Source organism: Pseudomonas sp. NPDC088322, assembly GCF_044740745.1.
Taxonomy (GTDB): Bacteria; Pseudomonadota; Gammaproteobacteria; order Pseudomonadales; family Pseudomonadaceae; genus Aquipseudomonas; species Aquipseudomonas shirazensis.
Genome location: NZ_JBIURK010000006.1, coordinates 171105 through 227718, shown reverse-complemented (window position 1 = coordinate 227718; position 56614 = coordinate 171105). Strand labels below are relative to the sequence as shown.

52 protein-coding genes, 1 tRNA gene and 1 pseudogene (2 of these 54 only partly in view) are annotated in these 56614 nt (G+C 62.0%); 25 read left to right on the top strand and 29 right to left on the bottom strand.

The window, feature by feature from the left end:
- Positions 1–681: the 5' portion of a pyruvate kinase gene (gene pyk, locus ACIOAU_RS17550; protein ID WP_101321958.1), read on the bottom strand. 774 nt of this gene lie to the left of the window's left edge; 681 of the gene's 1455 nt are visible here — the first part of the coding sequence; the start codon lies at positions 679–681; the stop codon falls past the left edge of the window.
- Positions 682–862: 181 nt separating this feature from the next.
- Here pyk and ACIOAU_RS17545 point away from each other — a divergent pair, with 181 nt between their 5' ends.
- The 3 genes from ACIOAU_RS17545 to sbcB all read left to right on the top strand — a co-directional run bounded on the left by ACIOAU_RS17545 (position 863) and on the right by sbcB (position 3250).
- Positions 863–1243, top strand: coding sequence for a hypothetical protein (locus tag ACIOAU_RS17545; RefSeq protein WP_101321957.1), 381 nt, complete (start codon positions 863–865; stop codon positions 1241–1243).
- A gap of 124 nt (positions 1244–1367) precedes the next feature.
- The gene (locus ACIOAU_RS17540) at positions 1368–1730 is read left to right on the top strand and encodes a PilZ domain-containing protein (protein WP_101321956.1); all 363 of its coding nucleotides are present in this window, start codon (positions 1368–1370) and stop codon (positions 1728–1730) included.
- 89 nt (positions 1731–1819) lie between these two features.
- Positions 1820–3250, top strand: a complete 1431-nt coding sequence (gene sbcB / locus ACIOAU_RS17535) for an exodeoxyribonuclease I (protein ID WP_401183599.1) — start codon at positions 1820–1822, stop codon at positions 3248–3250.
- 66 nt (positions 3251–3316) lie between these two features.
- Here sbcB and mvaT read toward each other — a convergent pair whose 3' ends face one another.
- Complete coding sequence (gene mvaT / locus ACIOAU_RS17530; RefSeq protein ID WP_101321954.1) at positions 3317–3694, bottom strand: histone-like nucleoid-structuring protein MvaT; 378 nt, start codon at positions 3692–3694, stop codon at positions 3317–3319.
- A gap of 300 nt (positions 3695–3994) precedes the next feature.
- Between mvaT and purU the strand changes: the two genes are divergently transcribed.
- Both purU and ACIOAU_RS17520 read left to right on the top strand, forming a co-directional pair.
- Entirely contained in the window at positions 3995–4846 is an 852-nt protein-coding gene (gene purU, locus ACIOAU_RS17525) for a formyltetrahydrofolate deformylase (RefSeq protein WP_101321953.1), read from the top strand.
- A gap of 15 nt (positions 4847–4861) precedes the next feature.
- A complete protein-coding gene (locus ACIOAU_RS17520; RefSeq protein ID WP_101321952.1) occupies positions 4862–5101 on the top strand; it encodes a hypothetical protein in 240 nt (79 codons plus the stop codon).
- Here the strand turns inward: ACIOAU_RS17520 and ACIOAU_RS17515 are convergent.
- The 5 genes and pseudogenes from ACIOAU_RS17515 to ACIOAU_RS17495 all read right to left on the bottom strand — a co-directional run.
- Positions 5004–5999: a lysylphosphatidylglycerol synthase transmembrane domain-containing protein gene (locus ACIOAU_RS17515; protein ID WP_401183594.1), complete on the bottom strand. Its 996-nt coding sequence runs from the start codon at positions 5997–5999 to the stop codon at positions 5004–5006. The genes ACIOAU_RS17520 and ACIOAU_RS17515 overlap by 98 nt on opposite strands.
- Entirely contained in the window at positions 5996–6760 is a 765-nt protein-coding gene (locus ACIOAU_RS17510) for a DUF2334 domain-containing protein (protein ID WP_150572116.1), read from the bottom strand. Before ACIOAU_RS17510 ends, ACIOAU_RS17515 begins: the two co-directional genes overlap by 4 nt.
- On the bottom strand, positions 6753–7874 hold the full coding sequence (locus ACIOAU_RS17505) for a glycosyltransferase family 1 protein (protein ID WP_150570633.1): 1122 nt from the start codon (positions 7872–7874) through the stop codon (positions 6753–6755). The genes ACIOAU_RS17510 and ACIOAU_RS17505 overlap by 8 nt, the downstream gene beginning before the upstream one ends.
- Before the next feature lie 197 nt (positions 7875–8071).
- Positions 8072–8836 carry a methyl-accepting chemotaxis protein gene (locus tag ACIOAU_RS17500; RefSeq protein ID WP_371411621.1) on the bottom strand — a complete coding sequence of 255 codons (765 nt, stop codon included), beginning with the start codon at positions 8834–8836 and terminating at the stop codon, positions 8072–8074.
- 93 nt (positions 8837–8929) lie between these two features.
- Positions 8930–9946: pseudogene (locus ACIOAU_RS17495) on the bottom strand (cache domain-containing protein); the annotation flags it as partial.
- 166 nt (positions 9947–10112) lie between these two features.
- Between ACIOAU_RS17495 and ACIOAU_RS17490 the strand changes: the two are divergent.
- Positions 10113–11588 (top strand): helicase HerA-like domain-containing protein, encoded by a 1476-nt coding sequence (locus ACIOAU_RS17490; RefSeq protein WP_101321947.1) that lies wholly within the window; start codon positions 10113–10115, stop codon positions 11586–11588.
- Positions 11589–11658: 70 nt separating this feature from the next.
- Here ACIOAU_RS17490 and ACIOAU_RS17485 read toward each other — a convergent pair whose 3' ends face one another.
- Both ACIOAU_RS17485 and ACIOAU_RS17480 read right to left on the bottom strand, forming a co-directional pair.
- Positions 11659–13131: an inorganic phosphate transporter gene (locus ACIOAU_RS17485; protein WP_101321946.1), complete on the bottom strand. Its 1473-nt coding sequence runs from the start codon at positions 13129–13131 to the stop codon at positions 11659–11661.
- Positions 13132–13430: 299 nt separating this feature from the next.
- Positions 13431–13631, bottom strand: a complete 201-nt coding sequence (locus ACIOAU_RS17480; RefSeq protein ID WP_101321945.1) for a hypothetical protein — start codon at positions 13629–13631, stop codon at positions 13431–13433.
- 553 nt (positions 13632–14184) lie between these two features.
- Between ACIOAU_RS17480 and pcaR the strand changes: the two genes are divergently transcribed.
- From pcaR to pcaC, 9 genes are all read left to right on the top strand, one after another.
- Positions 14185–15054, top strand: a complete 870-nt coding sequence (pcaR, locus tag ACIOAU_RS17475; protein ID WP_101321944.1) for a pca regulon transcriptional regulator PcaR — start codon at positions 14185–14187, stop codon at positions 15052–15054.
- Between the two features lie 286 nt (positions 15055–15340).
- Positions 15341–16687, top strand: coding sequence for an MFS transporter (locus tag ACIOAU_RS17470; RefSeq protein ID WP_101321943.1), 1347 nt, complete (start codon positions 15341–15343; stop codon positions 16685–16687).
- Positions 16688–16864: 177 nt separating this feature from the next.
- Positions 16865–17725, top strand: a complete 861-nt coding sequence (locus ACIOAU_RS17465) for a CoA transferase subunit A (RefSeq protein ID WP_259075991.1) — start codon at positions 16865–16867, stop codon at positions 17723–17725.
- Positions 17722–18501, top strand: a complete 780-nt coding sequence (locus ACIOAU_RS17460; RefSeq protein WP_101321941.1) for a CoA-transferase subunit beta — start codon at positions 17722–17724, stop codon at positions 18499–18501. Before ACIOAU_RS17465 ends, ACIOAU_RS17460 begins: the two co-directional genes overlap by 4 nt.
- A complete protein-coding gene (gene pcaF / locus ACIOAU_RS17455; protein WP_181107725.1) occupies positions 18498–19703 on the top strand; it encodes a 3-oxoadipyl-CoA thiolase in 1206 nt (401 codons plus the stop codon). The genes ACIOAU_RS17460 and pcaF overlap by 4 nt, the downstream gene beginning before the upstream one ends.
- A gap of 196 nt (positions 19704–19899) precedes the next feature.
- On the top strand, positions 19900–21189 hold the full coding sequence (locus ACIOAU_RS17450; RefSeq protein ID WP_101321939.1) for an MFS family transporter: 1290 nt from the start codon (positions 19900–19902) through the stop codon (positions 21187–21189).
- 9 nt (positions 21190–21198) lie between these two features.
- On the top strand, positions 21199–22563 hold the full coding sequence (locus ACIOAU_RS17445) for a 3-carboxy-cis,cis-muconate cycloisomerase (RefSeq protein WP_181107724.1): 1365 nt from the start codon (positions 21199–21201) through the stop codon (positions 22561–22563).
- 10 nt (positions 22564–22573) lie between these two features.
- Positions 22574–23365 (top strand): 3-oxoadipate enol-lactonase, encoded by a 792-nt coding sequence (gene pcaD, locus ACIOAU_RS17440; RefSeq protein ID WP_401183586.1) that lies wholly within the window; start codon positions 22574–22576, stop codon positions 23363–23365.
- 10 nt (positions 23366–23375) lie between these two features.
- Complete coding sequence (gene pcaC, locus ACIOAU_RS17435; RefSeq protein WP_101321936.1) at positions 23376–23768, top strand: 4-carboxymuconolactone decarboxylase; 393 nt, start codon at positions 23376–23378, stop codon at positions 23766–23768.
- Between the two features lie 51 nt (positions 23769–23819).
- Here the strand turns inward: pcaC and ACIOAU_RS17430 are convergent, their stop codons facing one another.
- The 6 genes from ACIOAU_RS17430 to ACIOAU_RS17405 form a co-directional block, all read right to left on the bottom strand.
- Positions 23820–24344, bottom strand: a complete 525-nt coding sequence (locus ACIOAU_RS17430; protein WP_150570611.1) for a DUF962 domain-containing protein — start codon at positions 24342–24344, stop codon at positions 23820–23822.
- 102 nt (positions 24345–24446) lie between these two features.
- Positions 24447–25406: a LysR family transcriptional regulator gene (locus ACIOAU_RS17425; protein WP_101321934.1), complete on the bottom strand. Its 960-nt coding sequence runs from the start codon at positions 25404–25406 to the stop codon at positions 24447–24449.
- A 154-nt stretch (positions 25407–25560) separates the two neighbouring features.
- Complete coding sequence (locus tag ACIOAU_RS17420) at positions 25561–26814, bottom strand: OprD family porin (RefSeq protein ID WP_101321933.1); 1254 nt, start codon at positions 26812–26814, stop codon at positions 25561–25563.
- 233 nt (positions 26815–27047) lie between these two features.
- Positions 27048–28502: an AdeC/AdeK/OprM family multidrug efflux complex outer membrane factor gene (locus ACIOAU_RS17415; RefSeq protein ID WP_101321932.1), complete on the bottom strand. Its 1455-nt coding sequence runs from the start codon at positions 28500–28502 to the stop codon at positions 27048–27050.
- Positions 28499–31651, bottom strand: a complete 3153-nt coding sequence (ttgB, locus tag ACIOAU_RS17410) for a multidrug efflux RND transporter permease subunit TtgB (protein WP_401183581.1) — start codon at positions 31649–31651, stop codon at positions 28499–28501. The genes ACIOAU_RS17415 and ttgB overlap by 4 nt, the downstream gene beginning before the upstream one ends.
- Before the next feature lie 3 nt (positions 31652–31654).
- Positions 31655–32809, bottom strand: a complete 1155-nt coding sequence (locus ACIOAU_RS17405; RefSeq protein ID WP_101321930.1) for an efflux RND transporter periplasmic adaptor subunit — start codon at positions 32807–32809, stop codon at positions 31655–31657.
- 256 nt (positions 32810–33065) lie between these two features.
- Between ACIOAU_RS17405 and ACIOAU_RS17400 the strand changes: the two genes are divergently transcribed.
- Positions 33066–33698, top strand: coding sequence for a TetR family transcriptional regulator (locus ACIOAU_RS17400; RefSeq protein ID WP_101321929.1), 633 nt, complete (start codon positions 33066–33068; stop codon positions 33696–33698).
- Between the two features lie 70 nt (positions 33699–33768).
- On the opposite strand, the gene ACIOAU_RS17395 is transcribed toward ACIOAU_RS17400, so the two are convergent.
- Entirely contained in the window at positions 33769–35220 is a 1452-nt protein-coding gene (locus ACIOAU_RS17395; RefSeq protein ID WP_401183577.1) for an MDR family MFS transporter, read from the bottom strand.
- Between the two features lie 368 nt (positions 35221–35588).
- Here ACIOAU_RS17395 and ACIOAU_RS17390 point away from each other — a divergent pair, with 368 nt between their 5' ends.
- The gene (locus tag ACIOAU_RS17390; protein ID WP_101321928.1) at positions 35589–36458 is read left to right on the top strand and encodes an oxaloacetate decarboxylase; all 870 of its coding nucleotides are present in this window, start codon (positions 35589–35591) and stop codon (positions 36456–36458) included.
- Between the two features lie 6 nt (positions 36459–36464).
- On the opposite strand, the gene ACIOAU_RS17385 is transcribed toward ACIOAU_RS17390, so the two are convergent.
- Positions 36465–37337: a LysR substrate-binding domain-containing protein gene (locus ACIOAU_RS17385; RefSeq protein WP_401183574.1), complete on the bottom strand. Its 873-nt coding sequence runs from the start codon at positions 37335–37337 to the stop codon at positions 36465–36467.
- 114 nt (positions 37338–37451) lie between these two features.
- On the opposite strand from ACIOAU_RS17385, the gene ACIOAU_RS17380 reads away from it, so the two are divergent.
- Positions 37452–39089, top strand: coding sequence for a 5-guanidino-2-oxopentanoate decarboxylase (locus ACIOAU_RS17380; RefSeq protein ID WP_401183572.1), 1638 nt, complete (start codon positions 37452–37454; stop codon positions 39087–39089).
- 12 nt (positions 39090–39101) lie between these two features.
- On the opposite strand, the gene ACIOAU_RS17375 is transcribed toward ACIOAU_RS17380, so the two are convergent.
- Positions 39102–40013: an AraC family transcriptional regulator gene (locus tag ACIOAU_RS17375; protein ID WP_101321925.1), complete on the bottom strand. Its 912-nt coding sequence runs from the start codon at positions 40011–40013 to the stop codon at positions 39102–39104.
- Positions 40014–40215: 202 nt separating this feature from the next.
- On the opposite strand from ACIOAU_RS17375, the gene ACIOAU_RS17370 reads away from it, so the two are divergent.
- Positions 40216–40512 carry an antibiotic biosynthesis monooxygenase family protein gene (locus tag ACIOAU_RS17370; RefSeq protein WP_101321924.1) on the top strand — a complete coding sequence of 99 codons (297 nt, stop codon included), beginning with the start codon at positions 40216–40218 and terminating at the stop codon, positions 40510–40512.
- 42 nt (positions 40513–40554) lie between these two features.
- Complete coding sequence (locus ACIOAU_RS17365) at positions 40555–40788, top strand: hypothetical protein (protein WP_188036598.1); 234 nt, start codon at positions 40555–40557, stop codon at positions 40786–40788.
- Here the strand turns inward: ACIOAU_RS17365 and ACIOAU_RS17360 are convergent, their stop codons facing one another.
- The 6 genes from ACIOAU_RS17360 to bglX all read right to left on the bottom strand — a co-directional run bounded on the left by ACIOAU_RS17360 (position 40789) and on the right by bglX (position 49174).
- On the bottom strand, positions 40789–41400 hold the full coding sequence (locus ACIOAU_RS17360; protein ID WP_101321922.1) for a flavin reductase family protein: 612 nt from the start codon (positions 41398–41400) through the stop codon (positions 40789–40791).
- Between the two features lie 107 nt (positions 41401–41507).
- Positions 41508–41795: a hypothetical protein gene (locus ACIOAU_RS17355; protein ID WP_401183567.1), complete on the bottom strand. Its 288-nt coding sequence runs from the start codon at positions 41793–41795 to the stop codon at positions 41508–41510.
- Between the two features lie 310 nt (positions 41796–42105).
- Positions 42106–43425, bottom strand: a complete 1320-nt coding sequence (locus ACIOAU_RS17350) for an MFS transporter (RefSeq protein WP_150570604.1) — start codon at positions 43423–43425, stop codon at positions 42106–42108.
- Positions 43426–43694: 269 nt separating this feature from the next.
- Positions 43695–45029 carry a sigma-54-dependent transcriptional regulator gene (locus ACIOAU_RS17345; RefSeq protein WP_401183564.1) on the bottom strand — a complete coding sequence of 445 codons (1335 nt, stop codon included), beginning with the start codon at positions 45027–45029 and terminating at the stop codon, positions 43695–43697.
- The gene (locus tag ACIOAU_RS17340; RefSeq protein WP_401183561.1) at positions 45023–46780 is read right to left on the bottom strand and encodes an ATP-binding protein; all 1758 of its coding nucleotides are present in this window, start codon (positions 46778–46780) and stop codon (positions 45023–45025) included. The genes ACIOAU_RS17345 and ACIOAU_RS17340 overlap by 7 nt, the downstream gene beginning before the upstream one ends.
- Positions 46781–46882: 102 nt before the next feature.
- On the bottom strand, positions 46883–49174 hold the full coding sequence (bglX, locus tag ACIOAU_RS17335) for a beta-glucosidase BglX (protein WP_401183776.1): 2292 nt from the start codon (positions 49172–49174) through the stop codon (positions 46883–46885).
- A gap of 219 nt (positions 49175–49393) precedes the next feature.
- Here bglX and ACIOAU_RS17330 point away from each other — a divergent pair, with 219 nt between their 5' ends.
- From ACIOAU_RS17330 to ACIOAU_RS17315, 4 genes are all read left to right on the top strand, one after another.
- Positions 49394–50011, top strand: a complete 618-nt coding sequence (locus ACIOAU_RS17330) for a hypothetical protein (protein ID WP_101321917.1) — start codon at positions 49394–49396, stop codon at positions 50009–50011.
- Between the two features lie 97 nt (positions 50012–50108).
- Positions 50109–51335 carry a class I SAM-dependent methyltransferase gene (locus ACIOAU_RS17325; RefSeq protein ID WP_401183557.1) on the top strand — a complete coding sequence of 409 codons (1227 nt, stop codon included), beginning with the start codon at positions 50109–50111 and terminating at the stop codon, positions 51333–51335.
- A gap of 175 nt (positions 51336–51510) precedes the next feature.
- A complete protein-coding gene (locus ACIOAU_RS17320) occupies positions 51511–51786 on the top strand; it encodes a hypothetical protein (RefSeq protein ID WP_101321915.1) in 276 nt (91 codons plus the stop codon).
- Between the two features lie 47 nt (positions 51787–51833).
- On the top strand, positions 51834–52298 hold the full coding sequence (locus ACIOAU_RS17315) for an AlpA family transcriptional regulator (protein WP_101323096.1): 465 nt from the start codon (positions 51834–51836) through the stop codon (positions 52296–52298).
- Here the strand turns inward: ACIOAU_RS17315 and ACIOAU_RS17310 are convergent.
- The 3 genes from ACIOAU_RS17310 to ACIOAU_RS17300 all read right to left on the bottom strand — a co-directional run bounded on the left by ACIOAU_RS17310 (position 52287) and on the right by ACIOAU_RS17300 (position 55578).
- Complete coding sequence (locus tag ACIOAU_RS17310) at positions 52287–52652, bottom strand: DUF4880 domain-containing protein (protein ID WP_188036593.1); 366 nt, start codon at positions 52650–52652, stop codon at positions 52287–52289. The two genes, ACIOAU_RS17315 and ACIOAU_RS17310, sit on opposite strands and share 12 nt — an antisense overlap.
- Before the next feature lie 51 nt (positions 52653–52703).
- Positions 52704–53720, bottom strand: coding sequence for a DUF4917 family protein (locus ACIOAU_RS17305; RefSeq protein ID WP_101321913.1), 1017 nt, complete (start codon positions 53718–53720; stop codon positions 52704–52706).
- A 154-nt stretch (positions 53721–53874) separates the two neighbouring features.
- Positions 53875–55578 carry a SulP family inorganic anion transporter gene (locus ACIOAU_RS17300; RefSeq protein ID WP_401183552.1) on the bottom strand — a complete coding sequence of 568 codons (1704 nt, stop codon included), beginning with the start codon at positions 55576–55578 and terminating at the stop codon, positions 53875–53877.
- Between ACIOAU_RS17300 and ACIOAU_RS17295 the strand changes: the two genes are divergently transcribed.
- Positions 55577–55744: a hypothetical protein gene (locus ACIOAU_RS17295; protein ID WP_401183549.1), complete on the top strand. Its 168-nt coding sequence runs from the start codon at positions 55577–55579 to the stop codon at positions 55742–55744. The genes ACIOAU_RS17300 and ACIOAU_RS17295 overlap by 2 nt on opposite strands.
- 57 nt (positions 55745–55801) lie before the next feature.
- Here the strand turns inward: ACIOAU_RS17295 and ACIOAU_RS17290 are convergent.
- Both ACIOAU_RS17290 and ACIOAU_RS17285 read right to left on the bottom strand, forming a co-directional pair.
- Positions 55802–55875: transfer RNA gene (locus ACIOAU_RS17290), tRNA-Gly, on the bottom strand.
- A gap of 154 nt (positions 55876–56029) precedes the next feature.
- A protein-coding gene (locus tag ACIOAU_RS17285; RefSeq protein WP_150570596.1) for an alpha/beta fold hydrolase crosses the window boundary here: on the bottom strand, positions 56030–56614 show its 3' portion. Its footprint extends 300 nt past the window's final position; 585 of the gene's 885 nt are visible here — the last part of the coding sequence; its start codon lies beyond the right edge, outside the window — the gene reads right to left on this strand; it ends in the stop codon at positions 56030–56032.

Here is a 56614-nt window from a genome sequence, read left to right as displayed (position 1 = left end):
CGCTTCGGCGCGTTCGATCTTGGCCACCAGCCAGGCGCTGCCGCCGGACTCGTCACGCAGTTTGCGTGCGTATTCCATGTCCTTGGCATCACGCGGGAAGGACACGGCCAGGTAGTCCAGGTCCATCTCGGCAGCCAGCTTGATGTCGGCCTTGTCTTTCTCGGTCAGGGCCGGTGCGGTCAGGCCGCCACCTTTGCGGTTGATACCTTTGTGGTCAGACAGCGGGCCGCCAACCAACACCACACAGTGCAGGGAGTCGGCGGTAGCGGTCTCGACGCGCATGACCACACGGCCATCGTCGAGCAGCAGCTCGTCGTTCACGCCGCAATCCTTGACCAGGTCGGGGTAGTCGATGCCGACGATATCCTGGTTGCCTTCGGTCAGCGGGTGCACGGTGGAGAAGGTGAACTTGTCACCGATCTTCAATTCAATGCGCTTGTTGCTGAACTTGGCGATGCGGATCTTCGGACCCTGCAGGTCGCCCAGCAGTGCGACGTGACGGCCGTTCTTGGCGGCGATCTCACGGATCAGGCGGGCGCGAGCCTTGTGCTCGTCCGGCGTGCCGTGGGAGAAGTTCAGGCGGGCAACGTCGAGGCCGGCAAGGATCAGTTGTTCGATCACTTCTGGCGAGTTGCTGGCAGGGCCAAGGGTGGCAACGATTTTGGTACGGCGGATGGTCATGCATAGACTCCTGTAGTGAAGCGCAGCGAGAGGCTACTCCTCAATTGCGCTGTAGTCATTGTTCCGTTGCACTACCTTGCGTGTTGCGGGGGTGGCATTTGTACGGTCGCGCTATGCTTGCAAAAGCGTGTGAAGATTTGCCGCGTCGGGCCGATACACTGCCTATCAAAGGAGAATCCCCATGCGAACCCTGATCGTTCTGGCGATTGCCGCCAGCGTCGTTGGCTGCACCCGTTGGTCGATGGACCATCACCTGAACAACGCCTACCGCGCCTATGATCGTGGCGATTGCCAGCGGGTGATGCTCGAGCTGTCCCAGGTCGATCGGACCAGCCGCGCGCGGCCGTTCATCCATCCTGAAGTGGCCCTGCTGCGTGGCCAATGCCTGGAGCGGCAGAAGCTCTACGTCGATGCTGCGCAGACCTACGAGTACCTGGTTCAACGCTACCCGCAAAATGAGTACGCCTACCGCGCCCGTGCGCGTCTGCTGACGCTGGAAAAGCTCGGCCACTATCGCCAGCCTGCCGTGGCCAGTCCGGTGCACACCACGCCTTGGCGCTAATACCAAGGTGTCATTGATTTCACGAGATTCGCCACAGCGGCTGGGCTAAGCTGTATCTTAGCTGTAACAGCAACCGCCAGTACCTCGTATTCCTGGCCGCGGAAACGGGACACTACCTGTCATCATGTTTATCCAGCGCCACATCCAGCGTCACCAGTTGCCTTGTGTACTCAAGGTCTACAACCGCTTTACCGATCAGCAGATCGGCTACCTTGGCAATGCCTCCGAAGACGGTTTGATGCTGATCAGCTCGCTGCCGGTGCTGGTCGGGCCCGACTACGAACTGCAGCTGCGCGTGCCCTTGCCCGGCGGCGCCTGGCAGTTTATCAACCTGTCGGCAAGCTGCCTGTGGTGCCGCGAAGACCAGACGCCCATGCATTACGACTCAGGCTTCATGCTGCTACAGGCACCGCGCGAGTACGATGAGTTCGTGCATTCATTGCGTGACTTCTTCAGCTTCCGCCCTGCTGCCAACGCCTCTGCCTGACCCTGGCGACACATTCTGCCTGCATTAGAGGTGCGAACTGCCCGCCCGGGCCGCTAGACTCACGGTCGACCTAGCTACAGGACGAACCCGTGAGCTCCAGCATCTTCTGGCACGACTACGAAACCACTGGTATCAACCCGCGTTGCGACCGGCCGTTGCAACTGGCGGGGCTGCGCACCGATTTCGACCTCAATGAGATCGAAGAACCGGTCAATCTGTTCTGCCAACCGTCGGCAGACATCCTGCCGCATCCAATGGCCTGTCTGGTCACCGGCATCACCCCCGAGCAACTGGCCAGCAATGGCCTGTGTGAAGCCGAGTTCATGACCCGTGTGCACGAGCAACTGGTGCGGCCTGGCACCTGTGGCGCCGGCTACAACACCCTGCGCTTTGACGACGAGGTGACCCGTTACAGCCTCTATCGCAACTTCTTTGACCCGTATGCTCGCGAGTGGCAGGGCGGCAACAGCCGCTGGGATCTGATCGATGTGGTGCGCACGGCCTATGCTCTGCGCCCTGAAGGCATCGTCTGGCCGCAGCAGGACGGGCGCACCAGCCTGCGTCTGGAATTGCTCAGCAAAGCCAATGGCATCGATCATGGGCATGCTCACGAAGCGCTTTCCGACGTGCGGGCGACCATCGCTCTGGCGCGATTGATTCGGGATAAACAGCCAAAGTTGTATGACTGGTTATTTCAGTTGCGCAGCAAGCATAAAGTCATGGAGCAGATTCGGCTATTGCAGCCATTGGTACATATTTCCGGGCGTTTCTCCGCTGAGCGAAATTACCTCGGCGTGGTACTGCCGCTGGCCTGGCATCCACGTAACCGCAACGCATTGATTGTGTGCGACCTGCAGTTGGAAACCTCTCCGCTACTCGATGAAAGCGCCGAAACATTACGCAAGCGTTTGTACACTCGGCGTGACGAATTGTCCGACATGCAATTACCGGTGCCGCTCAAGTTGGTGCAAGTCAACCGCTGCCCGGTACTGGCACCGCTGTCGGTATTGCGCCCGGTTGACCAACAACGATTGGGGATTGATCTGTCCCTGCTGCAAGCACGCGGCGAGCAACTGGCACAGCAACAAAACGTCTGGCAAGACAAACTCGCCGCTATCTATAGCGCCGAAGAATTTGGCGCAAGCGACGACCCCGAGCAGCAGTTATATGCAGGCTTTATTGGCGACCGTGACCGCCGTCTGTGCGAACAGGTGCGCGTGGTCGACCCGGCGCAACTTGGCCGATCACAATGGATGTTCGATGATCCACGGCTGCCTGAACTGTTATTCCGCTACCGGGCGCGAAACTTCCCCGAGACCCTGGATGAGCCAGAGCGACAGCGCTGGCTGCAGTTCTGCCAGCAACGTCTTGGCGACCCTGCGGCGGGCGCGCCGATTACCCTGGAGGGTTTCGAAAAGGCCCTGCAAAGCGCATGGGCAACAGCTGACGAAGGCGGGCGGCAGGTACTGCTTGCCTGGCAGCAGCATGCCGAGAAACTGCAGCAGTCGTTTGTACTGTAATGTGTCCAGACAATAAAAAACGCCGGCAATAGCCGGCGTTTTATTCAAGGCAGCAAAGCGGACTTATCAGTCCAGCAGGGTTGCCCAGCCTTCAACCACATCGCCACCCCATTTGGCTTTCCATTCTTTCAGGGTCTTGTGGTTGCCGCCTTTGGTTTCGATAACTTCACCATTGTGCGGGTTCTTGTATTGCTTGACCTTGCGCGCACGCTTGGTAGTGGTGGTCTTGACGCCGCCACGTGGGGCCTTGCTCAGTTTCGATTCCGGGTCGAGCAGGGCAATCACATCACGCAGCGATTTGGAATATTCGCCCATCAGGGTGCGCAGCTTGCCTTCGAATTCCAGCTCTTTCTTCAGCTTGTCGTCTTGCGACAGGTTGGCCAGACGAGCTTGAAGTTCTTTGATGGCTTCTTCTGTGGCGCGGTATTCGTTGATCAGAGACATGAAGTGTTCCTTAATAGTGCATGTACAGGGAGTCAGTGGGCTAATAATAGACAGCCGCTAGTCTCAAGTAAACAATAATCAAGGCACGCTCGCTTAAATAGGCGAGTGTTAACAATGTATTCAGGTTAAGAAAAATTTACATATCACTGGCGGCGTCCGCCGCTGTCATGCTCGGCGCCGCAGCGATGGCTGAACAATTGCTGCGCGGCGCGGCCCGTACGGCAGCTGCTGATGATTACTGTGTTTTTTCTGCCAGCTCGCTAGAATATGCGCCTTTGCGAAGTTCCTGGAGTCTCATTCATGCGCACCTATCGACTGGTGATTGCCTGCCCCGACCGTGTCGGCATCGTGGCGAAAGTCAGTAATTTCCTGGCTCTGTACAACGGCTGGATTAACGAAGCCAGCCACCACTCGGACGAGCAGAGCGGTTGGTTCTTCATGCGCCATGAGATCCGCGCCGAGTCATTGCCGTTTGGGATCGAGGCCTTCCGTGAAGCATTCACGCCGATTGCCGAAGAATTCTCGATGATCTGGCGGGTTACCGACTCGGCGCAAAAGAAGCGCGTGGTGCTGATGGCCAGCCGCGAATCGCACTGCCTGGCGGATCTGCTGCATCGCTGGCATACCGATGAGCTGGACTGTGATATCCCTTGCGTGATTTCCAACCATGATGACCTGCGCAGCATGGTCGAATGGCATGGCATCCCGTTCTACCATGTGCCGGTCGACCCGAAAGACAAGCAGCCGGCGTTTGCCGAAGTCTCGCGTCTGGTCGAAAGCCATGGTGCCGATGTCGTGGTGCTGGCGCGCTACATGCAGATCCTGCCGCCACAGCTGTGCCAGGCCTATGCCGAAAAAGTGATCAACATTCATCACAGCTTCCTGCCTTCGTTCGTCGGTGCCAAGCCTTACCACCAGGCCGCCCTGCGTGGCGTCAAGCTGATCGGTGCGACCTGTCACTACGTCACCGAAGAGCTGGATGCCGGCCCGATCATCGAACAGGACGTGGTCCGCGTCAGCCATGCCGACAGCATCGAAGACATGGTGCGTTTCGGTCGCGACGTGGAGAAGATGGTGCTTGCCCGTGGCTTGCGTCATCACCTCGAAGACCGTGTGTTGGTGCACGGCAACAAGACCGTGGTGTTCGACTGAGAGGAGGGCGGGCCAATGGCGGATCCACTCGACAAGGCCGCGGCCAGTGCGCTGCCGACGCTGGGTGAGGGCTGCCTGGCTCGCTTCGATCCTGACGCCATGAGCGACGAGCACGGCACCGAGTTTGTCGGTGCCGCCGAACTCTGGCGGCAGCTGCTCAATCCATTTGCTGACGGCGCCAGCGCTGGAGTAGCGGTCGCCCCAGCAGGCAGACAAACACCGGCCCCCCGGCCAGTAGGTAAAAGTAATAAGTAACAGCGCGCCAGAGCAAGATCGCCGCTGCCGCCGTCGAGCTGCCCACCAGTGGTGTCAACAAGCTCGCCGATGTCAGTTCGGCAGCGCCGGCCCCGCCCGGCAACAGGCTGAACTGACCAGCACTCAGTGCCAGCATCTGCACCAGAAAGCTGGGTATCCACGCCAGCTCCACGCCAAGCCCGCGAATCACCAGATACAGCACGCTGAAGCGCAGGCTCCAGTGCAGGCACGTCAGGCTGAATACCAACGCTAACGTACGTTTTGGCAGCTGCCAGGTCTGCGCCAAAGCCTTGATGAAGCTCAGCAGCTTGCGCGCCCAGCGGCGCCGACGTTTTTCGCCCATGCCGACCCTGCGCAGCAGGCGGCCATTGAGCCGCATGATCTGCCGCCGATAGCGCAGCAACAGTACGATCAGCACCAAGGCTGCACACAGCATCATTGCGCTGCCCATGAGCATGCCTTGTTGGCTGCGGCCCAGGCTGTGGCTGAGCGCGTAGCCGGCAACGGCGAGCATGGCGCAGAAGAAAAACAGCAGGTCGTTCAATTGATCGATAGCGAATACCGCGCCGCTGCGGGCCGCACCGATGCGCTCGCGCGCCAACAGCGCCATCAGCGCCAATGGCCCACCGCTACCGCCTGGGGTGGTGCAGATGGCAAACTCGGTGGCCATGATCACCCCAAGACTGCGCCAACGCCCCAATTGCGCACCTTGCTCACCCAGCAGCAGGCGCAGACGTGCCGCATTGATGATCCAGCACAGCAGGATCATCCCCAGCAGGGTCGCCATCAGGCTCGGGGAGAAGCTCTGCAGTCTGGGCAGTAGCTCGGCGCCGCCGAGCAATGCCGGCACCAGCAGGGCCAGCACCAGGGCCAGCCCAAGCCAGGCATAGCGCTTCATGCCGCGACCTGGCGGTCCAGCCAGGCTGACTTGGTCAGAGGCTCGCGGCCTTGTTCGATGAGCGTTTTCAACGTTTGCAGCCAGTAATCGCGAGAGCTGCGATGGCGCATGTCGACTGGGTGCAGGCCCAGGCGCAAGGTTGGCGCACTTTGCCAGCGTTGCAGCTGCGAATTGCACAGTGCCCGCGACAAGCCCCGACGCCAGGCACTACGGGCGCTCCAGACCAAGCCAGGCGCGTCTATCGCGGTGAATTCTGGTAGCCGATAGAGGTGCTGAGGCGTGCTGGTGTAGCGCAATGGCAACTGGCGCAGGGCCTGGCGGGTGCCCTCGCTCATCAGCCAGGCCGGGGCGACGAAGCCCGCCACCGGCCAGCCCTGGCTATTGAACAACTGCAGGCCCGCTTGCAGGCGCTGCAACGCCTGAGCTTGTTCCAGCGCATAAAATTCACCTTCATGCGTATAGATCCGGCGCATGAAGAAGTCCCGCGGCGTGCGTGGCGTCGGCCCGAGGTCGGCGTGGTAATAGCCATGTAGCGCCAGCTCGTCGCCCTGCTGCAGGCGCCAATCTAGCAGACGGCAGAAGGTCGGCGAGCGCTCGAGAGCATTGCGCTGATGAAAGTCGGGCACCACCAGCCAGGTCATCGGCACGTTGCCCAGCTGGTCGACCGCCTCGACAAACGGCTGGTAGTCAGGCCAGGTCTCCGGCGCCACGTCGTGCAGCACCAGCATCACGCTGCGCTGCTCGGTAGTCTCTTCAAGCATGTGCACGCACCAATGGCTGATGGCCGAGCACGGCTTGGTAGTGCTGCAGCAGGCCGTTGACCACGTTGTCCCAAGAGTAATGCTGCTCGACATGCCGGCGTGCCTGCTGGCCAAGCCGGCGCACGCCGTCCTCGAATACCTCGCGTACGGTGGCGGCCATGGCCTGGCCGTCGTTTGGCGGGCACAGGCGGCCACATTGCTCGGTGACTATTTCGCTGAACGCGCCGGCGCGCACTGCGACAACCGGGGTGGCACAGGCCATGGCTTCGAGAATGACCAGGCCAAAGGTTTCCTGATCACCGGCATGCACCAGCAGGTCGGCACTGGCCATCAGCCGCGCGACTTCCGGCAAGGGGCAGAAGTGATTGATCACGCTGACGTTGGCAGGCACGTTGCTGGGCATGGCCGAACCCACCAGCAGCAGGTGATAGTGAGGGCCGAGGTGACGCATGCAGTCGAGCAATACCGGCAGGTTCTTCTCGCGCGAGCCGCGCCCGGCAAACACCAGCAGGCGGGTGGTGTCGGGGATCCCCAGTTCCGCCCGCAGGCGGTTGTCGCGCTGCTCAGGGTTGAACGTGCTCAAGTCTACGCCCAGCCGCTGCACATGCACGTCGCGCACGCCCAGCCGACGCAGTTTGTCGGCCATCACCTGGCTTGGCGCCAGGACCCGGTCGAAGTTGCCATAGAGCTTGCTGACGTAGGCCTCGACGTTGGGCGTGAACCAGTTGCCCATGCGATTGCCCACCAGCAGCGGCAGGTCGGAGTGATAGAAGCCGATTACCGGCACATCCAGCTTGCGCCGCGCTTCCAGCGCTGCCCAGGCAGTCAGATACGGGTCGCCGACTTCGATCAGATCAGGCTGCAGCTCGCGCAACACCTTGCACCACGGCGCCAGGCGGACCGGGAAGCGATAGCCCTTGCCGAACGGCAGTGGCGGGGACGGCACCCGGTAGACGCCATCGGCGTGGCTGGCGCTGGCGCCAGGGATCAGCAGGCTGTGGTGAACGCCAGTCATGGCGTCGAGACGGCGGTGTTTGGCATCAAGATAGGTACGCACGCCACCGCTGGCGGGTGCGTAGAACATGGTGATGTCGGCAATGTGCACGATCAGCATCCCTCCGGGGATCGACTTCAGGTCTGTCATGCGCGGTAACAAAGCGGCGATGACATGCCTAGAGGTTGACCTTCAGGAAGAATAGTTTGTTCGATCGAGGTTGGCCCGGGCGCGCATCGGCATTATTGCCGGCAAGCCCGTGGCCAAGGCCCCGCCGCCAGTATCGAAATGGCGGCGGGGAGGGTTGCACCCAGAGGTCAGATGCGGAAGCTGCCCACCAGCTGTTTCAAGCGGCTGGCTTGCTGCTCCAGATCCGAGCAGGCGCGCAGAGTAGCCTGCAGGTTTTCCACACCTTCCTGGTTAAGCATGTTGATTTCGCTGATGTCCATGTTGATCGAATCGACCACCGCCGTCTGCTCCTCGGTTGCCGTGGCCACCGACTGGTTCATGCCGTCGATCTCGCCGATGCGCACAGTCACGCTTTCCAGGCGCTCCCCGGCCTGGTTGGCAATCTGCACACTGTCCTGGCTGTGACGCTGGCTCTGGCCCATGGTCTCGACCGACTCCCGGGCGCCGACCTGCAGCTCTTCGATCATGCCCTGAACTTGCTGCGCCGACTCCTGGGTGCGGTGGGCGAGGTTGCGCACCTCATCGGCGACGACGGCAAAGCCGCGGCCGGCTTCGCCCGCGCGGGCAGCCTCGATGGCGGCGTTGAGCGCGAGCAGGTTGGTCTGCTGCGAAATGCTGGTGATCACTTCGAGGATCTGGCCGATGTTGACGGTCTTGCTGTTCAGCGTTTCGATCTGCGCGCTGGAGCCAACGATCAACTCCGACAGGCGGTTCATCGCGGCAATGTTGCGGTCGACCACCTGCTGACCTTCTTCGGCAAGATGCCGCGCCGAGGTCGCGTGCTGCGAGGCCTGGGCAGCATTGCCGGCGATTTCCTGGGCGGCAGCACCCAGCTCGTTGATGGCAGCGGCAACGCTGTTGGTGCGGTTGGACTGCTCGTCGGAGTTGGTCATCGACGAGTTGGAGGCGCTGATCACCCGCAATGCCACTTCGTTGACCTGTTCCGTCGCCGAGGACACCTCGCGGATCGAGCTGTGAATACGTTCGACAAAGCGGTTAAAGGCGCTGCCGAGTACGCCGAATTCATCCTGGCTGTGAATGGTCAGGCGCTTGGTCAGGTCACCTTCGCCCTGGGCAATGTCTTCCATGGCGCGAGTCATGGTGTGCAGTGGCTGCAGCAGCACCCGAATCAGCAGGCCGAGCAGGGCAATGATGATCACAACCGCGACGACCGTGGCGATCACCGCCGAGGTGCGGAAGGTGCTGAGCATGGCGAAGGCTTTGTCTTTGTCGACCGACAAGCCGATGTACCAGTTGGCCGCAGGCAGGCCTTTGATTGGGGTGAAGGTGACCAGGCGGTCCTTGCCGTCAGCGCTGACTTCGGTCAGTTCAGCGGAAAGCCGTGGTGTGTTCTGCGGGAACAGATCCGATAGCGGCTTCATGACCAGGTCTTTGTCCGGATGAACCAGAATCTTGCCTTGGTCGTTGACCAGGAAGGCGTAACCCATGCCGCCGAAGTTCAGCGAGTTGATGATCTCGACCAGGCCGTCGAGCGCCAGGTCGCCGCCAACCACGCCGACGCTGGTCGAAACCTTGCTGATGATGCCGATGACCATCTTCTGGGTGGCCATGTCGATGTACGGCTCGGTCAGGATCGCTCCGTTAGCAGCCATGCCATCCTTGTACCAGGGCCGCACACGCGGATCGTACCCAGCCGGCATCGGCGAGTCGGGGCGCACGCTGAAACCGCCATCGACCTTGCCCACATAGACTGTGAGGAAGCTTGAGATCAGGGCATTCTGGCCGAGCAAGGTCTCTGCGTCGGCGGGCGCCTGGGCGATGTTCTGCGCCAGGTTTTCTACCAGCTTGATCCGGCCATCGAATAGATTGCGCACGTTGGTCGAGGTCGATGCGCCCATCTCTGTCAGATAGTTTTCCAGATCCTGGCGAATCGCATTACGCTGCAGGTAATCGTTGTAAAGGGTGAACAAGCTGAACGCGAGTATCACGATAAGCGATGCGGCAATAAGGATCTTGTGGCTGAAACGAAGGCTTTTGTTCATGGCGTGATCGGTTCCGCTAAGGTGATATCGGGTCGTTCGCACAAAGCGCTGAAAACAGTGCAACTAGTCCCGCAAGTCACTTTTGGGATGTTCCTGTCTTTAAGGCAATTATCACCAAGACATATCGGCCGTTATTCGGCAAAGCTTGAGGAGAGGATGAAACAACATGTCAGATTCTTCGCAAATCGTTGTAGGGGCGGGAGCTGACGGCCAGCCTGTCAGCCAGGCCATGCGCCTGGCCAACCGCCACGGTCTGGTGGCCGGTGCCACCGGCACAGGCAAGACCGTAACCCTGCAGCGCCTGGCAGAAGTCTTCAGTGACGCGGGCGTGGCCGTATTCGCTGCCGACGTAAAGGGTGACCTGTGCGGCCTCGGTGCCGCCGCGACGCCGCAGGGCAAGGTTGCCGAACGCATTGCCGGGATGCCATGGCTGGGGCACAGCCCGAAGGCGTATCCGGTGACCCTGTGGGATATTGCCGGCAAGTCTGGCCATCCGTTGCGTACCACGCTCAGTGAAATGGGCCCCCTGCTGCTGGGCAACCTGCTGGAGCTGAGCGACAGCCAACAGGCTGCCTTGTACGCAGCGTTCAAGGTGGCAGATCGGGATGGTTTGCTGTTGCTCGATCTGAAAGACCTCAAAGCCCTGCTCAATCACCTCAAGGACAATCCGCAGGTGCTTGGTGACGACAGTGCGCTGATGACCAGCAGCTCCACCCAGGCGTTGTTACGGCGCCTGGCGACCCTTGAGCAGCAGGGCGCCGAGGCATTGTTCGGCGAGCCGGCCTTGCAGCTTGAAGACCTGCTGCAGCCGACGGCTGATGGCCGTGGGCGCATTCATCTACTTGACGCCAGCCGCTTGGTGCATGAAGCGCCCAAGGTCTACGCGACCTTCCTGCTGTGGCTGCTGGCTGAGCTGTTCGAGCAGTTGCCCGAGCGCGGGGATGCGGAAAAACCACTGCTGGCGCTGTTCTTCGACGAGGCGCACTTGCTGTTCAATGGCACACCCAAGGCGCTGCAGGATCGCTTGGAGCAGGTGGTGAGGCTGATTCGCTCGAAGGGCGTTGGGGTGTACTTTGTCACCCAGTCGCCCGCGGACCTGCCTGATGCAGTGCTGGCCCAACTCGGCTTGCGTATTCAGCATGGCCTGCGAGCATTCACCGCCAAGGAGCAGAAGTCGTTGAAGGCGGTTGCCGATGGCTTTCGAGCGAATCCCGCTTTTTCCACCCTTGGCGTGCTCACCGAGTTGGGCATAGGCGAGGCGCTGGTCGGCACCTTGGAGGACAAGGGCACGCCGGCGATGGTCCAGCGCGTGCTGGTCGCCCCACCACAGTCGCGGATCGGGCCGTTGAGCAGTGCCGAGCGCGATGCATTGCTCGCAGCCTCCAGCCTGCGGGGCCGTTACGACCAGCCGATTGACCGTGAGTCTGCCTATGAAATGCTCACCCAGCGTAAAGGTGAGCCGGCCGAGCCGGTGCCGCAGGCCAAGCCTGAGCAGGACAGCTTCGCCGATAAGGCAGGGGAGTTTTTGCAAGGTGCGGCGGGACAGGCGATCAAGTCGGCAGTGCGTCAGGCGGCCAACCAACTAGGCCGGCAGCTGATGCGTGGGCTGATGGGCTCGTTGCTGGGCAACAAGCGGCGTTGATCCTCGCTTGCGGTCGGCAACAACGAAAAAGGCGCCCGCAGGCGCCTTTTTCAGATCATCACAATGTGCTTCAGCTGATCGCCTTGGTCGCCAGCCAGAACAGCCCGGCAGCCAGACCGACCGTTGCCGGCAGGGTCAGTACCCACGCCAGCAGGATGGTCTTGACGGTGCCGCCTTGCAGGCCGCTCTTGTTGGCGACCATGGTCCCGGCTACGCCCGAAGACAATACATGGGTGGTCGATACCGGCAGGCTGAACACGTTGGCCATGCCGATCGCACAGGCCGCGGTGATCTGCGCCGACATGCCTTGGGCATAGGTCATGCCCTGCTTGCCGATCTTCTCGCCGACAGTCAGTACCACGCGTTTCCAGCCGACCATGGTGCCCAGGCCCAAGGCCAGCGCAACCGCGACGATCACCCAGAACGGTGCATATTCAGTGGTGGCGGTGAGGTCTTTGCGCAGTTTTTCCAGGTCGGACTTCTCACGCGGCTCAAGGCCCGGCAGCTTGCCGACCTTTTTCGCGGTGTCGTCCAGGCACAGCAGGTAGCGGCGCACTTCGACGCGCTGCTCGGCGCCCAGCGCGCGGTAGTCGGTCACGCCTTGCAGCGACGATTGCAGCGCGGCAATGGTCGGTTCGGTTTGCTGCGGGTTGCAGCTGAACTTCTCCGGCAGATCGCCCGCCTGGGCTTTGCCCAGGGCCAGGAACTCGCCCAGCATCGCTTCATTGCGCTGGTAGAACTGGCTCAGGTGCAGGGTTGCATCCCGGGTGCGTTCGATCTGGTAGGTGGTGCTGTTCAGGTCGAGTACGAACTTGTCCGGGACGATGCCGATCAGCACCAGCATGATCAGGCCGATGCCTTTCTGGCCGTCGTTGGAGCCATGCACAAAGCTCACGCCCATGGCCGAGATCACCAGTACCAGGCGGTTCCAGAACGGTGGATGCTTCTTGTCGTCGAGCTTGCGGCGCTGCTCCGGTGTCTTGTGCATCTTCGACAGCGGGCGCCACCACTTCAGCCCCAGCAGAACCAGCGCCGCCACGGCAAAGCCGGCCAGTGGCGAGAGCACCAGCGACATACCGATGTCGATTGCCTTCTGCCAGTTGACGCCATCACCCAGCGGGATGTCGCTGATCAGCGCGTTGGCCAGGCCGACACCGAGGATCGAGCCGATCAGGGTGTGCGAACTCGAGGCCGGGATACCGAAGTACCAGGTGCCCAGGTTCCAGGCGATGGCCGCGGCCAGCAACGAGAAGACCATGGCCAGGCCGTGACCGGTGTTCACATTGATCAGCAGTTCCACCGGCAACAGGTGGACGATGGCATAGGCCACGCCAACGCCGCCAAGCAGCACGCCGAGGAAGTTGAACACGCCGGAGAAGAACACGGCGAGGTGCGGGGGCATGGCTTTGGTATAGATGACAGTAGCTACCGCATTGGCGGTGTCATGAAAGCCATTGATGAACTCGAATGCGAGTACAAAGGTGAGCGCGAGCACCAGGCTCACTACTACCCAGGCATCCAATCCGCTGAATAAATCGATCATGAAGGTTTTCTGGCGGTCGTAGGGGGGCCGGATTATGCCAGAAAACCATGGCAGCCGATGCACCCCCGGCAGACCGATGGCAGCAAAAAAAGCCCGGTACGGTTACCAGTGCGCTGTACAAGGATCGATATTTTTTGGCGTAAATTCCGCCAAGTGCTCTAAACGCCGGCGAATTTACGCAAAGCGCGTACCTTCACGCTCATTCAAACGTCTGTATGAAATTTGTGTAATTCCATTTCATGGGCAGCTAGGACGCTGCCTTGGCGCTACTCGACACAGTCAATGCCTAGCCTGAATGCTCAGGCCTCGTCGCCGCGCAGGTCCTTTTCCATCTTTTCCAGTTCCTGGGCGAATACCTGGTCCTGGACAGTCGCGCGTTTGCGCCACGGTTTGCGCTCGGGTTCGGATTGAGCGGCGTAGGTGGTGACTTCACCACCGTACACATCCTTGAAGCGTTCGGCCTGGCGCTCGAGCTCGGCGCGCAGTTCATCTTTCGTCACAGTAAATACCTGACTAGTTAGAGTAAAGACTCCGGCTTCGACATGCAGTATCGGGCATGCGGCCACGCAACCAGAGCGAGTGTGCTGTCGCAGCGACAGGGTTCAAGCAAGCAAGGGCATCAGAGCATGCGATGTTAGGATCAAGGCTATATAGGGAGGCGGGGAGCCGGCTATCGCCGATCTGGCATGCTCGAGCAGTGATTCAAATGATTCAATTGTAGCAACCGGCTGAAGTTTGATCATCGGTCTTCACTGATAGTGAAGCAAGACTTTGACGATGAGCAAGTAGCAGGTGATCTCATCATTTGTACTGCAAGAACTTGGAGTGGAGAGAAACGATTAAGTTCGTATTGCAGCACAGAAGGAATAATAAACGGCCCCGCGTCAGCGAGGCCGTGCCTGGGGACTTCTACGGTGGGTACCTGACCAGTCTCTCCAAAGAAGCCACATGTGGCAGGGGAAAGGTATAAGCAAAAGTGTCAGCGGTCAATTGCGATTATCGGCCGTTCGTTCGATAATCGCACGAAGCGCCCATTATTTTTCGAGGTCAGCCATGAGCGACGAAAGCTTGCCCACCGTTTCCCCGATGCCCGAGCGCACTGGCTCTGCAGCGATGGCGCCGCCCATCGTTGCCTCACCGGCCAAACGCATTCAGGCCTTCACCGGTGATCCGGACTTCATGACCTCACTGGCGCGCGGCCTGGCGGTGATTCAGGCGTTCCAGGAGCGCAAGCGGCACCTGACCATCGCGCAGATCAGCCACCGTACCGAGATCCCCCGTGCAGCGGTGCGGCGCTGCCTGCACACGCTGATGAAGCTGGGTTACGCCACCACCAATGGGCGGACCTATTCCTTGCTGCCCAAGGTGCTCACGCTTGGCCATGCCTATTTGTCTTCGACGCCGCTGGCGATGTCGGCCCAGCCTTATCTGGACCGCATCAGCGACCAACTGCACGAAGCCGCCAACATGGCCACCCTCGAAGGCGATGACATCCTCTATATCGCCCGCTCGGCCACGGTCGAGCGGTTGATCTCGGTCGACCTCTCGGTGGGTGGCCGGCTGCCCGCCTATTGCACCTCGATGGGGCGGATTCTGCTGGCCGCGCTGGACGACGCCAGCCTGCACGAATACTTCGATCGCGCCGATCTCAAGGCCCGTACCAGCCGCACGTTGCATGACAAGGAGTCGCTGCTTGCCTGCATCCAGCAGGTTCGCGCGCAGGGCTGGTGTGTGGTTGATCAGGAGCTGGAGCAGGGCCTGCGTTCGATTGCCGTGCCTATCTACGATGCCTCGGGGCAGGTACTCGCGGCGCTCAACGTCAGTACGCATGTCGGCCGGGTCACCCGTAGCGAGCTTGAGCAGCGGTTCTTGCCGATCCTGCTCGCCTCGAGTCGGGATCTGTGCACCCAACTGTTTGGCTGAACCGCGAGTGCTGCGCAATCTACTGTTCGATAAACGCCCATACTTACGGCCAACGAATTGCGCAGCCATCGCGTGCTGATTAATGTTTCTCGCAACGGTCGGCTGTGCCGACCGAACAAGAACAACATGCGAGGCAACACCATGATCACTGTCTTTTCTGAGCTGCGGGCGTACCCGCATCCAGTGTCGTTGTATCCAGGCTGACGCCAGGCCGTAACCGTCTCTTCGCAACCCGCGGCAACAGTGCGCCAGGGTTTTGCTTGCGCCGATTTTCTGGATAACAACAATGAACAAACCGCAAACCAACGTCGGCAGCTGCCTCGACGTTCAGTCCTTTATCAATCAGCAGCCGCTGTCGCGCTATCAATGGCGGGTAGTGATCCTGTGCTTCCTGATTGTCTTCCTCGATGGCCTTGATACTGCCGCCATGGGCTTTATCGCTCCGGCGCTGTCACAAGAGTGGGGTATCGACCGGGCCAGCCTCGGGCCGGTCATGAGCGCCGCGCTGATCGGCATGGTATTCGGCGCGCTGGGCTCAGGCCCGTTGGCTGACCGCTTCGGCCGCAAGGGTGTGCTGGTCGCTGCCGTGTTGGTGTTCGGCGGCTTCAGCCTGGCTTCGGCCTACGCGACCAATGTCGACCAGTTGCTGATCCTGCGCTTTCTGACCGGCATCGGCCTCGGCGCTGGCATGCCCAACGCGACCACGCTGCTGTCTGAATACACCCCGGAACGGCTCAAGTCGCTGCTGGTGACCAGCATGTTCTGCGGTTTCAACCTGGGCATGGCCGGGGGCGGCTTCATGTCGGCGAAACTGATCCCGGCCTATGGCTGGCACAGCCTGCTGGTTGTTGGCGGCGTGCTGCCGCTGATTCTGGCAGTGGTGTTGCTGTTCTGGCTGCCGGAGTCGGCGCGTTTTCTGGTTGTGCGCAACCGCAGTATCGACAAGATCCGCAAGACCCTGGCGCCGATTGCGCCGGCAATCGTGGCCAAGGCTGCCAGCTTCAGTGTGCCGGAACAGAAAGTGGTCGCCGCGCGCAGCGTGTTTGCGGTGATCTTCTCCGGCACCTATGGGGTGGGCACCATGCTGTTGTGGATGACCTACTTCATGGGTCTGGTCATCGTCTACCTGCTGACCAGCTGGCTGCCGACGCTGATGCGCGACAGTGGCGCGAGCTTGGAGCAGGCGGCGTTCATCGGCGCGCTGTTCCAGTTTGGCGGTGTGCTCAGTGCGGTCGGTGTCGGTTGGGCGATGGACCGTTACAACCCGCACAAGGTCATCGGCGTGTTCTACCTGCTGGCCGGGGTGTTTGCCTACGCGGTTGGCCAGAGCCTGGGCAACATCACCATTCTGGCAACGCTGGTGCTGGTCGCGGGTATGTGTGTCAACGGCGCGCAATCGGCCATGCCGTCCCTCGCCGCGCGCTTCTATCCGACCCAGGCGCGGGCTACCGGGGTATCGTGGATGCTCGGCATCGGCCGCTTCGGGGCGATTCTCGGGGCATGGAGCGGGGCGACCTTGCTCGGCTTGGGCTGGAACTTCGAGCAGGTGCTGACTGCGCTGCTGGTGCCTGCGGCGCTGGCCACGGTCGCTGTGATCATCAAAGGCTTGGTAAGCCACGCCGACGCAACCTGATGCAGCTTGGGCAACGACCGCAGGCCGCTCGTACAGCGGCTTTGCGGCATTGAACAGCAATGGATAGCACAACGACAAAATGTTCGATAATCGAACGAGTAATCGATTATCGGATTGTGCGACGTGTCCTGCTTGCTTAATCTGAGCTCAACGCAGCATCCTGACCAGGAGTCTCCAATGGCAGCAATCCTCTCGCTTCACGAGGCCGTGAAGCAGTTCATCCAGGACGGCGACACCGTCGCTCTCGAAGGCTTCACCCACCTGATCCCGACCGCCGCGGGCCACGAGATCATTCGCCAGGGCAAACATGACCTGACCCTGGTGCGGATGACCCCGGACCTGATCTACGATCAGTTGATCGGCGCCGGTTGCGCCAGCAAGCTGATCTTCTCCTGGGGCGGTAACCCAGGTGTCGGTTCGCTGCACCGCCTGCGTGACGCCGTGGAAAAACAATGGCCGCACGCGATCGAGATCGAAGAGCACAGCCACGCCGACCTGGCCAACGCCTACGTCGCCGGCGCTTCGGGCCTGCCCTTTGCTGTACTGCGTGCTTATGCCGGTTCCGACCTGCCCAAGGTCAACCCGCTGATCCAGAGCGTTACCTGCCCGTTCACCGGCGAAGTCCTGGCAGCGGTGCCTTCGGTGCGCCCTGACGTGACCGTGATTCACGCGCAGAAGGCCGACCGCAAGGGCAACGTCCTGCTGTGGGGTATCCTCGGCGTACAGAAAGAAGCAGCCCTCGCCGCCAAGCGTTGCATCGTCACCGTCGAAGAAATCGTCGACGACCTGCAGGCGCCGATGAACGCCTGCGTGCTGCCGACCTGGGCGCTGTCTGCCGTGTGCCTGGTGCCAGGTGGCGCGCATCCGTCCTACGCCCACGGTTACTACGAGCGCGACAACCGCTTCTACCAGGCCTGGGACCCGATCGCCCGTGACCGCGCGACATTTACCGCCTGGATCGACCAATACATCCGCGGCACCGCCGACTTCAGCGAATTCAAGGCCAAGCTGGCCAGCACCACGGAGGCCGCACAATGAGCTACTCCACTTCCGAAATGATGACCGTCGCCGCCGCCCGCCGGCTGCGCAATGGCGCGGTATGCTTCGTCGGTATCGGCCTGCCGTCCAAGGCCGCCAACCTGGCGCGCCTGACCTCGTCGCCTGACGTGGTGCTGATCTACGAATCTGGCCCGATTGGCGCCAAGCCAACCGTACTGCCGCTGTCGATTGGTGATGGCGAGCTGGCCGAAACGGCCGACACCGTGGTGCCGACTGGCGAGATCTTCCGCTACTGGCTGCAGGGCGGGCGCATTGACGTGGGCTTCCTTGGCGCTGCTCAGGTCGACCGCTTCGGCAACATCAACACCACTGTCGTCGGTGACTACCACGCCCCGCGCACGCGCTTGCCAGGTGCCGGCGGCGCACCGGAAATCGCCGGTTCCGCCAAACAGGTGCTGATCATCCTCAAGCAGTCGCCGCGTGCATTCGTCGACAAGCTCGACTTCATCACCTCGGTCGGCCACGGTGAAGGCGGCGACTCGCGCAAGCGTCTCGGTCTGCCCGGTGAAGGCCCGGTGGGGATCATCACCGACCTGTGCATCATGGAGCCGGAAGCTGGCAGTAACGAATTCGTGGTCACCTCGATTCACCCAGGTGTGACCCGCGAGCAGATCATCGCCGCCACCGGCTGGGCCATTCGTTTTGCCGACGACGCGCAGACTACCGCTGCGCCGACCGAGCTGGAACTGACCGCGCTGCGTGATCTGGAAGAGCGCACCGCTGCCGCCCACGGCCAGAAGCCAGGAGAAGCGTGATGCGTGAAGTATTCATCTGCGACGCCATCCGCACCCCCATCGGCCGCTTCGGCGGCGCCCTGGCCAGCGTGCGTGCCGACGACCTCGCGGCAGTGCCGCTCAAGGCGCTGATCGAGCGCAACCCATCGGTGCAATGGGATCAGGTCGACGAGGTGTTCTTCGGCTGCGCCAACCAGGCCGGTGAAGACAACCGCAACGTTGCGCGCATGGCGCTGCTGCTGGCCGGTTTGCCGGCGAGCATTCCCGGGGTAACCCTGAACCGCCTGTGCGCGTCGGGCATGGATGCCATCGGCACTGCCTTCCGCGCCATCGCCAGCGGTGAAATGGAACTAGCGATTGCTGGCGGCGTCGAGTCGATGTCGCGTGCGCCGTTCGTCATGGGCAAGGCCGAGAGCGGTTACTCGCGCAACATGAAGCTGGAAGACACCACCATCGGCTGGCGCTTCGTCAATCCACTGATGAAGAGCCAGTACGGCGTCGATTCGATGCCCGAGACAGCCGACAACGTTGCCGACGATTATCAGGTATCGCGTGCCGATCAGGACGCCTTCGCCGTGCGCAGCCAGCAGAAGGCCGGTGCCGCACAGGCAGCGGGTTTCTTCGCTGAAGAGATCGTGCCGGTGCGCATCGCCCACAAGAAGGGCGAGACCGTGGTCGAGCAGGATGAACACCTGCGCCCCGACACCACCCTTGAAGCGCTGACCCGGCTGAAACCGGTCAACGGCCCGGACAAGACCGTCACCGCCGGCAACGCCTCGGGCGTCAACGACGGTGCTGCGGCGCTGATTCTGGCCTCGGCCGAAGCGGTCAAGAAGCACGGCCTGACCCCACGCGCGCGCGTGCTCGGCATGGCCAGCGCTGGCGTTGCCCCGCGGGTAATGGGCATCGGCCCGGTGCCTGCGGTGCGCAAGCTGACCGAGCGCCTGGGCATCGCCGTGGCAGATTTTGATGTCATCGAGCTGAACGAAGCCTTTGCCAGCCAGGGCCTGGCGGTTCTGCGTGAGCTGGGTGTGGCGGATGACGCGCCGCAGGTCAACCCGAACGGTGGTGCTATCGCCCTTGGCCACCCACTGGGCATGAGCGGCGCACGCCTGGTGCTGACAGCGCTGCATCAGCTGGAAAAAACCGGCGGGCGCAAAGGCCTGGCGACCATGTGTGTAGGCGTCGGCCAAGGCCTGGCGTTGGCTATCGAGCGGGTCTGAGCAAGCGCAACATGCAGCCTGGCCGTTTTGTGCCAGCGTGCCAGCAGTGCTCAGGTCCACGCAACCTGAGCACTGCTGGTCTGGGTTCGCAACGCGGCCAGACTGCCTTTCAACCCCGATCAAAGCCGGGCTGGCGGAACATGAGTGTTACTGAGTATGTCTAGATTCAACGGTAACCCTCAGGAGTAATCCCACCATGACCTCAATTCATTACACCGGTGAAGAGCGCAGCAAGCGCATTTTTGCCATTGTCGGTGCATCATCAGGCAACCTGGTGGAGTGGTTCGACTTCTACGTCTACGCCTTCTGCGCAATCTATTTTGCGCCAGCCTTCTTCCCCTCCGATGACCCCACGGTGCAGCTGCTGAACACGGCCGGGGTATTCGCTGCGGGCTTCTTGATGCGGCCAATCGGTGGCTGGATCTTCGGTCGGCTGGCCGACCGCAAAGGCCGCAAGCATTCATTGATGATCTCTGTGCTGATGATGTGCTTCGGCTCGTTGATCATTGCCTGCCTGCCTACCTACGCCAGTATCGGCGCCTGGGCGCCGGCGCTGCTGTTGCTGGCGCGCTTGATCCAGGGCCTGTCGGTAGGCGGTGAATACGGCACTACGGCTACCTACATGAGCGAAGTGGCATTGCGCGGCCAGCGCGGCTTCTTTGCCTCGTTCCAGTACGTGACCCTTATCGGCGGCCAGTTGCTGGCAGTGCTGGTGGTGGTAATCCTGCAGCAGTTGCTCAGCGAAGATGAGCTGCGTGCCTGGGGCTGGCGCATCCCGTTCGTGGTCGGTGCCGTTGCGGCTTTGATCTCGCTCATGCTGCGCCGCTCGCTGCACGAAACCAGCACTGCCGAGGCGCGTCAGGACAAGGATGCAGGTAGCGTCAAAGGCCTGTTCCGCAACCACGCTGCGGCGTTCATCACCGTGCTCGGTTACACCGCCGGTGGCTCGCTGATCTTCTACACCTTCACCACTTACATGCAAAAGTACCTGGTCAACACCGCCGGGATGAACGCCAAGAGCGCAAGCTTCGTCATGACCGGGGCGCTGTTCCTGTTCATGATCCTGCAGCCGGTGTTCGGCATGCTCTCCGACCGGATCGGCCGGCGCAACTCGATGCTGCTGTTCGGCGCCCTGGGCACCGTGTTCACCGTGCCGCTGTTGATGGCGCTGAAAACCGTCACCAGCCCGTTCATGGCCTTCGTGCTGATTACCCTGGCGTTGTGTATCGTCAGCTTCTACACCTCCATCAGTGGCCTGGTAAAGGCCGAGATGTTCCCGCCGCAGGTACGCGCCCTTGGCGTCGGCCTGGCGTATGCGGTGGCCAACGCGCTGTTTGGCGGCTCGGCCGAGTACGTTGCCCTGGGCTTGAAGACTCTGGGCATGGAAAACACCTTCTACTGGTACGTCACGGCAATGATGGCGATTGCCTTCCTGTTCAGCCTGCGCCTGCCCAAGCAAGCGGCGTACCTGCACCACGATGACTAAGGATCGATAATGACCCACCGAGCGGACAACCAGCTGTTCGACGCCTACTTCACCGCGCCGGCCATGCGCGAGATCTTCTCTGACCGTGGCCGTCTGCAGGGCATGCTCGACTTCGAAGCAGCCCTGGCGCGCGCCGAGGCCAGCGCCGGGCTGGTGCCGCACACGGCGGTGCCGGCGATCGAGGCGGCGTGCAAGGCGGAACGCTACGATGCCCATGCGCTGGCCGATGCCATCGCCACTGCGGGCAATTCGGCGATTCCGCTGGTCAAGGCATTGGGCAAGGTGGTCGCCAGCGGCGTACCCGAGGCCGAGCGTTATGTGCACCTTGGCGCCACCAGCCAGGACGCCATGGACACCGGTCTGGTCCTGCAACTGCGCGATGCATTGACGTTGATCGAGGCCGATCTGGCCCGCCTGGCCGACAGCCTCGCTCGCCAGGCGCTGCAGCATGCCGACACGCCGCTGGTTGGCCGAACCTGGCTGCAGCACGCCACGCCGGTCACTCTGGGCATGAAGCTGGCCGGGGTGCTCGGCGCACTGACCCGCCATCGGCAACGGCTCAAGGAGCTGCGTCCGCGCTTGCTGTGCCTGCAGTTCGGCGGCGCCTCGGGCAGCCTTGCGGCATTGGGCAGCAAAGCGCTGCCGGTGGCCGAAGCGCTGGCCGAGCAGCTCAAGCTGACCCTGCCTGAGCAGCCGTGGCATACCCAGCGTGATCGGCTGGTCGAGTTCGCCTCGGTGCTAGGCCTGGTGGCTGGCAGCCTGGGCAAGTTTGGCCGTGATATCAGCCTGCTGATGCAGACCGAGGCCGGCGAGGTGTTCGAACCCTCGGCGCCTGGCAAAGGCGGCTCGTCGACCATGCCGCACAAGCGCAATCCGGTCGGCGCCGCGGTGCTGATCGGCGCGGCCACACGCGTGCCGGGCCTGCTCAGCACGCTGTTTGCTGCCATGCCGCAAGAGCACGAGCGCAGCCTCGGCTTGTGGCACGCCGAATGGGAGACCTTGCCGGATATCTGCTGCCTGGTGTCTGGCGCCCTGCGCCAGGCCCAAGTGATTGCCGACGGCATGCAGGTCGATGCCGAGCGCATGCGCCGCAACCTCGACCTGACCCAAGGCCTGGTGCTGGCCGAGGCGGTGAGCATTGTGTTGGCGCAGCGCCTGGGCCGTGACCGCGCGCATCATCTGCTCGAACAGTGCTGCCAGCGTGCGGTTGCCGAACAGCGCCACTTGCGCGCCGTGCTCGGCGACGAAGCGCAGATCAGCGCCGAGTTGTCCGGCGAAGAGCTCGACCGCCTGCTCGACCCCGCTCATTACCTTGGTCAGGCCCGCGTCTGGGTGGCGCGTGCCGTGGCTGAACACCAACAATTCATTGCCTGAGGAGACCGCTGTGGCGCATTTGCAATTGGCTGATGGCGTACTGAACTACCAACTCGATGGCCCCGAAGGCGCTCCGGTGCTGGTGCTGTCCAACTCGCTGGGCACCGACCTGGGCATGTGGGACACGCAGATCCCGGCCTGGAGCGAGCATTTCCGGGTGCTGCGCTACGACACTCGCGGCCACGGTGGCTCGCTGGTGACAGACGGCCCGTACCGCATCGAGCAACTGGGCGCCGATGTACTGGCGCTGCTGGATGCGCTGGACATCCGCCAGGCGCACTTTGTCGGCCTGTCGATGGGCGGGCTGATCGGCCAGTGGCTGGGGATCAATGCCGGCGAGCGTCTGCTCAGACTGACCCTGTGCAACACTGCGGCCAAGATCGGCAGCGATGAAGTGTGGAATCCCCGTATCGAAATGGTCCTCAAGCAGGGCCGTCAGGCCATGCTCGACCTGCGTGATGCGTCGATCGCCCGCTGGTTCACTGCAGATTTCGCCCAGACCCAGCCAGCGCAGGCGCAGCGCATCACCGAGATGCTCGCGCAGACCTCGCCGCAAGGCTACGCCGCCAACTGCGCCGCTGTGCGCGATGCCGATTACCGCGAGCAACTGACGGCGGTGAAGGTGCCGACCCTGATCGTTGCCGGCACCGCCGATGTGGTCACCACGCCTGAGCACGGCCGCTTCATGCAGAACGCCATCGCCGGCGCGGAGTACGTCGAATTCCCCGCGGCACACCTTTCCAACGTCGAAATTGGCGCGCCGTTCACGGCCCGTGTACTCGACTTTCTGCTGGCCCGCTGAGGAGCGCACCATGGACGAAAAACAACGTTACGACGCTGGCATGCAGGTGCGGCGCGCCGTCCTCGGCGATGCCCATGTGGACCGCAGCCTGGAGAAACTCAACGACTTCAACGGCGAGTTCCAGGAGATGATCACCCGCCACGCCTGGGGTGATATCTGGACCCGTCCTGGCTTGCCACGGCACACCCGCAGCCTGATCACCATCGCCATGCTGATCGGCATGAACCGCACCGACGAGCTCAAGCTGCACCTGCGTGCCGCTGCGAGCAACGGTGTGACCCGTGAAGAAATCAAGGAAGTGCTGATGCAGAGCGCGATCTATTGCGGGATTCCGGCGGCCAATGCCACTTTCCACCTGGCCGAGTCGGTGTGGGATGAGCTGGGCGTCGAGTCGCGTCAGTAAACGCCTGACCTGAGCTGGCTTGCCTCACCCTGAGGCAAGCTGCACCGGCTGTTACGCCGCCGCCTTTTTCTGGCGGATGGCGACTGGCCCGGCATTCGCCTCCACGGCCTGTTTCAATTGCGGGCACAGCCCGAGCATGAACGCCGCTTCCGCTACCACGAACAATGGCCCGATGATCAAGCCGCTGAGGTCATCGACAAACGCCGGCTTGCGCCCCTCGTAGTAATGCCCGACGAACTGAATGATCCAGCCCAGCACGAACGTGCCCAGCCCGGCGCTCAGCCACACGCCGGTGCTCTGCACCGCCAGCGCCTGACCGAGCCACAGGCACAAGCCCAGCAGCAGCCCCATCACCAGGCCGAAGCGCAGGTCCAGACGCAGGTAGAACCACACCGACGCCGCCGCTGCCAGCAAAGCCGGTGACAGCCACACGCCCGCCAGCTCCCAACCGGGCCGTGACAGCAGCACGGTCACCGCCAGCACGATCAGCGGGATACCGACGAAATGGGTAGCGATGTTGCGCGGGTCGCGATGGTAGTTGGCGTACTGGCTGAGGTGTTCGACGAGGCTTTTCATTGTTATCGCTCCGTGGCGGCGCCTTGCTGATGGTCAATCAGTGTCTGCCAGCATAGCCCCTGAAGCCGAACGCCGGAACCGAGTACGGTTGATGCGCTGTTATCAGTGCGGCGAATGAGTGGCGCGCAGACCGACGTCAGGTGCCCGCTGGGCAGGCAGCTCGGGTTGATCCAGACTGATCAGCATATCGATCATCGCCCTGGCTGCAGCTGACAGCCGGTAGCCACTGCGGCTGACGATACCGCAACGCACGCTGAGCACCTCCAGACCCGGTGGCAGGTTGCGCCAGTGCAGCCGCACCAGGCGCCCCGCACTGAGGTCTTCAGCCACTGCCTCCTCGCTGGCCGCGCCAATCGTGTCGCTGCCCAGCACTACGCTGCGCAGCACCGGTAGATGCTCGGTCTGCAAATGCGCGCTGAAGTCACTGCGCCCGCTGAGGTTGGCCAGACGCTTGCGCACACCGGGAGCGAGCAGGGCGCTGGCCAGCGGGTAGGCGAACAGGTCGTTGGTAGACAAGCTGTCCTTGCTTAGCAAGGGGTGGCCGGCACGGCAGAAGAACAGCCCCGGGCGTGGTTTGAGAGGTTCGGTATGAAAGTACGGATCGGCCTCGAATGGGCGTACATCATCGATAAAAAACTCGATCTGCTCGCGGCGCAAGGCTTGACCCAGGCGTTCGCCGTTGTCGACCTGCAGCGCGGTGCGAATACCGGGATGCAACTTGATGAACTGCTGCAAGGCGTCGGGCACCAGTTGCACAGCCAGTGCCGAGCCACAGCCAAACTGCAGCTCACCCGCGTCGAGCTTGGTCATCTGTGAGACATCGATGCTCAGTTGGGCAGCGCCCTGGACCAGCCGGCGGGCATGCTGCAGTACCACCAGGCCTTGCGGGGTTGGCTGCAGCGCCTTGCTGGCGCGGTCAACCAATGGGCAACCGAGGGTTTGCTCAAGGCCTTGAATGGCCCGGCTGAATGCGGGTTGGGTAATGCCCATGGCTTCGGCGGCACGGACGAAACTGCGGTATTCGTTGAGGGCAATGAAGTAGCGCAGTTGGCGAAGATCCATGTCGAGCTCTGCGGCGGGCGGGATGGATCTTTTTAGCTTTTGTTACATATTCCGTCAATGATGGTCGGCGCTGATATATAGATCTTTGCGTTCTATATATAAGCGCTACGGTCTCTGCGCGATGCTGTTGATCACGCAGAGGCCGCGTGCAGCTTTACAGCAGGTTCAGCGGATAGCTGACGATCACCCGGTTCTCGTCAAAGGTATTGGTGCTGTAGTCGCGGCGCATGGTCGAGTTGCGCCACTTCATGGTCAGGTCCTTGAAGGTGCCCGATTGGACTACATAGGCCAGTTCGCTCTCACGGGCCCATTCCTTGCCGTCATCGACGGTTGCGGTGTGCACGTTGTCACCCTTGATATAGCGGTTCATCAAGGTCAGGCCAGGCACGCCGACGCTGGTGAAGTTGAAGTCATGACGCACCTGCCAGGAGCGCTCCTTGGCCTGGTCAAAGCTTGAGTTGTAGCTGTCGTTGGCGAGGGTGCCGCCGCTGGTGCCGTTGACCCGCATCCAGCCATCATCGCCGCTGACCTTCTGCAGGCCGACGTAGAAGGTGTTGCCTTTGTAACGCGCCGAGAGCATGGCCGAGGCGGTGCGGTTGTCCAGTTCGCCGGCACGTTCGGCGCCATCTTCCTTGCCGATGAAGTAACCCAGGTTGGCACCGAGGGTCCATTCGCCGATGGGCTGGCTGTGGCTCAGGTTCAGGTATTGCTGGCGGTAGATGTCCTTGAGCTGGGCATCCCACAGGCCGATCATCGTGCGTTTGTCGTTGAAGGTGTACTCACCGCCAGCGAAGTTGAAGCGGTCGGAGACAAACGCCCCGCGGCCGTTCAGCGACATGTCTTCCATGCTGGCGTCGTTACGCGGGCTGTTGCCGCGGAACTGGCCGCCGTACAGGGTCAGGCCGTCGATTTCCTTGGAGGTGATCTGGCCACCGCGGAAGGTTTGCGGCAGTGAGCGGCCATCGTCCGAACGCAGGATCGGCAGTACCGGCATCCACTCGCCGACTTTCAGCTCGGTTTGCGACAGACGCGCCTTGAAGGCAACTCCGAGGCGGCCGAAGTCATCTGCTGGGCGGCCATCGTCGTGGATCGGCAGCAGGGCAGTGTTGCCGGTGCCCTTGCCGCCGTCGAGTTTGACCGAATACAGACCGAGGACGTCGACGCCGAAGCCGATCGTGCCTTGGGTGAAGCCGGAGCGCGCATCGAGGATGAAGCTCTGCGTCCACTCCTCGGCCTTGCCTTGCGGGTTGGCAGGGTCGACGAAATTGCGGTTGATGTAGAAGTTGCGCAGGTTGAGGCTGGCCTTGGCGTCTTCCAGAAAACCGCTTTCGGCGGCGAAGGCGGGCAGGGCGCAGGTCATGGCCAACAGGCCGGGCAGCAGCTGGCGTGCGGAGTGCGAAGTGCTCATCTGTTGGAGATCTCTTGTTTTTATGGTTGAGCCGGTGCTTGGAAACATCGTGTCCGGGTACGGGGAAGATGTTGCGGCGCATGTCAGGGCCGGGGCAATTCGTCGCAGGCGGTATTGGGCGGTTATCGAACGGAATGTTCCAGCTAGTTAATTTTCGCATAATGCCGAAGTGAGTTGGCAGCGGCCACAAAAAAGCCCACCGCGAGGGTGGGCTTGTTGCAGTGCCTTGGCGATCAGCCTTTAGGCGATTGCAGCGACGCCTGCTGGTTGGCCTCGCCGGTGCGCTCGTACCAGCCGCCTCCCAGTGCCTTGTACAGGTTGACCTCACTGGTCAGCTGCGACAGCCGATCGCTGATCAACGCCTGCTGGGCGCTGAACAGGTTGCGTTGGGCATCGAGGAAGGTCAGGTTGCTGTCGATCCCGATGCGGTAGCGGCGTTCGGCCAGGCGGTAGTAATCCTGGTTGGCTGCAACCAGATCGCGCTGCGCCTGCAACTGCTCTTCAAACGTCTTGCGTGCGGCCAGGCCATCGGAGACTTCCTGGAAGGCGGTCTGGATGGTCTTTTCGTAACGCGCGATGTTGATGTCCTTCTGGATTTTCGAGTAATCCAGGCTGGCGCGCAGGCTGCCGGCGTTGAAGATCGGCAGGTTGATCTGTGGCTGGAACAGCCAGGTACCCGAGCCACCGCTGAACAGCCCGCTCATGTCCGGGCTGAGGGTGCCGGCATTGGCGGTCAGGCTGATGCTCGGGAAGAACGCTGCACGGGCGGCGCCGATATTGGCGTTGGCCGCCTTGAGCAGATGCTCGGCTTCCTGGATGTCCGGCCGGCGCTGCAGCAAGTCGGACGGCAGGCCCGCTGGCACTTCGGCCAACTGGTCGGCGTCGAGCTTGAGCGGTGTCGGCAGGTTGGCCGGGATGCCGGTACCGAGCAGCACGGTCAGGCTGTTGAGGTCCTGGGCGACCAGGCGTTGGTACTGCGCAAGCTTGACCCGGGCGCCTTCTACAGCAGTGCGCGCCTGGCTCAGATCGAGCGCCGAAGCCACGCCAACCTCATTGCTGCGACGGGTCAGGTTGAAGCTCTGGTCGTAGGTCTTGAGGGTTTCTTCGGTCAGCTTCAGCAGCGCCTGATCGGCCTGCCAGGTGTAATAGGCATTGGCCACGCTGGCGACCAGCGCGATCTGCGTCGAGCGCCGCGCCTGCTCGCTGGAGAGGTAAGTCTCCAAGGCCTGCTCGCTGAGACTGCGCACGCGGCCAAACAAGTCCAGCTCGTAGGCGCTGACGCCGACGGTGGCCGAGTACTGGCTGGTAATGCCGGCCTGGCCGGTTTGCGACATGTCGGCAGGGACGCGCTGACGGCTGCCGCTGCCGGTTGCCGAAACTGCCGGGAACAGGTCAGCCCGCTGGATGCGGTACTGGGCGCGGTAGGCGTCGATATTCAACGCCGCCACACGCAGGTCACGGTTGTTCACCAGCGACGTCTGGATCAGCTGTTGCAGCGCCGGATCGGTGTAGAACTGGCGCCAGCCTTGCTCGGCTGCTGCCACTTCTGCCGACTCGGTCGGCGAGTAGGCAGGGCCTTGCGGCCACTGCGCTGCCACCGGAGCATCCGGGGTTTCATAATCAGGAATCAGCGAGCAGCCGCTGAGAATCAGCGCGGTGACCGCCAGGGACAGCAAAGACTTGGTCATTGCCCAGCCTCGATACGTGGAGTTTCAGGGGTGGCATCGGCTTCCGGCTTTTTGCTGCCGAACAGCGACGACACGGCGACGAAGAACAACGGTACCCAGAAGATGGCCAGCACGGTCGCACTGATCATGCCGCCGATCACACCGGTACCAATGGCGTGCTGGCTACCCGAGCCTGCGCCGCTGGCGATGGTCAACGGTACCACGCCGAGGATGAACGCCAGCGAGGTCATGATGATCGGGCGCAGACGCATGCGGCACGCTTCGATGGTCGCGTCGTACAGGCTTTTGCCTTGTTCATGTAGCTCTTTGGCGAATTCGACGATGAGGATCGCGTTCTTCGCCGCCAGGCCAATGGTGGTCAACAGGCCAACCAGGAAGTACACATCATTGGACAACCCGCGCAGGCTGGTGGCAACCAGTGCACCGATGATACCCAGCGGTACTACCAGCACGACCGCGATTGGGATCGACCAGCTTTCGTACAACGCTGCCAGGCAGAGGAACACGAACAGCAGCGACAGGGCGAACAAGGCTGGCATCTGCGAACCGGAGAGTTTCTCCTCGTAGGACATACCCGTCCACGAGTAGCCAATGCCGGTAGGCAGTTCGCCGGCAATGCGCTCGACCTCAGCCATGGCTTCACCGGTACTGTAGCCAGGTGCCGGTGCACCCAGAACTTCGACCGCTTCCACGCCGTTGTAACGCGACAGTTTTGGCGAGCCGAATGACCATTCGCCGGAGGCGAAGGAGGAGAACGGTACCATCTCACCCTGGCTGTTGCGCACGTACCACTTCTTCAGGTCCTCAGGGTTCATCCGGGCACCTGCCTCGCCCTGAATGTAGACCTTCTTGACCCGACCGCGGTCGATGAAGTCGTTGACGTAGCTGCCGCCCAGAGCGATCGACAAGGTGCTGTTGATATCAGAGATGGTCACGCCCAACGCGCTGGCGCGCTCGTCATCGATAATCAGCTGATACTGCGGCTCATCGTTCAGGCCGTTAGGGCGTACCTGGGTGAGGATCTTGCTCTGCGACGCCTTGGCCAGGAACTGGTTGCGCGCTTCCATGAGTTTTTCGTGGCCAAGACCGGCACGGTCCTGCAGGAACACGTCAAAGCCGGTGGCGTTACCCAGCTCCAGTACCGCAGGCGGGGCAAAGGCAAACACCATCGCATCACGGAAGGTGAAGAAGTGCTGCTGAGCCCGGCCAGCGAGACCGAACACGCTGTTTTCAGCCGTACGCTCACCCCATGGTTTGAGCATGATGAAGGCCATACCCGAGCTCTGCCCACGGCCGGCGAAGTTGAAGCCGGTAACGGTGAACACCGACGACACGGTGTCGGCCTCGTCCTTGAGCAGGTACTCACGCATCTGGTCGACGACGGCCTGGGTGCGCTCGGCACTGGAACCGGCCGGGGTTTGTACCTGGGCAAACAATACGCCCTGGTCTTCTTCAGGCAGGAACGCCGTCGGGATGCGCATGAACAGGTAGATCATGCCGACGATGATCAGGGCGTAAGCGAGCAGGAATGGCGCCTTGTTGCGCAGAATGGTACCGACGCTACGCTCGTAGCCCTGCACACTGCGGTCGAAGTTGCGGTTGAACCAGCCGAAGAAGCCACGCTTGGCGACATGGTGTTCGCCCTTTTTCACCGGTTTGAGCATGGTGGCGCACAGGGCCGGGGTGAAGATCAACGCGACCAGTACCGACAGGCCCATGGCCGAGACGATGGTGATCGAGAACTGCCGGTAGATCACACCGGTCGAGCCGCCGAAGAAGGCCATTGGCAGCAGTACCGCCGACAGCACCAGGGCAATACCGACCAGCGCGCCCTGGATCTGCTCCATCGAGCGTTTGGTCGCCTCTTTAGGCGGTAGTCCCTCTTCGGACATCACCCGCTCGACGTTCTCCACCACAACGATGGCGTCGTCCACCAGCAAGCCGATGGCCAGAACCATGGCGAACATGGTCAGGGTGTTGATGCTGAAGCCGGCTGCGGCAAGGATGCCGAAGGTGCCGAGCAATACCACCGGCACCGTCATGGTGGTGATCACTGTGGCGCGGAAGTTCTGCAGGAACAGGTACATCACCAGGAACACCAGCACCACCGCTTCGATCAGGGTGTGGATAACCCCGCTGATCGACTCTGTCACCACCGGCGTGGTGTCATACGGGAACACCGCTTTCATCCCAGGCGGGAAGAACGGCTCGAGGTCGCTGATGGTCTTGCGCAGCGCCTTGGCGGTATCCAGGGCGTTGGCGCCGGTGGCCAGTTTGACCGCCAGGCCCGAAGCCGGCTTGCCGTTGAACTGGGCGCTTACCGAATAGTTCTCGCCGCCCAGACCGACCTTGGCGACATCGCCCAGGCGCACCTGGGAGCCGTCCTTGTTGACCTTGAGCAGGATCTTCTCGAACTGCTCGGCAGTCTGCAGGCGGGTCTTGCCGATGATGGTGGCGTTGAGCTGAGTGCCCGGCAGTGCTGGCAGGCCGCCCAGCTGACCGCTGGAAACCTGCACGTTCTGCGCGGTGACTGCGGTGCGCACGTCGACCGGGGTCAGCTGGAATTTGTTCAGCTTGGCCGGATCGAGCCAGATACGCATGGCGTACTGGGCGCCGAACACCTGGAAGTCACCCACACCCGCGGTGCGCGAAACCGGATCCTGCATGTTCGAGACGATGTAGTTGGCCAAGTCATCCTTGGTCATGCTGCCGTCCTCGGACACCAAGCCGATCACCATCAGGAAGTTCTTCACTGCCTTGGTCACGCGGATACCCTGTTGCTGCACTTCTTGCGGCAGCAGCGGGGTGGCCAGGTTGAGCTTGTTCTGCACCTGCACCTGCGCGGTATCAGCGTTGGTGCCCTGCTCGAAGGTGGCGGTAATGGTCATGCTGCCGTCGGAGTTGCTCTCCGACTGCACATAGCGCAGGTTGTCGATACCGTTGAGCTGCTGCTCGATCACCTGGACCACGGTGTCCTGCACGGTTTGCGCCGAGGCACCCGGGTAGCTCACGGCAATCGCGATGGCAGGCGGGGCAATGCTTGGGTACTGGTTGATCGGCAGCTTGAGGATCGACAAGGCGCCGACCAGCATGATCACCAGGGCAATGACCCATGCGAAGATCGGGCGATCGATAAAGAACTTCGACATGGTTTACTCCGCTTTGGCGTCAGCTTTCGCCGCGTTGGCCTGGTTGGGGTTAGCCGCAGACTTGACGTTGGTCGCTTCGCTGACCTTGACCTCGACGCCAGGGCGCACGTACTGCAGGCCCTCGGTGATCAGACGGTCGCCCGGGTTGAGGCCTTCCTCGATCAGCCAGTCGCTGCCCAGAGTCCGGCTGGCCTTGAGCTCGCGCAGTTCGACCTTGTTGTCCTTGTTCACGACCAGTGCCGTAGGCGTGCCTTTGAGGTCGCGGGTGACGCCTTGCTGCGGCGCCAGGATGGCATTGGCATTGACCCCGGACTGCAGGCGAGCGTGGACGAACATGCCCGGCAGCAGGGTGTGGTCGGGGTTGGGGAACACGGCACGCAGCACCACGGAACCGGTGGTTTCATCGACCGACACCTCGGAGAACTCCAGGCGGCCTTTTTGCGCGAAGGTGCTGCCATCTTCCAGAATCAGCTCGACCTGAGCGGAATTCTCACCGGATTTCTGCAGTTGCCCACTGGCCAGCTCGCGGCGCAGCTTGAGCAGCTCGGCGGTGGACTGGGTGACGTCGACGTAGACCGGATCAAGCTGTTGAATAGTGGCCATGGCGTCGGTCTGGCCGTTGCTCACCAATGCACCTTCGGTGAACGCCGAGCGACCGATACGGCCGCTGATCGGCGCCAGCACCTTGGTGTAGCGCAGGTCGATCTGGGCACTCTTGAGCGTTGCTTCAGCCTGCAATCGTTTGGCATTGGCATCGTCGTATTCCTGCTTGGATACGGCCTGCTCATCGATCAGCTGCTTGTAGCGATCGGCCAGCGAGCGGGTCGCTTGCACGTTGGCCTGGGCATTGGCCAGGGTCGCTTCGTAAACAGAAGGGTCGATCTGATAGAGCTGCTGGCCTTCCTTGACGTCACTGCCTTCTTTGAACAGGCGCTTGAGGATGATGCCATTGACCTGCGGGCGCACTTCGGCAACGCGGAATGCAGTGGTGCGGCCCGGCAGTTCCGAGGTCAGGGTGAAGGCTTGCGGTTGCAGGGTTACAACGCCGACCTGAGGAGCCTGCGGTGCAGGCGCGGCTTCTTCTTTCTTGCAGCCACTGAGCAGGGTTGCCAGGGCGACGGCGGAAACCAGGGCTGTGACAGCTGGCTTGAATTGCATGAGGATCCTCGGGTCGCTAGAGCTGGGAGATGCTCAAGAGTAATGGAAGAGTCTTGTCAGAATAAATCATTCGGCTGGATAAGTAGCTTACTAACGAATATACTTACATTCATGGTTGTTTGTAAATAGTCATTTGTAGCGGTCTGTTGCCACAGCACAGACCAGAATCGTGTTGAGAAACGCCCATCCAGAGGTGTTCCACGCTGGCCACCCTGGCACAGATCATGCGCTGGGGTTTTGATGAGGTTGAGCTGCCATGGTCCGTCGAACCAAAGAGGAAGCCCAGGAAACCCGCGCCCAGATCGTTGCGGCTGCGGAGCGGGCTTTCTACAAGCGCGGGGTTGCGCGCACTACCCTGGCTGATATTGCGCAGCAGGCGGGGGTCACCCGTGGCGCTATCTATTGGCACTTCAGCAACAAGGCCGAGCTGGTCCAGGCGCTGCTCGACAGTGTCCACGAGAGCCACGACCATCTGGCTCGCGCCAGCGAGAGCGAGGATGAGCTCGATCCGCTCGGCTGCATGCGCACACTGCTGTTGCAGGTGCTCAACGACCTGGTGCTGGACGCGCGGACCCGGCGTATCAATGAGATCCTGCATCACAAGTGCGAGTTCACCGATGAGATGTGTGAAATCCGCCAGCAGCGCCAAGGGGCCATTGCCGATTGCCACCAAAGTATCGTGCTGGCGCTGGGCAATGCAGTACGGCGCGAACAGTTGCCTGCCGACCTATTGGTCGACCATGCTGCGGTAGCGATTTTTGCCTACATCGACGGTCTGATCGGCCGCTGGTTGTTGCTGCCAGACAGCTTCGATCTGCTGGGCAATGCCGAACGCTGGGTCGACACGGGCCTGGACATGCTGCGCCTGAGCCCGGCCTTGCGCAAATGAGACTTTGTGAAGGATTGTGCGCGAGCTTGTGAGGCACGGATTAACCGGCGATTAACAGCCGGGCGCGGGTTCAATGCCCGCGCAGTTGTCGGTCGGGCAATGCCACTGCGGCAATCAAACCCAGCAGCGCAACGGCGGCACTGCCCATCAGCAGATAGCTGAAGGTCTGCAGCAGCTGCGCCTGGTGCAGCGGGTCGGCCGTTCCCGTCTGCACATTCGCCAGCAATGGATTGCCCAGCAACTCAATCCCACCCATGTGCAGCAATGCCAGCAGCACGCTGGACATGCACGCCACACCCACCGCGCCGCCCAACGAGCGGAACAGGTTGGTAGTACTGGTCACCACGCCGATATCCTGCGCTTGCACTGCACTCTGGCTGGCCACCAGCGATGTCGGGAACTGCAGGCCGCCAGCAACCCCGACCAGGATCATCGCCAGCGCACTGAGCAGCGCTGAGTCAGGTGGAGTCAGCGCCATTACCAGGATTGCCATAGGCATCAACACGGCGCCGGCGAGGATCTGCGGCTTGTAGCGACCAGTACGGCTGGTCAGCCGACCGCCGCAAAATGCCCCCAGCGGCAGGCCGATAGCCAGCGGCAAGAGGTGTAGCGCAGCGCTGTCGGCGCTGGCGCCAGTAATGCTCTGAAAGCGCAGCGGCATCAGCATGGTCAGCGAGATCGACTGGAAGCTGGCAAAGAAGATCACCCCCCAACTGGCCAGCGCGACGCGGTTTCCGAACAGCTTGAGCGGCAGCAGCGGCTCGGCGCAGCGGCGTTCCTGAACAATCAACAGCAGCAGACCCAGGCTGGCGCAGCCGAACAAAGCCACTACCGGCGTCGACAGCCAGGCATGCCCTTGGCCGATCAGGGTGATGCCCAGCAGCAGGCTGCCCAGGCCGACGATCAGCAGCAGTGCCCCCAGATAATCCACCTTCGCCGCGCGATGGCGGCTCGGCATGCCGTTCAGCGCTCGACCGATGACCCACAGCGCCAGCAGCCCCAGCGGCAGATTGATCCAGAACACCCAGTGCCACGACAAGTAAGCGGTCAAGCCGCCGCCCAGGACCGGCCCGGCCACGCTGGCCAGGGCGTACATGCTGCTGAAATAACCTTGATACTTGCCGCGATCGCGCGGTGCCACGTAATCACCAATGATCGCCTGGCTGACCGAGACCATGCCGCCGGCGCCGATGCCCTGCAGCACCCTGGCCAGGATCAACTGCTCGATATCCTGCGCGAGTGCACAGAACACCGAGGCCAGGGTGAACAGCGCGGTGCCGGTGAGGATCATTCTGCGGCGCCCGTACAGGTCACCCAGCTTGCCGTAGATCGGCACCGCAACGGTCATCGCTACCATATACCCGGCAATCACCCAGGCCAGCAGCTCGACGTCATTGAACTGCGCCGAGATCGCCGGCAGCGACACGGCAACGATGGTCTGGTCGAGGGCACCAAGAAAGATCGCCAGCATCAGGGCGGTCAGCACGCGGCGCAGGGCAGCAGGAGGGAGTGCGGCAGTCACGGTCATACCTTGTATGAAAATGTCCAGGTCAGGGCCATCAGGCGCAAGCCAAGTGTAACCTGACTTAGGTAGCTTCCTATCCAGTATGTGCATCACCTATGCACGATCGGCATACGCGCTTTCGACCGAACCGAAGTGGCTGCGTGATATCGTGGCGGAGCCGCAGTGGCTGATTACGGGGCTTTGCACCAGCATGGTGCAGCAAATAGTCGCAGTATTCCGCGCCGCTGTAGCCCACGCCTTTTATTCCTCTGCCTGCATGTCGAGCATGACCGCCCAGATGGCGACGGTTGGAACGGGTCAGGTAGACCCCACATTCAAGGGTCGGTTTTCAGCCAGTTCAATTACAACTTTATTGCGGAGTGATCATGCCCAGGGCTTCCCACCAGGATTTACGTTTTGCCTTCCGCGAGCTGCTCGCTTCCGGTTCGTGCTTCCACACAGCTTCCGTGTTTGACCCCATGTCGGCGCGCATCGCGGCAGACCTGGGCTTTGAGGTGGGTATTCTCGGTGGTTCGGTCGCCTCCCTGCAGGTACTGGCTGCGCCTGACTTTGCCTTGATCACCCTGAGCGAGTTCGTCGAGCAAGCCACCCGCATCGGCCGCGTTGCGCAACTGCCGGTCATGGCCGACGCCGACCATGGTTATGGCAATGCCCTCAACGTCATGCGCACCGTGATCGAACTCGAGCGCGCGGGCGTGGCGGCACTGACCATTGAAGACACGCTGCTGCCAGCTCAGTTCGGGCGCAAGTCCACCGACCTGATCTCGGTCGACGAAGGCGTCGGCAAGATCCGCGCGGCCCTCGAAGCCCGGGTCGATTCGTCGCTGTCGATCATCGCGCGGACCAACGCCGGCGTACTCAGCACCGAAGAGATCATCGTCCGTACCCAGAGCTACCAGAAGGCCGGTGCCGACGCGATCTGCATGGTCGGGGTCAAGGACTTCGACCACCTCGAGCAGATCTCCGAGCACCTCAGCGTGCCGTTGATGCTGGTGACTTACGGCAACCCGAACCTGGGCGATGACGAGCGTCTGGCGCGTTTGGGCGTGCGCATCGTGGTCGATGGCCATGCCGCCTACTTTGCTGCGATCAAGGCCACCTACGATTGCCTGCGCCTGCAGCGTGGCCAGCAGAACAAGTCGGAAAACCTCAGCGCTACCGAGCTCTCGCACACCTATACCCAGCCTGAGGACTATATCCGCTGGGCCAAGGAATACATGAGCGTCGAGGAGTAACCGCGGCTATTGCCTGGCGCGTGTTTGCAGCCACTCCAGCAACTCGATCAGTCCCGCAGGCATTGGCCTGTCCGGGCTGGTCAGATAATAGCTGCTGCCGGTGCTCACCTTCAGGGCAAACGGCATGCACAAGCGCCCTTCGCGCAGATCATCGGCAATCAATGCCCAGTCGCCAATCGCCACCCCGGTACCTTGCGCAGCCATCGCCACGGCCATGTCCAGCGTCTCGAAATGCTGGCGTCGGCCATGCACTTCAGTCGAGCCTGCCGTCGCTAACCACAGGCGCCAGTCGTGCTCGTCGCGGGACGGGTGCAGCAGCATGTGTGCAGGCAGGTCGGCAAGTTGCTGCAGGGGCAAATGACCGTTCAACAGCGAAGGCGCGCAGACCGGCGTAAGTTGCTCATCAAACAGTTTTCGCGTGTGCGGGCCAGGCTCGGGTGCAGGTCCGTAGAGCACCGCAGCATCGAACTGTTCATGCTGAAAGTCGACCCCGTGCTGGACCGAACTGGTGACTTCGACCGGGATGTCCGGGCGCAGCGCCTGCCACTCGATCAAGCGCGGCAACAGCCAGCGCATTACACAGGTCGGCGCCTTGATCTGCAGCACTGCACTGCGCACGGCGACTTCGCGCACCCCCTGTTCGAGCAGCGCGAACATCTGCTGTACCCGCGGCAACCAGTCCTGGCCCTCGCGGGTCAGGCGCAGGCCGCGTGCCTGACGAACGAACAAGGCGTAGCCCAAATGCGCTTCGAGCCCGGCGATCTGCCGACTCACCGCACCTTGACTGATATTCAACTGCTGGCCGGCGTGGGTGAAGTTGCAGTGCTGCGCGGTGATCAGGAAAGTCTGCAGGGCTGACAGGGGAGGGAGTCGATTCATCGTGTACAGCCATGTCCTGAGGTCATGGCTAGTATGTGTTTTTTTGCATTGTGACGATAGCGGCCCCGCAGGTTCAATACGCTCATTATTTGAACAACGAGCGGGTATCGGACGATGGCAACCTGTGGCGAAGTACTGGTCAAACTCCTCGAAGGCTATGGCGTCGACCATGTCTTCGGCATCCCCGGCGTGCATACCGTCGAGCTTTACCGCGGCCTGGCAGGCTCCACGATTCGTCACATCACCCCGCGCCATGAGCAAGGCGCCGGGTTCATGGCCGACGGCTATGCACGCACGCGCGGCGTGCCTGGCGTGTGCTTTATCATCACTGGCCCAGGCATGACCAACATCACCACCGCCATGGGCCAGGCATATGCCGACTCAATTCCAATGCTGGTGATCTCCAGTGTGCAGTCGCGCAATGCCCTGGGTGGCGGGCGCGGCAAGCTGCACGAGTTGCCCGATCAGCGCGGGCTGGTCGCTGGAGTCAGCGCATTTTCGCAAACCCTGATGAGCGCCGATGACTTGCCGCAGGTGCTGGCGCGTGCGTTCGCCGTGTTCGATGGCGCCCGGCCACGGCCTGTGCATATCGAGATCCCGCTGGATGTACTGGTCGAGCCGGCCGATCATTTGTTGCCAGGCCGACCGATCCGGGTCAGCCGCGCAGCAGCGGCGCCGACCACCGTTGCGCAGATGGCAACACGTCTGGCCCAGGCGCAACGGCCATTGATCCTTGCCGGCGGCGGTGCGCTCGCGGCCGGCGCGGCATTGGCCGCATTGGCGGAACATCTGCAGGCGCCGGTAGCTTTGACCATCAATGCCAAAGGTCTAGTGCCGGCAGATCATCCCTTGCAGATTGGTTCGACCCAGTCGCTGCCCGTTACCCGTGAACTGATCGGCGAAGCCGATGTTGTGCTGGCGATTGGCACTGAGCTGGCAGAAACCGACTACGACGTGACCTTCCAGGGTGGTTTCAAGATTCCCGGCAGCCTGCTGCGGATCGACATCGATCCGGACCAGACTGTGCGCAACTATTTGCCGGAGCTTGCCCTGGTGGCCGATGCCGAGCAGGCCGCGCAGGCCTTGCTGGCTGCAGTGCAGCTGCAGCCAGCAGCGCAGCGTCAGGCCAGTTGGGGCACCGCTCGGGCCGCGCGACTGCGCCAGGCCCTGGCGGCCAGCTGGGACCAGCCCAGCCTGAGCCAGACCCGCTTGCTCAAGACATTGTTGCAGACGCTGCCAGAGGTGGTGCTGGTCGGTGACTCAACCCAGCCGGTCTACACCGGTAATCTGACTCTCGACATGCCTGCGCCGCGCCGCTGGTTCAATGCCTCGACCGGCTACGGCACGCTTGGCTATGCGTTGCCAGCAGCGATGGGGGCCTGGCTGGGCAGCTCGGCGGTGATCAAACAACGCGCGCCAGTGGTCTGCCTGATTGGCGATGGTGGCCTGCAGTTCACCCTGCCGGAACTGGCCAGCGCGGTGGAGGCGCAGGTGCCGCTGATTGTCCTGCTGTGGAATAACCAAGGCTATGAAGAGATCAAGAAGTACATGCTCAACCGCGATATCAAGCCGGTCGGGGTGGATATCCATACCCCAGACTTCATCGCCGTGGCGCAGAGCCTGGGCGCGGCCGCCGAGCAGGTCAACGACGTCGCGCAGTTGCAGACGGCGTTGGCCCGCGCCGTCGAGCGCAACAAGCCCACGCTGCTGCAGGTCGATCAGGTGCAATGGCAACAGGCCGTGCACGATTGATTCGGGCAGTGCTCAGCTGGCGCTGGCGCGTAAGCGGGCGACATCGCGAATCGGCGGCGCACCATACAGCCGGCTGTATTCGCGGCTGAACTGCGACGGGCTTTCATAGCCGACACGGTAGCCCGCCACCGCCGCCTCGACACCATCGTTGAGCATCAGCCGGCGCGCCTCCTGCAGGCGCAGCTGTTTTTGATATTGCAGCGGGCTCATCGAGGTTACGGCCTTGAAGCGGTGGTGCAGTGTCGAGGTGCTCAGGTTGACCTCGCGGGCCAGCTCTTCGATACGCAGCGGCTGCTGATAATGCCGGTTGAGCCAGGCGATGGCCTGGCACACGCGATGGGTCTGGCTGTTGGACAGGGCGATTTCATACAGCCGATAGCCCTGCGGGCCGCGCAATACTCGATACAGCAGCTCGCGCCGCACCAGCGGCGCCAGTACTGCAATATCGCGTGGTGAATCGAGCAGCCGCACCAGCCGCAGCAGGGCATCGAGCAGCTCGCCATCGCTGCGCTCGACGAACAGGCCACGGCCCGACGGTTGGCTGGGCACCAGCATCGGCCCGCTCTCGGCAATCAACTGGCTGATCTCGGCAGGGTCCAGGTCCAGGCGCAGGCCCAGGCAAGGATTGTCCGGGCTGGCATCCAGGCTGGCGCCGGTGATTGGCAGGGTTACCGACACCACCATGTAATGCAGAGGGTCGTAGGTGTAGCTTTCATCACCCAGAAACAGCGTCTTGCTGCCTTGGGCCAGAATGCACAATGCAGGCTGCGCCAGGGTCGGCATTGCGCGCAGGTTTTCCTCGTAACGACTGAGGTATAGCGCGTCGATCGCCGACGGCCCGCCTCCGGCATGGCGCAGGATCAACCCGGCGAGTTCCTCGCGGCGGGCTTCAAGCGTGGGGTCCAATGGCGATGGGGTGGTCATGACGGGTTTCCTCTGCTGAGGGGAGCAGGATAGGTTTGGGCAAGCTTGGGCGCTAGTCGAATGCTGTCGGTCGCTTGCCTGATCCTGCCGCGGCGCAGGATCAGGCAAGCGGCTCGCAGTAATGGCCTAACGGCGCAGGTCAAGCGGGGCATAACCTTGGTCGCCTGGATCTTCCGTCTGGCCTGTTTCAAGGAGCGCATTCATGACACCACGTCAACCGGTCACCCACTTGGCTTTTATCCGTGCCAGCAACGGCCGCTCGTCCGAGCTTGGCGCGCGTCTGCGGGACCTGCTCGAACCGTCGCTGCGCATGCCCGGCTGCCTGAGCTTCAGCGTGCAGCGCTCGCAGGCCGATGACGACCTGTGGCTGCTCAGCGGCAGTTGGCACGATCAGCAGGCAATGACTGGCTACTTCGCCTCGGCCAATCTCGACCTGCTCGGCGAACTGGTGCAGGCGCAGGTGCTGGCAAGCCTGGATCTGCATACCTTCAGCGAGTGATCAGCAGGTTACAATGCCGCCTTTTCGACAAGGAAACGCAGCATGGCACGTAGAGAGTTTGCCCAGTTTGAGGCGGTTTCAGCGATGGTCCCGGTTGAGGGCGGTGGTTATCACGCTGCCATCGCAGTCAAGGCACTCGCCGGGATGGGTACGCCGCGTTTTCACAAGGTGCTTGATGGCCAGCTGTTCAAGGGCGCAATCGCGGCCGATGAGGCCGCTTGCGCCGAGCTCGAACGCTTGCAGGGCGTGAGCGATGAGGGCGAGCTGATCTGGTGATCAGCCGTCGTTGCGCGGCCGCGCCATCTTGAACAGATTGCCCAGCTCGAAGTAATCCTGCGGGCCGCCACCGCGCAGAATCGGCTCACCGGCAGCCGTGTCGTAGATGCCGTCCTTGAGCAGGTGCTCGGCGATGTGTACAGCCACCACCTCGCCAAGGATCAGCCAGCTGGGTACCAGTTCCTGATCGGCGCGCTTGAGCTGGATGATCTGGCTTACCTTGCACTCGAACGCCACCGGGCTTTCGCCCACTCGCGGTACACCGACAATGCGCGATGCCGTCGGCGTCAGCCCGCTCAGGACAAACTCGTCGACATCGGCTGCAACCGCAGCGCAGCTCTGGTTCATCTGCTCGGCCAACGGTCGGGTGGCCAGGTTCCAGACGAATTCGCCGGTCTGTTCGATGTTGTTCAGGCTGTCTTTGCGGCCAACACTGCAGAAGCCGATGATCGGCGGAATGTAGTTGAAGGCGTTAAAGAAGCTGTAGGGCGCCAGGTTGAGCCGGCCCTCGCTATCGTGCGAGGAGATCCAGCCAATCGGCCGCGGGCCGACGATGGCGTTGAAGGGATCGTGGGGCAGGCCGTGGCCTTTGGCAGGTTCGTAGTAGTACATCTGATCAGGGCCGCTCTGGGATTGACAAGATGCCTAGTGTGCCGGTTCTGCGCGCTGCTGCAAATGATCAAGCCCGGCAAGGCCGGGCTGGGTGCCCGCAGCAGGGCTTAGCTGAAGCGATGACCTTTGGTGTTGTCGAAGCCGTCTTCTGCGAAGCGTGCGCCGTTGGTGCGGTCGAAGCCGTCTTCTGCGAAGCGTGCGCCGTTGGTGCGGTCGAAGCCGTCTTCGGCGAAGCGTGCGCCGTTGGTGCGGTCAAAACCATCCTCTGCGTACGCTGCCGATTGAGTGCTGGCGGCAGCAAAGGAATGAGCACTGGTACGGTCGAAGCCATCTTCAGCGAAAGCGCCGGTAGCCAGGACGGAGAGGGCGACGGCGAGAATCAGTTTGTTTTTCATGGTTGGTTGCTCCGGTAGGTTTCAGGTTGTTTTGTTTCCATAAATCAAATCCTACTCCGATTAATTTGATTAAAAAGCGCAAAAATATGCACATTTGAATCGTATTAATCGATGTATATTTGTGCGACTTGCACCGCCTGCAGGCTTGTGGCCCTAGCAGGTTTGAGTGATTGGTCAGCTTGTGCAGACTAGGTGTCTGAGATTAATGAGGAATTAACAGGCTGAAACTGGCGCGAAGACATTGAGCGGTGAACATGAAAAAAGGGCGCACCGATTACCGGTGCGCCCTTTCTGTATTGCCGCTGCGGGATCAGTCAGTAGTGATCCGCGAGTGGGTCTTGGTGTCTTTCATGGTCGCGTACACCAGCAGCGAGCAGGCGATACAGGCGGTGACGTACCAGTAGTAGCCGCTTTCCATGCCGGCGCTCTTGAACCACAGCGCGACGTATTCAGCTGTGCCGCCGAAGATCGATACAGTCAGCGCGTACGGCAGGCCAACGCCCAGCGCACGGATCTCGGTCGGGAACAACTCGGCTTTGACCACCGCGTTGATCGAGGTGTAGCCGCTGACGATGATCAGCGCCGCCATGATCAGGAAGAACGCGCCCCACCAGGTCTGGATGGTGTGCAGGGTGGTCAGGATCGGTACGGTGAAGATCGTGCCGAGCACGCCGAAGGCGATCAGGATCGGGCGTCGGCCAATCTTGTCCGACAGCGCGCCGATCACGGGTTGCAGGCACATGAACAAGAACAGCGTAGCGGCCGAGATGGTGGTCGAGTCGCTGATGCTCATGCCCACGGTGTTGACCAGGTACTTCTGCATGTAGGTGGTGTAAGTGTAGAAGGCCAGGGTGCCGCCCATGGTCAGGCCGACCACGGTCAACAGTTCCTTGGGGTGGCGCATCAGAGTGCGCATCAGGCTCTCTTTGGACTTCTCTTTCTTGGTGAACGAGGCGGTTTCTTCCATGCCGCGACGCAGGTACAGGGCAACCACTGCACACAGCGCGCCGATCACGAACGGCACACGCCAGCCCCACGAGTACAGTTGCTCGGTGGTCAGGGTCTGCTGCAGGACGATCAGCACTGCCAAGGCAATCAACTGACCGGAAATCAACGTCACGTACTGGAAGCTGGAGAAGAAGCCGCGCCGCTCCTTGCTCGCCATCTCGCTCAGATACGTTGCCGAGGTGCCGTATTCACCGCCTACCGACAGGCCCTGCATCAAGCGCGCGATTACCAACAGGATGGGGGCAGCGACGCCGATGGTTTCATAGCCTGGGGTCAGCGCAATCACCAGCGAACCTGCGCACATCAGCAGTACCGATGCCATCAGCGCTGCCTTGCGGCCCTTGCGGTCGGCATAGATACCCATCAGCCAGCCGCCGATCGGGCGCATGAGAAAGCCCACGGCGAAGATCGCAGCGGTATTGAGCAATTGTGCGGTTGTGTCGCCGGCAGGGAAGAAAGCCTTGGCGAAGTACAGCGAGAATGCGGCGTATACGTACCAGTCATACCACTCGACCATGTTGCCGATCGATCCGCTGAAGATCGACTTGAGGCGGCTGGAGGTGGTTTTTTCGGCGGCTGGCGCTGTGGCCGCCCCGGTTGGCAGGGAGGTGGCGTTATCCATCAGAGGTAACCTTCTCGTTGTTTTTGTGGAGCGCGCCGGAGCGCTGCTTGAGAAGGGGTAGTGCAGGAGGTGTGCCAGTTAGAATTTTGCGGCTGCTTTGCAGCCCTTTCGCGACGCAAGGCCGCTCCTGCAGACGGCGGCGCCAGAAGGCTTGTGGCTTTTCTGTAGGAGCGGCCTTGCGTTGCGAAAGGGCTGCAGAGCAGCCCCCGGTCTCACTCGCAATAGGCAGATTCACGCCTACCCATAGCAGCCAATAAGCAAGATTCCGCCTATCCCCGCTCGAGAAAATCCTCCCGCACCAGCCCATGCCGCTGCATCTTCTCGTTGAGCGTGCGTCGCGGCAGTTGCAACGCCTCCATCACTGCCTTGATCTCACCCCCAGACTGGCGCAGCGCCGCCCGCAAACACTGTGCCTCGAATGCCTCTATCTGCTCAGCCAGCGACGGGCCAGCGGCATCGCCTTCAGGCCCGCTCGACCCCAGCCCCAGGGCATGCCGTTCAGCAGCGTTGGCCAGCTCGCGGACATTGCCTGGCCAGTCATGGCTGAGCAGCTGCGCCAACTGCGCACCGGTCAACGGCGGCACACTGCGTTGCAGACGCTCAGCCGTTGTGCGAGCGAAGAAGTCGAACAGCAGCGGAATATCTTCACGCCGCTCGCGCAGCGGCGCCAGGCGCAGTTCAGCCACGTTCAGGCGGTAGGCAAGGTCTTCGCGAAAACGCCCGGCGCGGGCTTCTGCGAGCAGATCCGGCTTGGTTGCGGCAATGATGCGCAGGTCGACGCTGATGCTCTGGTTGGCGCCCAGGCGTTCGAGTTTCTGCTCCTGGATCACCCGCAACAGCTTGGCCTGCTGGGCCAGCGGCATGCTTTCGATCTCGTCGAGAAATAACGTGCCGCCGTTGGCATATTCCAGCTTGCCGATGCGTTTGCCTTGAGCGCCGGTGAAGGCGCCGCTCTCATGGCCGAACAACTCGGCCTCAAACAACGCTTCGGGGATTGCCGCGCAGTTGAGCGCGACAAATGGCTTGGCCGCGCGCGGGCCAAAATCATGCAGGCAGCGGGCAACCCGCTCCTTGCCGCTGCCGGTTTCGCCGCGCAGCAGCACGTTGACCGGCAGGTTGGCCAGGTCGAGAACTTGCCGGCGCAGCTGCTGCAGGCCCTGGGACATCCCCAGCAGCGTAGTTTCCAGGCGCGCCTTGAGGTCGGCCTGCTCATGCAGGCGGCGGTTCTCCAGCACCAACTGGCGTTTTTCCAGGGCACGGCGCAGGCTGCCGAGCAGATGCTGCGGGGTGAACGGTTTTTCCAGAAAGTCATAGGCGCCGTTGCGCATGGCCTGGACCGCCATCGGTACATCACCGTGGCCGGTCAGGAGAATCACCGGCAAGTCCGGGTCGCGTGCCTGCAGCTCGGCCAGCAGTTGCAGGCCGTCCATGCCGGGCATGCGTACATCGCTGATGATCACCCCGGGGAAGTGCTCGGGCAGTTGCGCCAGGCACTCATCGGCGCGCGCGAACAGTTGCACGGCAAAGCCTGACAGGCCCAGCCATTGTTCCACCGCAGTACGGATGCTGGCTTCGTCATCGACGACTATCACTGAATTCAACATGCAGGCTCCAGATCGCGTGGCAGGCTTAGGCTGAAACGAGCGCCGCCGGGCAGGTTGTCGACCTGCAACTGGCCGCCGGCTTCGCGGACGATGCCATAGGAAATGGCCAGGCCCAGGCCCAGCCCTTCGCCCACCGGCTTGGTGGTGAAGAAGGGGTCGAAGACTTTGCCCAGGTCGGCCGAGTCGATCCCACCGCCGGAATCGAGCACGCTCAGGTGCCAGTCATCGGCCTGCTTCTCTATGCGAATTTCCAGCCGTTTGTAGCGTTTGTCGGCCATCGCGTCGAGGGCGTTGTGGAGCAGATTGATCAGCACCTGCTCCAGGCGAATGGCATCGCCGCGCACCCACGCCGGGCGGGCCAGGTACAGCGCTACTTCGACCTCTTCGCTGCGGATGCGGGTGTCCAGCAAGTGCAGGGCCTGATCGACGACCGTGGCCAGATCAAGACGCTCGCGCAGGCCGCCAGGGCTGTTGCGGGCGAAGGTTTTCAGGTGGCTGGTGAGCGCCGCCATACGCGTGAGCATCTGCTCCAGTGGCTCCAGCGCCTGACGCGCTTCGTCATGGCGACCGTGGTCGAGCAACAGCCGCAGGGTCTCCAGTTGCATGCGCTGGGTGGTCAACGGCTGGTTGATCTCGTGCGCCAGCGCCGCCGACATCTGCCCCAGCGCGGCCAGTTTGGCCGCCTGCACCAGGCCCTCCTGGGCCGTGCGCAATTGCCGGGTGCGTTCTTCGACCTGACGCTTGAGCGCCTCGCGGCTGCGCTGACGCAAGCGGGCCAGACGCATACGCTGGCTGACGAACAGGATCGCGAACACCAGACTCAGCCACACGGCCGCTGCTGCAAGCCCTGCATTGCGCACGTCTTCGCTGACCTCAGGCTTGCGCAGCAAGTGCAGGGTCCAGCCTTCGCTGGCCAATGGCAGACTCTGCCACAGGTACTCGACCGGGCCGTTGGGGCCTTGCACCCGGCTCAGTTGGCTGTGCTCGTCGAAGCGGGTCAGCACCTGGTGCTGCAGCGCCAGCAGTGGCTGCTTGTCGTACTGGCGGGTAGCAGCCAGTTCGGCTCGGTCAGCCCCGGACAGCGGGCTCAGTTCGCGGTAGCGCCAGCCGTCCTGATTGGCAATGAAGATGATCCCGCGGGCATCGCTGACCAGCAGCACATCACTGCCCTGACGCCACTCGCGCTCAAGTTCGGGGAATTCCAGCTTGACCACCATCGCCCCGAGGAAACGTCCTTGCAGGTCCTTGACCGCGCTGGAGAGGAAATAGCCCGGGATACCACTGGTGACGCCGACAGCATAGAAGCGCCCGCTGCCTTGGCTGCGAGTCTGTTTGAAGTAAGGCCTGAAGCCGTAGTTGGAGCCTACATAGGTACTCGGCAGGCGCCAGTTGCTGGCGGCGACGGCGAGACCGGTGTGATCGAGCAGCTCCAGGGTCGAGGAATCGGCCGCGCCGTTGATCCGCTCCAGCTTGATATTGAGCGCATGCTGAACCGCCGGCTCGACCGGCCCTGCCAGCGCGGCGATCAGCTCCGGGTCCAATGCCAGCACTGCCGGCAGGGCGCGATAGCGTTCGATCAGGGTGTGCAGCGAGTTGGCATACAGGCCCAGTTGCTGCGCTGCGCGCTGGGCGTCGGTCTGCATCGACTGGCGCTTGGCCTGATGCATCGCCCAGCCAGCGCTCAGAGCAGTGCCGAACAGGATCAGCAGCACGACCAGGCCCAGACGCAAGGCTCGAAACGAAGAAGGCATGGGGGCGGTTCCTGAGAGGTTCAGCTGAGCCAGAGGCCGCCGCTGGCGGCCTTCATTGCGGTGTAATCATGCAGTGAAGGTGCCGCGGCGCCAGGGGCCGGGTTACAGCAGTTCGAAGCTCTGCTGCTGCACCGCCTCAGAGTCCAGGCCGACCTGAACGTTGAACTGGCCGGGCTCGGCGACCCGCTGCAACTGACTGTTGTAGAACTTCAGGTCATCCTCACTGATGTTGAAGCTGACAGTGCGCGACTCACCCGCCTTGAGCAGCAACTTGTGGAAATTCTTCAGCTCTTTGACCGGGCGGCTCATCGACGCGCTGACGTCCTGCAGATACAGCTGTACCACAGTCTCGCCGTCACGCTTGCCGGTGTTTTTCACGGTGACTTTGGCCTGCAAGGTGTCGCCACGCTTGAGGGTTTGGCTGTTCAGGCTCAACCCGGACAGTTCGAAGCTGGTGTAGCTCAAGCCGTAACCGAACGGGTACAGCGGGCCATTGGGCTCTTCGAAGTATTGCGAGGTGTAATTGCCCGGCTTGCCTGGTGTGTACGGCCGACCGATGCGCAGGTGGTTGTAGTACATCGGGATCTGCCCGACCGAACGCGGGAAGGTGATCGCCAGTTTGCCCGACGGATTGTAGTCGCCGAACAGCACGTCAGCGATGGCGTTGCCGCCCTCGGTGCCGCTGAACCAGGTTTCCAGCACGGCGTCGGCCTGTTCCCGCTCCCAGTCAATCGACAACGGCCGGCCGTTCATCAGGACCAGCACCAGTGGCTTGCCGGTGGCTTTCAGCGCCTTGATCAGGTCACGCTGCACCGCCGGGATTTCCAGGGTGGTGCGGCTTGACGACTCGTGCGACATGCCGCGCGATTCACCGACTACCGCCACGACCACGTCAGCCTGTTGTGCGGCCTTGACCGCTTCGTCGATCAGCACCGCAGCAGGGCGCAGGTCGTCGACAATTTCCGGAGCATCGAAATTGAGGAAGTTCAGGTAATCGACCATCGCCTTGTCGCCGCTGACGTTGGCGCCCTTGGCGTAGATCAGTTTGGCCTGGTCGCCAACGGCGCGGCGCAGGCCTTCGCGCACGGTGACCGAGCGGTTTGGCCGGCCAGCGGCGGCCCAGCTGCCCATCATGTCGATCGGTGCATCGGCCAATGGGCCGACCACGGCAATGGTGCCGGCCTTGCGCAGCGGCAGGGTCTGCTCGCGGTTTTCCAGCAGCACCAGGCTCCGTCGGGCCACATCCCGAGCCGCGTCACGGTGCAGGCGCTGGTCGGCATACACGTCCTTGGGGTCATCCTTGGCCTGGCCGATACGCAGGTACGGGTCTTTGAACAGGCCCATCTCGTACTTGGCACCAAGCACTTCGCGCACGGCCTGGTCCAGTTCGGCCTGGGTCACTTCGCCCGATTTCACCAGACCCGGCAGTTCTTCGGCATACAGCGAGTCATTCATGCTCATGTCGATGCCGGCCTTGATCGCCAGCTTGGCCGCTTCGCGGCCGTCCTGGGCCACGCCGTGGCGGATCAGTTCCTGAATCGCGCCGTGGTCACTGATGGTGACGCCCTTGAAGCCCCAGTCCTTGCGCAGCAGGTCGTTCATCAGCCAGGTATTGGAGGTGGCCGGTACGCCGTTGATCGAGTTCAGCGCGACCATCACGCCGCCTGCGCCGGCATCGAGGCCGGCGCGGTACGGTGGCAGATAGTCGTTGTACATTTTCGGCAGGCTCATATCGACCGTGTTGTAGTCGCGCCCGCCTTCCACCGCGCCATACAAGGCGAAGTGCTTGACGATGGCCATAATGCTGTCCGGGTTGGCCGGGCTGCTGCCCTGCAACGATTCGACCATGACCTGGCCGATCCGCGAGGTCAGGTAGGTGTCTTCGCCAAAGCCTTCGCTGGTGCGGCCCCAGCGCGGGTCACGGGCGATGTCGACCATCGGTGCAAAGGTCATGTCGATGCTGTCGGCAGCCGCTTCAGCGGCCGAGGTGCGGCCGACCTTGGCGATGGCCTGCATGTCCCAGGTGGCCGCCAGGCCCAGGCTGATCGGAAAGGTGGTGCGGTGGCCGTGAATCACGTCATAGGCAAAGAACATCGGGATCTTCAGGCGGCTGCGCATGGCGGCGTCCTGCATCGGCCGGTTCTCGTCGCGGGTGATCGAGTTGAAGGTGCCGCCGATGCGCCCGGCAGCAATCTCTTCGCGGATCTTCTCGCGTGGCATTTCCGGGCCGATGCTGATCAGGCGCAACTGGCCGATTTTCTCGTCGACGCTCATCTGGCTGATCAAGTGCTCGATGAATGCCTGCTTGTCCTGCAGGGGCGGGGCAGCAGTGGCGGCAAACGTTACCTGACTGGCGAAGGCCATGGCCAGGCCGAGCATGGACAGTTTCATCATCAATTCCGTATTCGAGGCCTGGGTCATGGCCACACGAATGCGTGTGGCCGAAGGGTTCAGGCGGCTATTGTTCTTGGCCAAAGGCGATCGTTTATTGATCTGCCCTACAGCATTGGCGGCTGCGGTGGATTATGCCTGATGTCTGGTAGTTGTTGAGATACACTCGCGCCAGCCCGGTGCCGGGACAACAACTATAAGAACGATCGAGAGACCAACGGCATGAGTGTGTTTACCGAATATGAGCAACGGCTGGTCGCCGAAGCGATAGCCCGAGCCGAACGGCGTACCGACGCCGAGCTGGTCAGCGTGCTGGCGCGGCGGGCGGACGAGTTTGCCTACCTGCCGCTGTTTTGTGCGGCGCTGTTGGCATTGCTGGTGCCGGGGCTGCTGCACCTGCTGCTGGGCTGGCCAAGCGTGCGCGGCCTGCTGGTGGCGCAACTGGTGATCTTCGTCGCCCTGTGCCTGCTGCTGCGCCACCCACGGCTGGGGCATCGGCTGATGCCCAGGTGCTTGTGCCAGCGCACTGCGCTGAGCCTTGCGCGCCAGCAATTTCGAGCCCTTGAACGGCAACGTGATCACGGCACCAGCAGTTTGCTGATCTTTGTCAGTCAGGCCGAGAACTTTGTCACGATTCTGACCGACCGCGGCATTGAACAGCACTTCGACCCGCGTGTACGCGCCGCGTTGATCGCCCGCTTTACCGAGCAGGTCCGCCAGGGTCAGACCCTACAGGGCTTTGTCGAGTGCATCGACGCCTGTGCCGAGCAGCTCAGTCGACCATTGCCGGCCACCCAGCGACGTAACCAACTGCCCAATCGATTGGTGATCCTGGACTAACCACGGCTGTCGAGAAAACTTCGCGAAGGCCGGGCGGCAACGTAGAATGCCGGCCACTGCGCACTGCGCTCCCGGTTATTCGAGGCCCCACCGTCCCATGCCTGCCACGCCTTCCACTTCGTCTGCGGCTGATCCGCTTGCCCAGTTTCTGCGTCTGCTGGCCGACTCGCTGGAGGCCGGCAGCCTGGCCAAGCTGGTGCTGGCCAAGCATGTTGGCGCCGAGCAAAGCCTGCAGCGGATCATTGCCAAGCCGCTGCTGATCAAAGGCCAGCCCAGTCTGTCCCTGGTCTATCGCTATGAGACCCGCGACATCACCCGCAATCTGCCCAACGAGCAGGTTCAGGCGCTGGTCGCCGAGCTGCTGCCGGCGAGCTTTCGCAACGCCCACCTGTTCACCAGCGAAGGTGAAGTGCAGTTGGCCTTCAGCAAGAAGGGCAAGCCGATGCTGCAGCGCCATCTCGCGCAGCCAGCACGCGAGGCAGCCTTGGCAGGGCATGACCGCGAGAAGAAACGCTACCTGCAACTGACCCGGCCGTTTTTGCGTGATCTGGGCGTTACCGACGCGCAGTCCGCGTTGATCCCGTCGATGTCGCGCAAGTGGAAGCAGATCAACAAGTTCATCGAAGTCTTCGACCACGCCCTCACCAGCGCACCACTGGCTGCCGAGCAGCCGCTGAAAGTCGCCGATTTTGGTTCAGGGAAGGGCTACCTGACCTTCGCCATGCACGACTACCTGAGCAACACCCTTGGCCGCCAGGCGCAGGTGACCGGCGTCGAGTTGCGCCCGGACATGGTCGAGCTGTGCAACGCCGCAGCGTCACGCCTGGAGCATTCGGGCCTGGTGTTCGAGTGCGGTGACGTGCGCAGCGTGGTGCCCGCCGCCATCGACGTGATGATCGCCCTGCATGCCTGCGACATCGCCACCGACTACGCCATTCATACCGGCATCCGCTGCAACGCCGCGATCATCATGTGCTCGCCGTGCTGCCACAAACAGATCCGCCCACAACTGCAAAGCCCCGGCTTGCTGCAGCCGATGCTGCAATACGGCCTGCACCTCGGCCAGCAGGCCGAGATGCTCACCGACAGCCTGCGCGCGCTGTACCTGGAAGCCTGCGGCTACGAGACCAAGGTGTTCGAGTTCATCTCGTTGGAACACACCAACAAGAACAAGATGATCCTTGCGGTCAAGCGCAAACAGCCGGTGGATGCCACGGTGTTGCTGGAGAAAATTGCCGAGCTCAAGCGCTTTTATGGGGTCAAGGAGCACTGCCTGGAGACGTTGTTGCAGGCCGATGGGTTGATTGCTGTTGTGGGGGAATAACCAACAATTGGCTGTGTCCGAAGCATCCTGACACTGCGTAGGACCGTTCCTGAGCTGACTTGCTACGACCTTGCATCGGTTTTTCTCACTGTAATGTGATCACGGCAATGATTGTCGAGCACCCTGGTTGTCGGTTGACAACCCTGGTGCATGTTCACATACTGGAGATCAACTGATGCCTCGCCACGCGCATTCCAAGAAAGAGATTGAGCAGGCTCTCAGATACGCAGAGGCGCAAGGCTGGAGAGTGGTAGCGGGTGGCGGCCATTGCTGGGGCAAAATCTACTGTCCTTACAACAGCGATGAGTGTCGGTGCGGTGAATTCTGCGTGGCAAGTATCTGGAGCACACCCAAGAATCCAGACACGTTTGCGCGTCAGATACGACGAATCGTCGACAACTGCGTTGTTCATCGTCGCAGCATTGATCACGCAGGGAGAGAGTCAAAGTGACGGAATATATCTTCACGCTCAGATACCAGTTAACCCACGATCAGGACATGGATGGTCTGCTGGAGCGTCTAGGCGCGTCGGGATGTGATGACGCTATTGTCGGAGTCGGCCAGCCAGGCCGGCTGGCGCTGGAGTTCGCACGCGAGGCGGGATCCGCTCAGGATGCAGTGCATAGCGCCCTTGCGGACGTGCAGCGAGCTGTCCCTCAAGCCCATCTTGTGGAAGTAACTCCCGACCTGGTTGGGTTAACCGATGTCGCGGAGGTTGTCGGCGTGTCGCGGCAGAACATGCGCAAACTCATGTTGGTGCACTATTTGAGTTTTCCTCCACCAGTCCACGAAGGAAACCCATCAATCTGGCACTTGGCCGAAGTCCTTTCCTGGATGCAGGCGCGGCAAACGTACTCTTTCGCTCAGGAAATCGTCGATGTAGCGAAAGTAGCGATGAGGCTCAACGTGGTCCGCGCTCATGAGCGAATTATGGTCAACGCGCCTAGCCATTTAATCAGCTGAACTAGCCACTGCGGGCAACTGACTTGCCCGGTGGTCTGCGCTCTGTAGAAAGAGCCCGTGGGCTTCCGGGCTTGCGGTCATAACGGCACAGGCCACCCCCACTGCAGCAATCATCACCAGCCGCCGTGGTGATCGCTGCGCCACAGGCGCGGGCGGATGGGCGGCGTGCTTGAGCGCTTCCAGGTCCTGCCACAGGTGTTCGAGCTGGCGATAGGCGCGGGCATGCTCTGGGTCGCGCAGCCACTGCTTGAACGCCTTGCGATTATGCCTTGATGAGTCATAGCGATTGCGCACCAGCCAGCCTGCGGCCTGAGCATCGATCGAGTCTGCCTCGAAATCGTCTAGCGGGTTCATCTGCCGGGTTCCTGCGCTCGTTACTGTTTACTGCTACCGTGCGCTCGCCGGTCAGCGCCGGCGGGCAAAGTCGGCGGGCACTTCGACTGCCAGGTCTGGGGCGCCGAGCGGATGACTGCTGGCGTCGAAGAAATGCAACGAGGTCTCGTGCATATCGCCGAAACGCTGCAGAAAGTGCTGCTTCTGGTTGATGATCGACGCCTCGCTCAATGGCCGAATGGCAATGCACAGATGAGCCGGGCGGGCCTGACGGATGGCATCGAGCAGGTGTTGATCCGTGCTGTCCAGATGCTGGCCGAACAGGCACAGGCCCTCTCGTTCGCTTGCCAGCTGGCCAAGGCCCCAGCTCAGGTAATCCGAACTGCGAATGGCACGCAGCTTGTGCTCGCTGCGGTCTTCGTTGATGAACAGCGGCACCTCGCCGGGAATATTTACGGCAAAGCCGTCAAGCAACTCACCGTTTTCGGCGCTGCGCTGGCGCGTGCTGCCGTCTGGCAGCTTGAGCAGGTGCAGGCCGCCGTGCAGGTGCAATACCCGGGTGCCCTCGGCGTGAGTGCGGCGGACATCGAAAAACCCTTCTTCGTCGAACAGCGCAGCAAATCCTTCGGGCGCCTGTCGTACTGCCCAAGGCACAAGCAGATCGTAGTTACTGGTGTAGACGCTGCGGTAGGCCCTGAGCGCCTGATTGATCGCACTCAGGTTGGCGCTGGGCAGCAGCGGCCACGGGATGTGCACCGAGCGGATCGCATGAATCAATGCTTCCTTGATCGAGTAATAGCGATTGAGCGGCGCAGTCGAATTGATCGCCAGCGCGGCGTTGGCCCGCACGGTAGTATTGAGCGTGCTCAGCAGCGGCTCGAACAGCTCGCTGGCCAAGGCTTTGAACAAGGCCTGGTCACTGACGCCCAGGCCTTTGTGACGTACCTTCTGTGCCTGCTCGAACAACGAAAAATAACCAAACGGCTTCCACAGTGCACGGCTGGCGCCGTTGCCCAGGAGCAGGGCCTGGCACGGCTGGCGTTGCTCGAGCTCGGGCCAGGAAGTCAGATGGGCGTCAACTGGGGGCATGCGGGGTCCGTGGTTTGGCAGGGAAACGCCGCGACTTTAGCATGCTCCGGCGATGTGCTGTATTCGCCCTGCGGCACCGTGCGCTGCGCAACTGTGAGGGTATTGCAGCTTCCCAGTGCACCGCCGGTTGCAGCAGTTAACGCTGCGTCACCGGCTAGGGCTGCTGCGCGGTGGCCTGACGTTCGCGGTTGCTCCACACGCGATAAGCACGAATACCGGCGCGCACTGAGCCAAACAGCAGCTTGTCTTCCATTTCCCGGGCCATGCCTGAGCGCACCAGCATGCGCAAAAACGTCCCACGTGCCCGCGCAATGGCGAAATGAATACCTTGCGCGGCGAGGGTGTCGCGTACTTCACGCAGAGCGGCGATACCGCTGACATCGATGCTGCTCACCGCTTCGGCATCGAACAGCACCGCGCGCGGCTGGCTGTCGCGTTGCACTGCCTCAAGCAGGCGCATCTTGAAGTAGTCGGCGTTGAAGAACAGGATCGCGTCATCGAAGCGATACACCACCAGGCCCGCTACCGTGCGCGCGTCGGGGTGTTGGCGCACGTCGACCTGGCCTTCGATCCCCGGTGCCCAGCCCAGCACGGCATCGGTGGGTTGATAGATGCTGTAGAGCAAGCGCAGGATGGCCAAGGTCACCGCGAAGATGATCCCGGGCAGCACGCCCAGACCAAGCACACCAATCGTGGTCAGCAGGCACAGCCAGAACTCGAAGCGGCTGAGCCGGTAGATCTTGCCCAGCGAACGCACATCGATCAGCCCCCAGCCGGCCATCAGCAGCACGGCGCCGAGCACCGCCTGCGGAATCCAGGCCATGGGCGCAGTGAAGAACAGCAAAATCAATGCAATCACCAGCGCGGCGATGATGCCTACCAGCTGGCTTTTGCCACCGACCATGTCGTTGACTGCCGTGCGCGAGTCGGCGCCGCTGATGGCAAAGCCTTGGGAGAACCCGGCAGCCAGATTGCTCACGCCCAAGGCAACGAACTCGTGATTGGCATTGATCGCATAGCCATGCCGCGCGGCGAAGCTGCGTGCCGTGAGCATGGCACTGCAAAAGCTCACGGTGGCGATCCCGAGGGCATCGCGCAGCAGGCTCTTGGTTTCTGCCAGAGAGCTCTGCGGCCAGGCCAGTTGGGGCATGCCGCCGGGCACCGGGCCGAGGATGGCGACGCCAAAATGGTCCAGGCCAAATACCCCTGCAATCAAGGTGAACAGCACTACGGTCACCAGCGCTGCCGGCAGGCGCGGGTAGCGCCGTGGCAACCCGATCAGCAGGCCCAACCCGGCCAGGCCAATCACCAGTGTCAGCCAGTGGATTTCACCCAGGCGCTGGGCGAAGTTGATCAGGCTGAGGATAAATCCGTCACCTTCGATCTTGAAGCCAACCACTTTGCTCAGCTGCCCGGCGATCAGGCTCAGGCCGATACCATTGAGGTAGCCGATCAGGATCGGTCGCGAGAAGAAACTGGCAATGAACCCTGCGCGCGCCACCCCGGCGGCAATCAACATGACCCCGACCAGCACGGTGACGATCACCGACAGCTCGGCAATGCGCTGTGGATCACCCAGCGCCAACGGCGCCACGGCCCCGGCGATCATGGCGCAGGTGGCGGCGTCGGGGCCGACCATCAACTGCCGAGAGCTTCCGATCAGGGCGTAGACGATCATCGGCAGCACACAGGCATACAACCCGTACTGCGGCGGCAGGCCGACGATCTGCGCATAGGCGATAGCGATCGGGATCTGGATCGCAGCGACCGACAAGCCAGCCTGTATGTCGGCGTGCAGCCAATCGCGGCGATAGTGCAGCAGGTTGGCCAGGCCCGGGAGCCAGCGGGAGAGAAACATGCGCAGTCCTTTGGAAATGTTTCACACAATGCACGAGCTTATCCGCCTGCTGCGTTCGGTGTGCAAGCTTTTTGCGCGCAGCGCGTTGCAGCCGCCAAGGGCCGGCGTGGTCTGCAGCAAATCGATGAAAGGGCAGAAACGAAAAAAGGAGCCGGGGCTCCTTTAGACAGGCGATGACATTGCGCAAATGTCATGCGGTGCAACGGTGCAACGGTGGACGAGGTGGAGCGGGTAGAGGGAATCGAACCCTCGTCGGAAGCTTGGGAAGCTACTGTTCTACCATTAAACTATACCCGCTTTACGCGTACATCCTTGCCAGCGAAGCGGCGTGCGCTTTGCAGCTCGACTTTGTACCAGAACCCTCTGGTGAATAAAAGCCCAGCCTTGAAATTTAGCTGTCCGGCGGCTTGTTGCGCGTGGCTTTGGCACGGGCAAAAGCACGCCGGCAGGCTCAGATCGCCAATGCATGCTGGCCCTGCACATAGTGACTGCGCGGGCGCGGCTCGCGTTGGCTCGGTTTGAGGAAACCAAGCATGGCGCTGCGTTGTGCATCGCTGGCGGTCTTGTGTTCCATGTCGAGGAAATGCCCGGCGCCGTTGATCACGCTGAAGTGGCTCTGGTCGACATGACGGCCAAACTGGCGGGCGTCATCGGCGGTGGTGTACTCATCGCGATCTCCGTTGATGAACAGCACCGGGATGGCAATGTTGGCCGCGCTCTTCAGTGCCCGCTCCAGGTCATGCTGCAGCACTTGATTGATGTGAAACAGCATCTGCGCATATTCGTGGCTGTCGAGGCTGCTGACGTGCCGGTAATTGAAGCGTTTGAACAGCGACGGCAGGTGCTTGCCGATGGTGTCGTTGACCAGGTTGCCGACCTGGTAGCGATCGCAGGCGGCGAGGTATTCGCAGCCGCGCTCGAGGTATTCGCGCATCGGTTCGTTGATCACCGGCGAGAACGAGCTGACGATGGCCTTCTTCACCGGTCGGGGCTGGTGCGCCAAGGCGAGCAGGGTGCAGGCGCCACCCCAGGAAAA

Bases quoted from the DNA above. Each gene is read 5' to 3' on its own strand.
- ACIOAU_RS17545 (WP_101321957.1), top strand. From the start codon at position 863: ATGCGAACCCTGATCGTTCTGGCGATTGCCGCCAGCGTCGTTGGCTGC.
- ACIOAU_RS17540 (WP_101321956.1), top strand. From the start codon at position 1,368: ATGTTTATCCAGCGCCACATCCAGCGTCACCAGTTGCCTTGTGTACTC.
- mvaT (WP_101321954.1), bottom strand. From the start codon at position 3,694: ATGTCTCTGATCAACGAATACCGCGCCACAGAAGAAGCCATCAAAGAA.
- purU (WP_101321953.1), top strand. From the start codon at position 3,995: ATGCGCACCTATCGACTGGTGATTGCCTGCCCCGACCGTGTCGGCATC.
- ACIOAU_RS17520 (WP_101321952.1), top strand. From the start codon at position 4,862: ATGGCGGATCCACTCGACAAGGCCGCGGCCAGTGCGCTGCCGACGCTG.
- ACIOAU_RS17515 (WP_401183594.1), bottom strand. From the start codon at position 5,999: ATGAAGCGCTATGCCTGGCTTGGGCTGGCCCTGGTGCTGGCCCTGCTG.
- ACIOAU_RS17510 (WP_150572116.1), bottom strand. From the start codon at position 6,760: ATGCTTGAAGAGACTACCGAGCAGCGCAGCGTGATGCTGGTGCTGCAC.
- ACIOAU_RS17505 (WP_150570633.1), bottom strand. From the start codon at position 7,874: ATGCTGATCGTGCACATTGCCGACATCACCATGTTCTACGCACCCGCC.
- ACIOAU_RS17500 (WP_371411621.1), bottom strand. From the start codon at position 8,836: ATGACCAACTCCGACGAGCAGTCCAACCGCACCAACAGCGTTGCCGCT.
- ACIOAU_RS17490 (WP_101321947.1), top strand. From the start codon at position 10,113: ATGTCAGATTCTTCGCAAATCGTTGTAGGGGCGGGAGCTGACGGCCAG.
- ACIOAU_RS17485 (WP_101321946.1), bottom strand. From the start codon at position 13,131: ATGATCGATTTATTCAGCGGATTGGATGCCTGGGTAGTAGTGAGCCTG.
- pcaR (WP_101321944.1), top strand. From the start codon at position 14,185: ATGAGCGACGAAAGCTTGCCCACCGTTTCCCCGATGCCCGAGCGCACT.
- ACIOAU_RS17470 (WP_101321943.1), top strand. From the start codon at position 15,341: ATGAACAAACCGCAAACCAACGTCGGCAGCTGCCTCGACGTTCAGTCC.
- ACIOAU_RS17465 (WP_259075991.1), top strand. From the start codon at position 16,865: ATGGCAGCAATCCTCTCGCTTCACGAGGCCGTGAAGCAGTTCATCCAG.
- ACIOAU_RS17460 (WP_101321941.1), top strand. From the start codon at position 17,722: ATGAGCTACTCCACTTCCGAAATGATGACCGTCGCCGCCGCCCGCCGG.
- ACIOAU_RS17450 (WP_101321939.1), top strand. From the start codon at position 19,900: ATGACCTCAATTCATTACACCGGTGAAGAGCGCAGCAAGCGCATTTTT.
- ACIOAU_RS17445 (WP_181107724.1), top strand. From the start codon at position 21,199: ATGACCCACCGAGCGGACAACCAGCTGTTCGACGCCTACTTCACCGCG.
- pcaC (WP_101321936.1), top strand. From the start codon at position 23,376: ATGGACGAAAAACAACGTTACGACGCTGGCATGCAGGTGCGGCGCGCC.
- ACIOAU_RS17430 (WP_150570611.1), bottom strand. From the start codon at position 24,344: ATGAAAAGCCTCGTCGAACACCTCAGCCAGTACGCCAACTACCATCGC.
- ACIOAU_RS17425 (WP_101321934.1), bottom strand. From the start codon at position 25,406: ATGGATCTTCGCCAACTGCGCTACTTCATTGCCCTCAACGAATACCGC.
- ACIOAU_RS17420 (WP_101321933.1), bottom strand. From the start codon at position 26,814: ATGAGCACTTCGCACTCCGCACGCCAGCTGCTGCCCGGCCTGTTGGCC.
- ACIOAU_RS17415 (WP_101321932.1), bottom strand. From the start codon at position 28,502: ATGACCAAGTCTTTGCTGTCCCTGGCGGTCACCGCGCTGATTCTCAGC.
- ttgB (WP_401183581.1), bottom strand. From the start codon at position 31,651: ATGTCGAAGTTCTTTATCGATCGCCCGATCTTCGCATGGGTCATTGCC.
- ACIOAU_RS17405 (WP_101321930.1), bottom strand. From the start codon at position 32,809: ATGCAATTCAAGCCAGCTGTCACAGCCCTGGTTTCCGCCGTCGCCCTG.
- ACIOAU_RS17400 (WP_101321929.1), top strand. From the start codon at position 33,066: ATGGTCCGTCGAACCAAAGAGGAAGCCCAGGAAACCCGCGCCCAGATC.
- ACIOAU_RS17390 (WP_101321928.1), top strand. From the start codon at position 35,589: ATGCCCAGGGCTTCCCACCAGGATTTACGTTTTGCCTTCCGCGAGCTG.
- ACIOAU_RS17385 (WP_401183574.1), bottom strand. From the start codon at position 37,337: ATGAATCGACTCCCTCCCCTGTCAGCCCTGCAGACTTTCCTGATCACC.
- ACIOAU_RS17380 (WP_401183572.1), top strand. From the start codon at position 37,452: ATGGCAACCTGTGGCGAAGTACTGGTCAAACTCCTCGAAGGCTATGGC.
- ACIOAU_RS17375 (WP_101321925.1), bottom strand. From the start codon at position 40,013: ATGACCACCCCATCGCCATTGGACCCCACGCTTGAAGCCCGCCGCGAG.
- ACIOAU_RS17370 (WP_101321924.1), top strand. From the start codon at position 40,216: ATGACACCACGTCAACCGGTCACCCACTTGGCTTTTATCCGTGCCAGC.
- ACIOAU_RS17365 (WP_188036598.1), top strand. From the start codon at position 40,555: ATGGCACGTAGAGAGTTTGCCCAGTTTGAGGCGGTTTCAGCGATGGTC.
- ACIOAU_RS17360 (WP_101321922.1), bottom strand. From the start codon at position 41,400: ATGTACTACTACGAACCTGCCAAAGGCCACGGCCTGCCCCACGATCCC.
- ACIOAU_RS17355 (WP_401183567.1), bottom strand. From the start codon at position 41,795: ATGAAAAACAAACTGATTCTCGCCGTCGCCCTCTCCGTCCTGGCTACC.
- ACIOAU_RS17350 (WP_150570604.1), bottom strand. From the start codon at position 43,425: ATGGATAACGCCACCTCCCTGCCAACCGGGGCGGCCACAGCGCCAGCC.
- ACIOAU_RS17345 (WP_401183564.1), bottom strand. From the start codon at position 45,029: ATGTTGAATTCAGTGATAGTCGTCGATGACGAAGCCAGCATCCGTACT.
- ACIOAU_RS17340 (WP_401183561.1), bottom strand. From the start codon at position 46,780: ATGCCTTCTTCGTTTCGAGCCTTGCGTCTGGGCCTGGTCGTGCTGCTG.
- bglX (WP_401183776.1), bottom strand. From the start codon at position 49,174: ATGATGAAACTGTCCATGCTCGGCCTGGCCATGGCCTTCGCCAGTCAG.
- ACIOAU_RS17330 (WP_101321917.1), top strand. From the start codon at position 49,394: ATGAGTGTGTTTACCGAATATGAGCAACGGCTGGTCGCCGAAGCGATA.
- ACIOAU_RS17325 (WP_401183557.1), top strand. From the start codon at position 50,109: ATGCCTGCCACGCCTTCCACTTCGTCTGCGGCTGATCCGCTTGCCCAG.
- ACIOAU_RS17320 (WP_101321915.1), top strand. From the start codon at position 51,511: ATGCCTCGCCACGCGCATTCCAAGAAAGAGATTGAGCAGGCTCTCAGA.
- ACIOAU_RS17315 (WP_101323096.1), top strand. From the start codon at position 51,834: ATGGATGGTCTGCTGGAGCGTCTAGGCGCGTCGGGATGTGATGACGCT.
- ACIOAU_RS17310 (WP_188036593.1), bottom strand. From the start codon at position 52,652: ATGAACCCGCTAGACGATTTCGAGGCAGACTCGATCGATGCTCAGGCC.
- ACIOAU_RS17305 (WP_101321913.1), bottom strand. From the start codon at position 53,720: ATGCCCCCAGTTGACGCCCATCTGACTTCCTGGCCCGAGCTCGAGCAA.
- ACIOAU_RS17295 (WP_401183549.1), top strand. From the start codon at position 55,577: ATGCGCAGTCCTTTGGAAATGTTTCACACAATGCACGAGCTTATCCGC.
- ACIOAU_RS17300 (WP_401183552.1), bottom strand. From the start codon at position 55,578: ATGTTTCTCTCCCGCTGGCTCCCGGGCCTGGCCAACCTGCTGCACTAT.